Source organism: Mesorhizobium sp. M0664, assembly GCF_040320565.1.
Taxonomy (GTDB): Bacteria; Pseudomonadota; Alphaproteobacteria; order Rhizobiales; family Rhizobiaceae; genus Mesorhizobium.
The window spans coordinates 1-57,287 of record NZ_JAMYPW010000036.1; the positions used below are offsets into that span (position 1 = coordinate 1).

51 protein-coding genes and 7 pseudogenes (1 of these 58 running past the window's edge) are annotated in these 57,287 nt (G+C 61.6%); 16 read left to right on the forward strand and 42 right to left on the reverse strand.

What is annotated here, in order from left to right; translation table 11 throughout:
- Positions 1–37: 37 nt before the first annotated feature.
- From tnpC to NKI39_RS24795, 20 genes and pseudogenes are all read right to left on the reverse strand, one after another.
- Positions 38–1,423, reverse strand: a pseudogene (gene tnpC, locus NKI39_RS24700) (IS66 family transposase); the annotation flags it as partial.
- Positions 1,424–1,491: 68 nt separating this feature from the next.
- The gene (gene tnpB / locus NKI39_RS24705) at positions 1,492–1,848 is read right to left on the reverse strand and encodes an IS66 family insertion sequence element accessory protein TnpB (RefSeq protein WP_352835046.1); all 357 of its coding nucleotides are present in this window, start codon (positions 1,846–1,848) and stop codon (positions 1,492–1,494) included.
- Positions 1,845–2,246 (reverse strand): IS66-like element accessory protein TnpA, encoded by a 402-nt coding sequence (tnpA, locus tag NKI39_RS24710; protein WP_352614538.1) that lies wholly within the window; start codon positions 2,244–2,246, stop codon positions 1,845–1,847. Before tnpA ends, tnpB (NKI39_RS24705) begins: the two co-directional genes overlap by 4 nt.
- Positions 2,247–2,489: 243 nt before the next feature.
- A complete protein-coding gene (locus NKI39_RS24715; protein ID WP_352474307.1) occupies positions 2,490–3,320 on the reverse strand; it encodes a BtpA/SgcQ family protein in 831 nt (276 codons plus the stop codon).
- On the reverse strand, positions 3,317–4,225 hold the full coding sequence (locus tag NKI39_RS24720; protein WP_352835049.1) for a ribokinase: 909 nt from the start codon (positions 4,223–4,225) through the stop codon (positions 3,317–3,319). The genes NKI39_RS24715 and NKI39_RS24720 overlap by 4 nt, the downstream gene beginning before the upstream one ends.
- Before the next feature lie 3 nt (positions 4,226–4,228).
- Positions 4,229–4,999, reverse strand: a complete 771-nt coding sequence (locus NKI39_RS24725) for a glutamine amidotransferase (protein ID WP_352685652.1) — start codon at positions 4,997–4,999, stop codon at positions 4,229–4,231.
- 27 nt (positions 5,000–5,026) lie between these two features.
- Complete coding sequence (locus tag NKI39_RS24730; protein ID WP_023679226.1) at positions 5,027–6,115, reverse strand: phosphotriesterase family protein; 1,089 nt, start codon at positions 6,113–6,115, stop codon at positions 5,027–5,029.
- A gap of 4 nt (positions 6,116–6,119) precedes the next feature.
- Positions 6,120–7,124, reverse strand: coding sequence for an ABC transporter permease (locus tag NKI39_RS24735; protein ID WP_352835051.1), 1,005 nt, complete (start codon positions 7,122–7,124; stop codon positions 6,120–6,122).
- Positions 7,121–7,918, reverse strand: coding sequence for an ATP-binding cassette domain-containing protein (locus NKI39_RS24740; protein WP_023721835.1), 798 nt, complete (start codon positions 7,916–7,918; stop codon positions 7,121–7,123). Before NKI39_RS24740 ends, NKI39_RS24735 begins: the two co-directional genes overlap by 4 nt.
- Before the next feature lie 74 nt (positions 7,919–7,992).
- Complete coding sequence (locus NKI39_RS24745) at positions 7,993–8,931, reverse strand: ABC transporter substrate-binding protein (protein WP_352542622.1); 939 nt, start codon at positions 8,929–8,931, stop codon at positions 7,993–7,995.
- A gap of 116 nt (positions 8,932–9,047) precedes the next feature.
- Positions 9,048–9,659, reverse strand: a complete 612-nt coding sequence (locus tag NKI39_RS24750; RefSeq protein ID WP_352835054.1) for a cupin domain-containing protein — start codon at positions 9,657–9,659, stop codon at positions 9,048–9,050.
- Between the two features lie 1,294 nt (positions 9,660–10,953).
- Positions 10,954–11,985, reverse strand: coding sequence for a helix-turn-helix domain-containing protein (locus NKI39_RS24755; protein ID WP_352835057.1), 1,032 nt, complete (start codon positions 11,983–11,985; stop codon positions 10,954–10,956).
- Positions 11,961–12,755 carry a HipA domain-containing protein gene (locus NKI39_RS24760; protein ID WP_352835059.1) on the reverse strand — a complete coding sequence of 265 codons (795 nt, stop codon included), beginning with the start codon at positions 12,753–12,755 and terminating at the stop codon, positions 11,961–11,963. The genes NKI39_RS24755 and NKI39_RS24760 overlap by 25 nt, the downstream gene beginning before the upstream one ends.
- 135 nt (positions 12,756–12,890) lie before the next feature.
- Positions 12,891–13,115: pseudogene (locus NKI39_RS24765) on the reverse strand (HipA N-terminal domain-containing protein); the annotation flags it as partial.
- Between the two features lie 507 nt (positions 13,116–13,622).
- Complete coding sequence (locus tag NKI39_RS24770) at positions 13,623–14,822, reverse strand: arabinose transporter (RefSeq protein WP_352835062.1); 1,200 nt, start codon at positions 14,820–14,822, stop codon at positions 13,623–13,625.
- Positions 14,823–14,844: 22 nt separating this feature from the next.
- Positions 14,845–15,279 (reverse strand): lipocalin-like domain-containing protein, encoded by a 435-nt coding sequence (locus NKI39_RS24775; RefSeq protein ID WP_352835064.1) that lies wholly within the window; start codon positions 15,277–15,279, stop codon positions 14,845–14,847.
- A gap of 58 nt (positions 15,280–15,337) precedes the next feature.
- Entirely contained in the window at positions 15,338–16,354 is a 1,017-nt protein-coding gene (locus NKI39_RS24780) for a zinc-dependent alcohol dehydrogenase family protein (protein ID WP_352835067.1), read from the reverse strand.
- A 25-nt stretch (positions 16,355–16,379) separates the two neighbouring features.
- A pseudogene (locus NKI39_RS24785) lies at positions 16,380–16,774 on the reverse strand ((R)-mandelonitrile lyase).
- Positions 16,775–16,793: 19 nt separating this feature from the next.
- Positions 16,794–17,264, reverse strand: coding sequence for a cyclophilin-like fold protein (locus NKI39_RS24790; protein ID WP_352835070.1), 471 nt, complete (start codon positions 17,262–17,264; stop codon positions 16,794–16,796).
- Complete coding sequence (locus tag NKI39_RS24795) at positions 17,261–18,451, reverse strand: MFS transporter (protein ID WP_352835073.1); 1,191 nt, start codon at positions 18,449–18,451, stop codon at positions 17,261–17,263. Before NKI39_RS24795 ends, NKI39_RS24790 begins: the two co-directional genes overlap by 4 nt.
- A gap of 151 nt (positions 18,452–18,602) precedes the next feature.
- Here NKI39_RS24795 and NKI39_RS24800 point away from each other — a divergent pair, with 151 nt between their 5' ends.
- From NKI39_RS24800 to NKI39_RS24810, 3 genes are all read left to right on the forward strand, one after another.
- On the forward strand, positions 18,603–19,496 hold the full coding sequence (locus NKI39_RS24800; RefSeq protein ID WP_352835076.1) for a LysR family transcriptional regulator: 894 nt from the start codon (positions 18,603–18,605) through the stop codon (positions 19,494–19,496).
- Between the two features lie 377 nt (positions 19,497–19,873).
- Positions 19,874–20,533, forward strand: coding sequence for a L,D-transpeptidase (locus NKI39_RS24805; protein WP_352474291.1), 660 nt, complete (start codon positions 19,874–19,876; stop codon positions 20,531–20,533).
- Positions 20,534–20,543: 10 nt separating this feature from the next.
- Positions 20,544–21,056, forward strand: a complete 513-nt coding sequence (locus NKI39_RS24810) for an OmpA family protein (RefSeq protein WP_352474289.1) — start codon at positions 20,544–20,546, stop codon at positions 21,054–21,056.
- A gap of 337 nt (positions 21,057–21,393) precedes the next feature.
- Here NKI39_RS24810 and NKI39_RS24815 read toward each other — a convergent pair whose 3' ends face one another.
- Positions 21,394–22,143, reverse strand: coding sequence for an SDR family oxidoreductase (locus NKI39_RS24815; RefSeq protein WP_352503435.1), 750 nt, complete (start codon positions 22,141–22,143; stop codon positions 21,394–21,396).
- 447 nt (positions 22,144–22,590) lie between these two features.
- Between NKI39_RS24815 and NKI39_RS24820 the strand changes: the two genes are divergently transcribed.
- Positions 22,591–23,058, forward strand: coding sequence for an amidase family protein (locus tag NKI39_RS24820; protein ID WP_502898604.1), 468 nt, complete (start codon positions 22,591–22,593; stop codon positions 23,056–23,058).
- On the opposite strand, the pseudogene NKI39_RS34340 reads toward NKI39_RS24820, so the two are convergent.
- From NKI39_RS34340 to NKI39_RS24830, 3 genes and pseudogenes are all read right to left on the reverse strand, one after another.
- Positions 23,056–23,278: pseudogene (locus NKI39_RS34340) on the reverse strand (methylmalonyl-CoA mutase); the annotation flags it as partial. The gene NKI39_RS24820 and the pseudogene NKI39_RS34340 sit on opposite strands and share 3 nt — an antisense overlap.
- 333 nt (positions 23,279–23,611) lie before the next feature.
- On the reverse strand, positions 23,612–24,616 hold the full coding sequence (locus NKI39_RS24825; protein ID WP_352835082.1) for a zinc-dependent alcohol dehydrogenase family protein: 1,005 nt from the start codon (positions 24,614–24,616) through the stop codon (positions 23,612–23,614).
- A gap of 128 nt (positions 24,617–24,744) precedes the next feature.
- Positions 24,745–25,642 (reverse strand): annotated as a pseudogene (locus NKI39_RS24830) (SDR family NAD(P)-dependent oxidoreductase).
- Positions 25,643–25,724: 82 nt separating this feature from the next.
- Between NKI39_RS24830 and NKI39_RS24835 the strand changes: the two are divergent.
- The 3 genes and pseudogenes from NKI39_RS24835 to NKI39_RS24845 all read left to right on the forward strand — a co-directional run.
- On the forward strand, positions 25,725–26,606 hold the full coding sequence (locus NKI39_RS24835; RefSeq protein ID WP_352835085.1) for a LysR family transcriptional regulator: 882 nt from the start codon (positions 25,725–25,727) through the stop codon (positions 26,604–26,606).
- Positions 26,607–26,894: 288 nt separating this feature from the next.
- Entirely contained in the window at positions 26,895–27,041 is a 147-nt protein-coding gene (tnpB, locus tag NKI39_RS24840; protein WP_023703244.1) for an IS66 family insertion sequence element accessory protein TnpB, read from the forward strand.
- 46 nt (positions 27,042–27,087) lie between these two features.
- Positions 27,088–27,273, forward strand: a pseudogene (locus tag NKI39_RS24845) (transposase domain-containing protein); the annotation flags it as partial.
- Positions 27,274–27,345: 72 nt separating this feature from the next.
- On the opposite strand, the gene NKI39_RS24850 reads toward NKI39_RS24845, so the two are convergent.
- On the reverse strand, positions 27,346–28,728 hold the full coding sequence (locus NKI39_RS24850; protein ID WP_352835087.1) for an aminotransferase-like domain-containing protein: 1,383 nt from the start codon (positions 28,726–28,728) through the stop codon (positions 27,346–27,348).
- Between the two features lie 88 nt (positions 28,729–28,816).
- On the opposite strand from NKI39_RS24850, the gene NKI39_RS24855 reads away from it, so the two are divergent.
- Both NKI39_RS24855 and NKI39_RS24860 read left to right on the forward strand, forming a co-directional pair.
- Positions 28,817–29,608, forward strand: a complete 792-nt coding sequence (locus NKI39_RS24855; RefSeq protein WP_352835090.1) for a PhzF family phenazine biosynthesis protein — start codon at positions 28,817–28,819, stop codon at positions 29,606–29,608.
- On the forward strand, positions 29,602–30,225 hold the full coding sequence (locus NKI39_RS24860) for a glutathione S-transferase family protein (protein ID WP_352835093.1): 624 nt from the start codon (positions 29,602–29,604) through the stop codon (positions 30,223–30,225). Before NKI39_RS24855 ends, NKI39_RS24860 begins: the two co-directional genes overlap by 7 nt.
- A gap of 640 nt (positions 30,226–30,865) precedes the next feature.
- On the opposite strand, the gene NKI39_RS24865 is transcribed toward NKI39_RS24860, so the two are convergent.
- The 9 genes and pseudogenes from NKI39_RS24865 to NKI39_RS24910 form a co-directional block, all read right to left on the reverse strand.
- Positions 30,866–31,405: a transporter gene (locus NKI39_RS24865; RefSeq protein ID WP_352835095.1), complete on the reverse strand. Its 540-nt coding sequence runs from the start codon at positions 31,403–31,405 to the stop codon at positions 30,866–30,868.
- 34 nt (positions 31,406–31,439) lie between these two features.
- On the reverse strand, positions 31,440–31,718 hold the full coding sequence (locus tag NKI39_RS24870; protein ID WP_352835098.1) for a hypothetical protein: 279 nt from the start codon (positions 31,716–31,718) through the stop codon (positions 31,440–31,442).
- The gene (locus tag NKI39_RS24875) at positions 31,673–32,098 is read right to left on the reverse strand and encodes a hypothetical protein (RefSeq protein ID WP_352835101.1); all 426 of its coding nucleotides are present in this window, start codon (positions 32,096–32,098) and stop codon (positions 31,673–31,675) included. The genes NKI39_RS24870 and NKI39_RS24875 overlap by 46 nt, the downstream gene beginning before the upstream one ends.
- Before the next feature lie 193 nt (positions 32,099–32,291).
- Positions 32,292–32,765: a nuclear transport factor 2 family protein gene (locus NKI39_RS24880; protein ID WP_352618179.1), complete on the reverse strand. Its 474-nt coding sequence runs from the start codon at positions 32,763–32,765 to the stop codon at positions 32,292–32,294.
- Positions 32,766–32,838: 73 nt separating this feature from the next.
- Positions 32,839–33,587 (reverse strand): annotated as a pseudogene (locus NKI39_RS24885) (SDR family NAD(P)-dependent oxidoreductase).
- A gap of 249 nt (positions 33,588–33,836) precedes the next feature.
- A complete protein-coding gene (locus NKI39_RS24890) occupies positions 33,837–34,754 on the reverse strand; it encodes an alpha/beta fold hydrolase (RefSeq protein WP_502896537.1) in 918 nt (305 codons plus the stop codon).
- Positions 34,755–35,148: 394 nt separating this feature from the next.
- Positions 35,149–35,973 (reverse strand): alpha/beta fold hydrolase, encoded by an 825-nt coding sequence (locus NKI39_RS24900; protein ID WP_352835141.1) that lies wholly within the window; start codon positions 35,971–35,973, stop codon positions 35,149–35,151.
- Between the two features lie 146 nt (positions 35,974–36,119).
- Positions 36,120–36,359, reverse strand: coding sequence for a hypothetical protein (locus NKI39_RS24905; protein ID WP_352475015.1), 240 nt, complete (start codon positions 36,357–36,359; stop codon positions 36,120–36,122).
- A gap of 83 nt (positions 36,360–36,442) precedes the next feature.
- The gene (locus tag NKI39_RS24910; protein ID WP_352835104.1) at positions 36,443–39,100 is read right to left on the reverse strand and encodes an ATP-binding protein; all 2,658 of its coding nucleotides are present in this window, start codon (positions 39,098–39,100) and stop codon (positions 36,443–36,445) included.
- Positions 39,101–39,620: 520 nt separating this feature from the next.
- Here NKI39_RS24910 and NKI39_RS24915 point away from each other — a divergent pair.
- A complete protein-coding gene (locus NKI39_RS24915) occupies positions 39,621–40,268 on the forward strand; it encodes a tyrosine-type recombinase/integrase (RefSeq protein ID WP_352835107.1) in 648 nt (215 codons plus the stop codon).
- Positions 40,269–40,421: 153 nt separating this feature from the next.
- Here NKI39_RS24915 and NKI39_RS24920 read toward each other — a convergent pair whose 3' ends face one another.
- The 5 genes from NKI39_RS24920 to NKI39_RS24940 form a co-directional block, all read right to left on the reverse strand.
- On the reverse strand, positions 40,422–42,374 hold the full coding sequence (locus NKI39_RS24920; protein ID WP_352835109.1) for a tetratricopeptide repeat protein: 1,953 nt from the start codon (positions 42,372–42,374) through the stop codon (positions 40,422–40,424).
- A gap of 242 nt (positions 42,375–42,616) precedes the next feature.
- Positions 42,617–43,816: a mandelate racemase/muconate lactonizing enzyme family protein gene (locus NKI39_RS24925; RefSeq protein WP_352835112.1), complete on the reverse strand. Its 1,200-nt coding sequence runs from the start codon at positions 43,814–43,816 to the stop codon at positions 42,617–42,619.
- 17 nt (positions 43,817–43,833) lie between these two features.
- Positions 43,834–45,195 (reverse strand): mandelate racemase/muconate lactonizing enzyme family protein, encoded by a 1,362-nt coding sequence (locus tag NKI39_RS24930; protein ID WP_352835115.1) that lies wholly within the window; start codon positions 45,193–45,195, stop codon positions 43,834–43,836.
- A 56-nt stretch (positions 45,196–45,251) separates the two neighbouring features.
- Positions 45,252–46,418 carry a mandelate racemase/muconate lactonizing enzyme family protein gene (locus NKI39_RS24935; protein ID WP_352835118.1) on the reverse strand — a complete coding sequence of 389 codons (1,167 nt, stop codon included), beginning with the start codon at positions 46,416–46,418 and terminating at the stop codon, positions 45,252–45,254.
- A gap of 54 nt (positions 46,419–46,472) precedes the next feature.
- On the reverse strand, positions 46,473–47,183 hold the full coding sequence (locus NKI39_RS24940) for a GntR family transcriptional regulator (RefSeq protein ID WP_352835121.1): 711 nt from the start codon (positions 47,181–47,183) through the stop codon (positions 46,473–46,475).
- 210 nt (positions 47,184–47,393) lie between these two features.
- Between NKI39_RS24940 and NKI39_RS24945 the strand changes: the two genes are divergently transcribed.
- From NKI39_RS24945 to NKI39_RS24970, 6 genes are all read left to right on the forward strand, one after another.
- Positions 47,394–48,872, forward strand: coding sequence for an ABC transporter substrate-binding protein (locus NKI39_RS24945; RefSeq protein ID WP_352503623.1), 1,479 nt, complete (start codon positions 47,394–47,396; stop codon positions 48,870–48,872).
- A gap of 79 nt (positions 48,873–48,951) precedes the next feature.
- Positions 48,952–49,908 carry a carbohydrate ABC transporter permease gene (locus NKI39_RS24950; protein WP_352835124.1) on the forward strand — a complete coding sequence of 319 codons (957 nt, stop codon included), beginning with the start codon at positions 48,952–48,954 and terminating at the stop codon, positions 49,906–49,908.
- Entirely contained in the window at positions 49,908–50,798 is an 891-nt protein-coding gene (locus NKI39_RS24955) for a carbohydrate ABC transporter permease (RefSeq protein ID WP_023679256.1), read from the forward strand. Before NKI39_RS24950 ends, NKI39_RS24955 begins: the two co-directional genes overlap by 1 nt.
- A 10-nt stretch (positions 50,799–50,808) precedes the next feature.
- Positions 50,809–51,906, forward strand: a complete 1,098-nt coding sequence (locus tag NKI39_RS24960) for an ABC transporter ATP-binding protein (protein ID WP_352474430.1) — start codon at positions 50,809–50,811, stop codon at positions 51,904–51,906.
- 33 nt (positions 51,907–51,939) lie between these two features.
- The gene (locus NKI39_RS24965) at positions 51,940–53,103 is read left to right on the forward strand and encodes a mandelate racemase/muconate lactonizing enzyme family protein (protein ID WP_352835127.1); all 1,164 of its coding nucleotides are present in this window, start codon (positions 51,940–51,942) and stop codon (positions 53,101–53,103) included.
- A gap of 22 nt (positions 53,104–53,125) precedes the next feature.
- Positions 53,126–53,875 (forward strand): ribonuclease activity regulator RraA, encoded by a 750-nt coding sequence (locus NKI39_RS24970; protein WP_352823232.1) that lies wholly within the window; start codon positions 53,126–53,128, stop codon positions 53,873–53,875.
- Here NKI39_RS24970 and NKI39_RS24975 read toward each other — a convergent pair whose 3' ends face one another.
- The 3 genes in view from NKI39_RS24975 to NKI39_RS24985 are tightly spaced (at most 17 nt apart) and all read right to left on the reverse strand, a layout consistent with a single transcriptional unit that may run on beyond the window.
- Positions 53,876–54,697, reverse strand: a complete 822-nt coding sequence (locus tag NKI39_RS24975) for an alpha/beta hydrolase (protein ID WP_502895760.1) — start codon at positions 54,695–54,697, stop codon at positions 53,876–53,878.
- Positions 54,698–54,708: 11 nt separating this feature from the next.
- A complete protein-coding gene (locus tag NKI39_RS24980) occupies positions 54,709–56,196 on the reverse strand; it encodes an NAD-dependent succinate-semialdehyde dehydrogenase (RefSeq protein ID WP_352835130.1) in 1,488 nt (495 codons plus the stop codon).
- 17 nt (positions 56,197–56,213) lie between these two features.
- A protein-coding gene (locus NKI39_RS24985) for an iron-containing alcohol dehydrogenase (RefSeq protein ID WP_352835133.1) crosses the window boundary here: on the reverse strand, positions 56,214–57,287 show its 3' portion. The gene runs 150 nt beyond the window's last position; the window shows 1,074 of its 1,224 coding nt (coding positions 151–1,224); the start codon falls outside the window, past its right edge; its stop codon occupies positions 56,214–56,216.

The following is a 57,287-nucleotide window of genomic DNA, read 5'->3' on the forward strand; positions in this document are numbered from 1 at the left end:
CCGGCGTCTCATGATCCGCGCCAAAATGTCTTTAATTTATAAGGCGATCGACAGATGAGCAGTATATCGCACCGCCGTCGGAGCCTGCGAAGAGCGCATTCTTGCGGTTGAGCGCGATGGGACGGATGGAGCGCTCGACCACGTTGCTGTCGATCTCGATGCGGCCGTCTTCGAGGAAGCGCGAGAGGCCTTCCCAGCGTGAGAGCGTGTAGCGGATCGCCTCTGCGAGCTTGGTCTTCTGACTGATCAGGCCGAGCTTCTCACGCAGCCATGGGTCGAATGCAGCTACGATTGGAGTACTCTTCTCCTGACGTGCGGCAAGGCGTTCGTCGGCCGATCGGCCGCGGATATCGTCCTCTATTCTGTAGAGTTGCACGATCCTTCTCAGCGCCTCGCTGGCAATCGGCGCGGGGCCAGCGGCGGCCAATTCATAGAACCGTCGGCGAACGTGCGCCCAGCAGAAGGCGAGCGTCACGCCGCTCTTGTCGGCCAGCACCCGATAGCCGCCATAGCCGTCGACCTGAAGGATTCCGGTGAAGCCTGCGAGATGAGCGATCGGACGCTCGGCCTTTCGGTCCGGCGCATAGACATAGGCGACGCCCGGCGGATCGCTTCCCTCCCATGGTCGGTCATCGCGGGCATAGGCCCAGAGTTGGCCCGTCTTCGTCTTGCCGCGGCCCGGATCGAGCACCGGCGCGGTTGTCTCGTCGGCGAAGAGTTTTGGAGAGGACTTCAGCTTGCCAAGCAGCCGCTCATGCACCGGACGCAGATGCCAGGCGGCGCGGCCGACCCAGTCGGCGAGCGTGGAACGATCGAGATTGATGCCTTGCCGGGCATAGATCTGCGCCTGACGATAGAGCGGCACGTGATCGGCGTATTTGGAGACCAGCACCTGGGCGACCGTTGCCTCGGTCGGAAGACCACCCTCGATCAGCCGGGCCGGCGCGGGAGCCTGAACGACCACATCCTCACAGGCGCGGCAGGCATATTTGGGCCGGCGCACGACGATCACACGCAGCTGCGCCGGAACGATATCGAGCCGCTCGCTCACATCCTCACCGATCCGATGCAGGCCGTTGCGGCAGCACGGGCAGGTATGGTCCTCGATGTCGACGACCATCTCCGTGCGCGGCAGGTGGGGTGGCAACGCACCGCGGTTCGCCCGGCGCTTGGCGACACGCGCCTGACGTTCGCCAAGAGCAGTCTGTGCCTGCTCTTCGTCACCGGCAGCCTCGATCTGCTCGGCCTCTTCGAGCCCCAGCAGCAACTGATCCTCGGGGAGCGTCTCAGCTTTTCGGCCGAAGCGATGACGCTGCAATTCCTTGATGATCTGGATCAGACGGGCGTTCTCGACGTCGCGCGCCAGGACCATCGCCTTCAGCGCGTCCGGATCGTCGGGAAGCTGGTCAGCCGTCATCGTCATGACCGGATCAGACCATATTCGCCGACAGCCCGCGACAGCGGAATCCAGCCTGATTCACTTCGTCGCGGTCAGCCCGCCTGAACCGGAACGCGGGTCCGGCGCGCCTCGTGGACCCGCCGCCGGTCCAGTCCTTCCAATAGCGCCGATAGTTGCGCGGCCGTCAGCCGCATCACGCCGTCCTGCACTTTCGGCCAGCGGAACTCGCCCTCCTCCAGGCGCTTGGCATAGAGGCAGACGCCGGTGCCATCCCAGAAGATCAGCTTGATCCGGTCGATGCGCTTCGCCCGGAAGACGTAGACGGCGCCGCTGAACGGATCGGCGCCCATCGTCTCGCGCACCAGCGCCGCCAGCCCCTCCGCACCCTTGCGGAAGTCGACTGGCTTTGTCGCCACCATTACCTTGACCGCACCCGTCGGCCCGATCACGTCGTTGCCTTAAGCGCGCGGATTATAGCAGCCACCGTTTTGGTGTCGGCGCCGCGGCCAACGCGCATGGCGACTCCGTCGATCTCAAGCTCGATCACGCCAGCGTCGCGGACCGCCTTCTGCTTCCGTGGTCGTGCTGGGCGCTGCGCCACCGGTTCCGGCAAGGACGCCGCAACCGCCGCAGGAACGAACAGGGATTCTGATGCCGGCGCCTCCGCCGAGGGCTGACGCGCAGCCCGGCGCCAAGCAAACAATTGCTGCGGGGAAAGCGCATATCGGCGAGCTACAGCACAAACCGTCTCGCCAGCCTCGTAGCTCTCCGCAACGATCCGCGCCTTCTCCTCTGGAGGCCATTCGCGTCGCCGGCCGGAGCCCGTGAACACCTCGAACCGGCGCACCGGCTCCAAGTCGTTCGACTTAAGCGTAAGCTCTGAAATCGTCATATGTCGAAGCCCTCAACGGGCTCCGAACATCGTCCTTCACGCCGATCCCCGAAAGGTGCCGTCGGAACATCGCTTACGCTCAATCGATTGTGGAAGGCATTACTTTGCTGACCGTCGACGATCTGGTCGCGCAGTATCCTGGGCCCGTCCGTCGTCTCTGATCAAGCGGACCCCAAGCCCCTCGGTAGGGTAGTCCAGTTATCGCTTCAGACCACCCATGAAAGCCTTTACTCGAGCAGAGTCGACCTGGTTCCACCAGACGCCGTCGTGCTTCAGCGCGCTGGCGATGATGACCCCGTCGACGATGGCGAGGATATCCTTGGCATTGTCCGGCGTGACACCGCTGCCGACCAGCGTCGGCAGGCCGGCGGCCTGCTTGATCATGCTTATGTAGCCCAAATCCGCGGCGTGGCCGGTGCGCTGGCCAGTGGCGATGATGGCGTCGGCGTCGAAGAAGACCAGGTCCTTGACCAGTTCCTCCACCGGGCGGTCGGCGACGATGGCGTGTGCGCCGTGCTTGACATGCGCATCGGCGAAAATGCGGATGCCGTTGGCACGCAGCCTGGCGCGGTAGCGTGCCGCGCGGCCCGATTCGCCTTCGACAAAGCCCTCATTGGCGACGTAGGCATTCGCCCATTGATTGACTCGCACGAAGCCGGCGCCGGCTGCGCTGGCGATCGCCAGGGCCGGGATCGCGGCATTGGCCAGCACATTGATGCCGATCGGCCTGCCGAGTTCACGGCGGATGCGGTCGGAAACGACCGCCATATAGGCCGCCGTCTCCGGGCCGATATCATCAGGCTTGGCGAACGGGATGTCGCCATGGTTCTCGACGATGACGCCGTCGCAGCCGCCGTCGAGATAGGCCTTGGCGTCGTCGAGCCCGCGCTGGTAGATCGCCTCGATAGCCTCGCCGTCATAGCGCGGCGCGCCGGGCAGCGGCGCCAGATGAACGACGCCGATCACCACCTTTGTGCGGCCGAAAAGGTCTACGAGCGCGTCGCCGCCAGATTGGCCGAGCTGGGTCATGAGAGCTCCATTTGATCGATGAGCGCCGCCATCTCGGAGGCGGAAGGACAGGATGCCAGCGTGCCCGGCCGTGTCACGGCGATTGCAGCGGCGGCGAGCGCCAGCTTCAGCGCCGAGATGACCGGCATGCCCCGGGCAAGCCCACCGGCCAGACAGCCGCAGAACACATCGCCCGCGCCGCTGGTGTCGAGCGCTTCGACCTGCGGCGCCGGCAAACGAAGCGGCTCTTCATGGCCCGGGCCAAGCAGGAGACAGCCTGCGGCGCCGAGAGTGATGACGACGGTGCCTGCGCTTTTGGCCACCAGCGCATCGGCCGCCGCCGCGATGTCATCCCGGCCGGTCAAGATTTGCGCTTCGGATTGGTTGACCACCAGAACCTCCGCCAGGCCGAGATCGGGCAGCGAGGCCGTGTCGATCGGGCTGGCGTTGAGAACGGTGCGCGCACCGTTTCCCTTTGCTGCTCTGAGGCAGGAATTGGTCACGGCAGTCCGCAAATTTCCCTGGCAGACGAGGATGTCGCCGGGGGCGATCCAGCGGACAAGTGCTGTCTGCGTCACCGGATCGAAGGCCTCGCTGCAGGCGACGCCGCTGACGATGAAATTCTCTCCGCCTTTATCGACGACGATGGTCGAGCGGTCGCTCGGCAGCTCGAATTCGCTCACCTCAAGGTCTGACAGCTCGCTGTCGAGGCGCCTCCTGATCCATGCGCCTGCGGGGTCCTTGCCGAGCGCCGTCCAGAACGTCACCTCTGCACCAGTCCGTGCTGCTGCGACCGCCTGGTTGGCGCCCTTGCCGCCGAGACCGTCGGCGTAGCTCACGGCATTCAAGGTCTCGCCCGGGGCAGGGAAGCGGCCGACACGAAACATGGTGTCGACGCAGGCATTGCCGACGACGTGGACATGCATGGCTCAGCTCTCACCGGTCGCCCAGCCCAGCATCTGTTCGAACAGGGTCTTGTAGCCTGGCCAGGCGATGAATTGCGGCGGCAGCCAATGCGGCCCGACATCGGATGTCCAGGCCACGGTGCGGCCCTTGCCGTAACGGCCGGTGACAAGCAGCGGCAGCGAGCCATAATCCGACGACACACTGGCCAGGACCTCGGCCCCGTCCTTCAGCGTCACCTCGTTAAAACCCAGCAGGATCGGCCAGTCCGAGCCGAGGCCCCTGAGGATGGGATGGCTCGACCCTGGTTTCGGCACGGGCGCAAAACCTTCGGGAACCTCGACGCGGTCGTCGTAGGCCAGGCAATTCACCGGCAGCACGTCCTCGACCGGGGTCTTGCGGTAGCGCGCGCCGCCGTTGATGCCCTGGAAGCTGTAGTAACCGCCGAACATCAATAGACCGCCGCCGCCGCTGACGTAATCGCGGAGCAGGCGCAGGCGGTTCGGCGTCGGCTTGGAGTGGACCCAGGTGTCGGGATGCAGCAGCAGCGTGTTGGCGCCGATGTCGGAGAGCACGACCGCGTCATAGGCCGACAGCGCCTCCATGGTCTGTGGAAAGCCGCGCTGCGCCTCATGCGCCGGCATGAACGTGACGTCGAAGTCGGTCGCCTTCAGCGCGCCCAGCAACTCGTCTGCGCCGGTGTGGTAGGTAACGGTCGGAAACTGGTCGAAACCCTTGATATGGGTCGCGGTCGACACCCAGGATTCGCCGGCAAGCAGGATCTTTTTCTTGGACATTTGAACTCCAGTGTAATTCCAGGCCGCTTAGAGCCGCGCGAATACGCTTTTCGGATTGGCGATCAGCATGCGGTCGATGGCCGGCTGCTCGACGCCATGGCGTTTCAGGCGCGGTATGAAATGCTTCAGGATATAGCCATAGCCGAAGCCACCGAAGCGCGTCAGCATGATCTTGAGGAACACATCCTGCGACAACAGCAGGCGGTCGCCGAAGCCCGCCTCGACAAGGGCGGCGATGGCGCGTGCGTTCTCTTCGTCCGAGGGCGATTGCGCGTCCTGGTCGGCATAATAATAGTCCATGCCGATCATGTCGTATTCGAGGAACGCGCCGCGCCGGGCGAGGCTTTTCTGGTAATCGGGATCGTCGTGGCTCGGGTTCATGTGGCAGAGCACGGTGTGGCGAAGATCGGCGCCCTCGGCCTCGACGATATCGAGCACCTCGTGTGCCAGCCGCTCCCAGCCAGGCAGATGGATCGACAGCGGCACGCCGGTTATGCGCGAGGCGCGCGCCGAAGCTCGCAGCGACTTGCGTTCCTCGGCGGTGAAATCCTTGCTGACGCCGACTTCGCCGATCAGCCCGGCCATGATCGGCGGCTGCGTCTCGCCGCCGCCGACATCGTTGACGATGAACTCGGTCACGGCGTCCACATCCATCGCCTTCAGCCATTCGGGATGGGTGTGCTCGAGATAGAAGCCGGTGCCCATGACGATCTTCAGGCCGGACATGCGGCTGATGCGAGCGAGCTTTTCGGGCGCGCGGCCGATGCCGATATTAGTGGCATCGACGACGGTGTGGCCGCCCAGCGCGCGATAGCGCTGCAGCTCAGACAGCGCCAGGTCGGCGTCGTCGAGCGAAACGTTGTCGCGGTTGACGTATGGGTTCATGCGCAACTCGCCGATGATCTCGATGTTCACCGGCTGCTCGGCGATCGCCATGTCATCGGGATGGCAGGGGCATTTCCAGCTGCGCGCACCATCGAGCAAGATGTGCTCGTGCATCAGCGTAATGCCCATCTCCTCGACCGGAACCGGGCCGAGCACGGTCATCACATGGCCGGTTTCGACGCCGATTGGCAGCCGTCGCCTGGGCACCGCGTCATCGAACAGATCGCTCATCGGCTCAACGGCTCCGCACGGCGCCGCGAAACAGGCGGAAGTTCAGCCAGATAGCGATCAGGATGATCGTTCCAGTGACTATCGGCGTCAGGAAAGGCGACAGATGCGCCAGGATCAGGCCGTTGCCGATGACGGCCACGGTCAGCGCGCCGAGCACCGTGCCGATGATCGTTCCGCGGCCGCCGAACAGGCTGGTGCCGCCGAGCACGACGGCGGCGATGACTTCCAGCTCGAAACCCTGGCCGGCATTCGAAGATCCCGATCCAAGCCGGGCAGCAATAATGATCCCGGCAAGGGCTGCCGCGGTGGCGGAAATCACATAGACGAAGAGCGTCGTCTGCCGCGTGTTGACGCCGGCGCGCCGCACCGCCTCGGCATTGGCACCGATACCGGTGACATAGCGGCCGAATGGCGTCTCGTTGAAGGCGAGATAGGCGATGACCAGGATCGTCAGCGCGATCAGCGCCGGCACCGGCACGCCAAGAAACCAGGCGCGGCCCAGCACGGTGAAAGCGCTTCCTGGCTCGATGGGGATGGAATAGCCGCCGGTGATCAGCAGCGCCACGCCACGGATCACCGAAAGCCCGGCAAGCGTGACGATGAAGGACGGGATGCCCTCATAGGCAATGAAATAGCCCTGTACCGCCCCAAGCAGGGCGCCGAGCGCCAACATGGCGAGGATAACGACTGGCCACGGCAGGCCAAACTGCAAAACCGTCGCCGACAGCGTCGCCACCAGCGCCAGCACGGAGCCGACCGAAAGATCGATGCCGCCAGTGGTGATGACGAAAGTCATTGCCGCGGCGACGATCAGCAGCGGCGCCGACTGCCGCAGGATGTTCAACAGATTGGGCGATGTCAGAAACGCGTCGGTCGCAACCGAGAAGATGATGCAGACGACCAGAAAGAACAGCGCGATCGAGACGACGCTGCCATTGGCGAGCAGCGCATCGCGCCAGGTGCCCCTGCGTACTCGTGAGGGCTGGGCGGTGTGGATCGCGTCGCTCATGCCGGCGCTCCACCGCGATAGCCATTGGTGGCGGAACGCGCACTGAACTTGCGGCCGACGATCAGATTGACCACGTCTTCGATATTGGTCTCGCCGATCAGCCGCTCGGCGACATTGCGCCCTTCATACATGACCTGGATGCGATCGCAGACGAGGAACAGATCCTGCAGCCGGTGCGTGATCAGGATGACGCTGACACCGCGCGCACTGACCGCGCGGATCAGTTCGAGCACCGCCTCGACTTCGGCCACGGCAAGCGCTGCCGTCGGCTCGTCCATGATCAGCACGGCCGGCTCGAACGAGGCGGCGCGGCCGATCGCGATCGACTGGCGCTGCCCGCCGGAGAGGTTTTCGACCTTGAGCCGCGTGTCGGCAATGACGATGCCGAGCCGATCGAGCATCTGGCGCGTCTCGTCATGCATGCGCTTCTTGTCGAGAAAGGAAATGCCTGCGATGCGGCGGCGCGGCTCGCGGCCGAGAAACAGATTGCCGGCGACATCGACCGTGTCGCACAGCGACAAGTCCTGGTAGACCATCTCGACGCGCGCCGCACGTGCGTCCGCCGGCGAGCTGAAGATCACCGGCTTGCCGTCGATCTCGATGGTGCCGGCGTCGGGAACCACTGCCCCCGACAGCACCTTGCTCAATGTCGACTTGCCGGCGCCATTGTCGCCGACCAGCCCCAGCACCTCGCCCGGCTTCAGCGTCAGCGACACGTCATCGAGCGTCTGGATGGCGTTGTAGCGCTTTGAGATGCCGCTCATCCGCACCCGATAGGTCTGGCCACTGCTCATATGGAATTCCACGCGATTGCAAGGGATCCGCGGCGCAGCCTCGGGCGGCGCCGCGGCTCGGTCGCCGACGCAGTTTACTTGAACATCGCGCGATATTGGTCGACATTCTTCTTGGTCACGATCGTCACCGGGATATTGATGATCGGGTCGATTTTCTCGCCCTTCTTGATCTTGCCCAGCGCTTCGACCGCGGCCTTGCCTTCGCCGGCCGGATCCTGCTGCACGACCGCCACCACCCAGCCGTCGTCGATGCCCTGAACGGCCTGCTTGGTCAGATCCCAGCCGAACACCTTGACGTCGCCGGTGCGGCCCTGGCTGGTCACCGCCGAAACGGCGCCGAGCAAGGCCGGCTCTCCGGTCGCATAAAGCGAGTTCATGTCCGGATTGGCCGTCATCAGGTTTTCCGAAGCGCTCAAGGCGGTCTCCTGAACGTTCTGGCCGTCGACTGTGTCGAGGAAGGTGACGCCCTGGCCGCTTTCGGTCACCGCCTTCTTGAAGCCGTCGAGCCGCTGGTTCTGGATGAATGAATTGAGTGCGCCGACGATGCCGATCTTGGCCTTGCCGGCCATATCGGTCTTCACATAGTCGGCGTAGAATTTGCCGATGTCCTCGCCGGCCTTGGTGTTGTCGACGCCGATGAACGAAATATTGTCGCCGTCGGGGATCTGCGCGTCGATGGCTATGACGGGAATGCCGGCCGCCTTGGCTGCAGTAATCGCAGGCTTGACGCCGTTGACGTCGATGGCGACCAGAATGATGCCGTCGACTTTCTGCGTGATGTAGTTCTCGATCGCGTCGTTCTGCGCGCTCGGCACATTGTTGGCGTTGAAAATGACCAGCTTGGCGCCAGCGGCGTCGGCAGCCTTTTGCGCGCCCTCGTTGATCTGGTTGAAGAACAGGGCCTGCTGGTTGATGTTGACGAGAGCGAACGTATCGGCAAGCGCCGATCCCATGGCTGCCGAGCCCATGGCAATGGCGGCGGCACAGCCGGCGAGAAGTTTGAACAGACGCATTTCGGTTCCCCTTACTTGCGGACCAGACCTCGGCTGGTCCCGTTGGTGCTACAGGCACGAGGCAAGCATTCAAGAGACTTGAATATTTGTCAATCCAAATGAACGCAGAGCGTTGCTCAGAAAGTCGCCGGCGTGTTGACCCAGAAAATGCTAGCGCGTTCCTCGCCGATGTTGCGGTAATGATGCGGCAGCTCCGACCTGAACACGAAGGCATCACCCGTGGCGAGAGCATGGCACTTGCCGTCGACGATCAGTTCGACCCGCCCGGCGAGCACGTAGCCGACTTCCTCGCCGGCATGCTGGATCGGACCTTCGCTCGAGCCCTCTGCCTCGATGTGATGGATGTTGCATTGCAAGAGGTGGCCAGGCGAATACGGGATGATGCGTTCGAGCGAAATTCCTTCCCCACGCCGTAGCGCGTCGAGCGCGATCAAAGGCCTTGCGCCCGCCCGGAATACGATCGCCTCGTCGTCGTCGACTTGCTCGAACATCCAGCCGATGTTGGTGTCGAGAACCTCGACCAGACGGTGAAGCATGGGCAGGGATGGCGAAGCCTTGCCGTTCTCGATCTTGGACAGCAGGCTTTCCGAGCAATTCGCAGCCGCGGCCAGCCTCTTCAGCGTCATGCCGCGTGTCTGGCGGGCGAGGCGCAGCCGAGTTCCAAGTCTTGCGGCATTTACTGTGGCGTCCGTTTCTGATTCTGGCCGCCGTCGATCGATTTTGTTCATCTGTTCGCCAACCATTCAACGGTCAAGGGCAACTATCGCGCGAGCAAAAGACCTCGGCTGACGATTTGCAAGTGCTGATGCGTCAAATTCGAGACTGCAGCCGCAGCTGCCCCATCCGGCGAATGCCGCTCCCGCATGAACCGTGCTGATGATCCCGCGCCAGTTATCCCCTATCGCTTGGCTGTCCATCGTGGTCGAAATCGCCAGCCGTTACCGCGTTTGCGTCACGTGGCGAGTGGACTTGGAACGACAATGCGGGCAAGGCGGGCCACGCAGCCAATCTATACAATCACGGCCGCGCCGACACGATCAAATCTGGACCGTCGCCGAATTGCGGAGCGCGCCCAGAAGTCACCCGCGGCGGCGCCCATGGAGTTACGCCCAGGGGCGCAGGCTCTCGATAGCCGCGACGTATCCAATGAAATCCCTGGGGCAGTCGCGCACCGCTTGAGCTTCGGCAATTTTGAAGAAAGTCCAACAGAATTAATTGGACTAGCACATTGCATATGTAAGTTGCGGAAGCGACGCGCGGTTAATGCTTTAGAAGTATAGATACATCGACACGAGGTGCGAAGAAGCAACGCCAATACAGCTGGTTGGTTACAACATATTTATTTTCGCAGATATGGTATTGCCCGTCCGGGGATTCCTGTACCCGGTCCCGTGGGATGGTGAAATTATGCGGCAAATAAGTGTACCCGCCGTCCACCCTGGACCGCACCGAAGACCGAGGTATGGCGCGGCAATCTGAACCGCCGCAGCACTTGAATTTGGTCTGTGGGTCAATCTTATCTTCGTACCAATCATGGGCGTTAGCGGCTGATGCGGCGGCGATACACATCGCCGTGAAGATGAGCCTTCGCATGGCATTCCTCAAGTATCTGGCAGGCGCTGCTCGTTGGGTTTCCCATGTATATTAGCTTTCCATTGAAAAGACCATTGGCCCCCGACCGACTTAACCCGCTCCAGCAAGCGACGCTCGCAACGGAAGACCGCATTGGGTCACGTCAGGACGACACTTGCGCCGACCAAGGTCAGCTCTTGTCGCTCCGGGTTGGAAACCCGACCGTCTGCTCTGCGCCTGAGGTCGGTCGCCTACGCTGCGCCAAGCGCCTTCTAAAAGCTCACATCCGAACGCCAAATGAGAATTTCAGTGTAGGCGTTCGAATCAGGCGGGCCTGTCGGCGTCGGGTACCAGCTTAAGTAGCTCTCCGCTTGATGGGTCCCTTCATGCTGTCGTGGCCGAGTCCGTAGATTGTGGTCTTTGCGCCATCTCAAGCGGTTTGCGGTCACCCTAGCGGCGCGGACGACGTTCTTTGCTGAGGCGGCTATTCAACAAGCGTTGCACTTCCGCCTCGACGCGGTTGAGCGAAAGCCCTGCCAGGCCAAACCTCTCGAAGAGCGACGTCAACAACGGGAGCATGCATTCGGCCAATCGGCTCTCGATGTCGTTTGCAGAAAACTTTGCCTCCAGCACGGCTTCATCGCTTCGCGCCGCATGACCTTCGACAAGCAGATCACTCAGCGGGTTAGCCCAGGAGCGCAACACACGACCGCGCAGGCCCGTGAACATGGCGCGGAAATGAATCGTCACGGCCGTATCGGCATCTTTGCGAAGGAGCGATGCAAGCTTTTCCGCGTGCAACAGAACCTCACCCATCCGCCATAGGGGAAGCGTCGTGTCGAGGATCGTTCCGGCGGGGAATGTCTCGGCACCGTCTTCCTGATAACCGCGGATCAGGAACATGCGCGCCGAAGGTGCCGCGCGCCAGAAATCGCAATGCGCAGGATCATTAAACCCGCGCTCGACTTCCTCGCCTTGCGGTGCAAGCCAACATTCAATCAGTCCATCAACTTCACGCGGCTGAATAGCCTCTCGTGTCGGAAGCCAGAACGGCGGCCAGCCCGTTTTCCGAACCACGGCCTTTTCAAGAATGCGTTCAAAGGCGGTCAGCTCCCGCATCTTGAGATCGCCCTCAAGCCAGTAGTCGAACCGATACCAGCCATTTGGAAACCGCGCAGGCGAATCCTCGGGGAGCGGAGCAACCAGATTACGCCAACGCTCAAATGCATCGCGCACGAACTGGGCTTGCGTGTCCCCCTCGGTAGGCTCGTCCACCAAACCCACGACGCGCAGGATATCTAGCGCTTTCGCCAGTGTCAGGGTCGTTTCACCACGCTCGAACGCAGCCATTGTCGGATGGCTGACACCCGCCAAAGCCGAATGATCTTTTTGTGTAAGACCTTCCGCCTTGCGACGGCGCAAGGTTTCTTCCACGTACCGTTGCCACGCGAGCGAGGCTATGTTTCCAGTATTCTCAGGCATGAATTGTCCACGATCTCTTTGAATCTATGCGCGAAGCCGTCCGGCGGCTCCGCGACGGGCGGACGGATAATGGATGCAGCTTTCTCCACCTGCCGCTTTAGCTGTCTGAATGTCTGGTCGATGGCCCTATCCGGCAGGCCGATTTCCTTGCCGAAGGCACGGAAAATCGCCTGGTTGGCCGCTTCCAGATGGATTTTCCCACCGCCGATTGACAGCGCTAATGTCTGGTCGAACCCGTCATAAAATGCGGTGTTCACCACATCATAGGCGGGGGATAGCCTTAAGCCCGTCGGCGTTTCCAGAAGGGAGAAGTTTTTCAGGTGGGCATCGCAATTCCCAATCAGGGTGAAGACGATCAGGCGGTTGAAAAACCGCAAGAGGTCGATTGGCGCGCGCGATGAGTGCTGGCGAATGATCGCGGCAATATCCTCGTAGGCCGCATCATACTTACCTGCGTAGTCCTGCCCCTTGGGCTTGCGGAGGATCTGCGCAGAGTCTTCGAGGCGCAGTTTCTCACCGTTCGGTTTCCGGTCGAAGCGGGTAACAATGAGCGCCGTTTCGTCAACAGCCGCGACGAGTGAGGTCGTGAACGCGGTCACTTCCCTTTCGCCAAGGACGGCGGCGGTCCATCGCAGGCTCAGGAGTTCATTCCGAACGAGGTTGTTTATCCGGTCGGAATTGAATTTAGCGATATAGGGCGCTGATCCCGTCGCACTCGCGGGAACAAACCTGTTCTCATCGTCCTTAGTGACAAGCAGTTTCTTCTGCACACCTGAAACCGTGCGTCCGGGGCTGGGCGTGGCTTCGGTGATTTCCGGGAGCTGTGCGGCATCGTCCGGCGGCCGGATGGTGACGGCCCCAATGCAGTCTGCGCCGTAACGAAGGAGCAGCCCAAGGTCGTCTTCTTCAACGACATGTGCCGAACGCGCCTGTTGTTCGCGTAGCCATCCTTCGGCCCCGAGGTGCTGGAAGAACTGATGCAGGCCGACCTTCCATTCATGTTCGCGTTGCGTGGAGGGGAAGCAGCAGGCGATATCGCCTTTATTCCAGTCTGCATGATAGTCGAAGCGCGTTCCGCCATTTGGCCGTTTCGACCAACGTGCCGGCGGATTGATCCTTAAACAAAATATCTGCGCTTCTGAGTGCCATTAAGTTATGCTTTCGCTCTCTTCCTTCTAATCGCCCGACGGGGGAGCTAAGGAAGCCATATATCCATTATGGTGTGTGACTGCTAGAAAATCAAGTTATAACTCGATTTTCGAACTTCGCGCGAAAGCAAACAATCTTTAGCTTTATATTCGCCCGATCTGCGCCAGTCACGGCGCGCCTGCGAAACTATGACTCGAATCTAGTGTAAAATCCATTCGCAGGAGGCCGTTTAGAATTCTCGGAAAACGCGGCGATCGCTGCAAAAAGAAATTTCATAAATCGTTCAGGCGTCTCGGGGAAAAATCCCGACCAGCTATGGCAAGCACCAAACGCGCAAACGGTTTCGCCGAACGTCTCCTTTTCGGCCCCAAGTCGTCGATGCGGAATGCGCCAATGTCGGCCGTAGACGTCGGTCTTGCCATTGCCCGGAAGCAGACGTCGCCCGAAGTGGGCGATCGTGGTTGCGCGACATCTCGAGCACAGACTAGCTATAGTGGAGCGTTACGGCGAACCAGCAGCAGAGCGATGCCCAACGCCGGAAGCGTCGCCGCCGCGACGACGAGGAAGACGAATTGCAGGCCGGCCGACGCGGCGACCAAGCCGAGCGCCGGGCTGCCGAAGCCGAGCGCCATGTCGAGGAAGACGGTGTAGAGTCCCATGGCCAGGCCGCGGCTGCGTTGCGGAAGACGGCCTACGGCCTCGGCACCGAAACCGGGATAGACCAGCGAGTAGCCAAGGCCAGTCAGGCCCGCTCCGATGGCGGCGAGAACAGGCCCGGGCGCAAGCCAGATCAGCATCAGCCCCGCCGCCTCGACCGCCACGAAGATCACAGCGACGCGCGCGCCCCCCAACCGGTCAGGCAGGTGGCCGAAGCACAGCCTTGCCGCGATCAGCGACGCGGCATAAGCGGTGAAGGGAAGCCAGACCGGCTGCCAGCCGCGTTCGGCAAAGAGCAGCGCGCCAAAGGACAGGATCGCGCCATAGCCAAGGCTGCTGAAAGCAGCTCCGACGCCGGGAAGCCAGACCGTTTGCGCCACGCTCGTCCATGATTGTCGCGCGGCGCTCGCGGCGAGGCTGGTGCCACGCATAGGCAGGATGGCAAGCAGCGTCGCCAGCGGCAGGCCGACCGTCGCGAGTGCGATCGCGGCGAAGCCGCTCGCCGCGTAAAGCGCAGATCCGATCGGCGCGCCTAGCGCGAGCGCCGCGAACATCGCCATGCCCACCCAGGCTATGACCTTTCCGGAGTTCTGTCCGCCCGCAAGGGAAAGGCCCCAGGCGACGCCGCCGGTGATGATGAAGCTCTCAGACGCGCCCAGTACCGCCCGGCCGGCGAAGAGCGCCGATGCGGACGCTACGGGTCGGTCGAGCAATGCCAGCGAGCCGAGATAAATGAACCCCGCCAGGGCAGCGGCAATGAGGCCGACGATGACGGCCCGCTTGCCGCCGCGCCCATCGGCATAGTTTCCAGCCCCAATGCGCGACAGCATCGAGGAGACGAACTGGCTGCCCGTCACCAGCCCGACCGCGAAGGGGCCGAAGCCGAGCTGCTGGTGAAGATGCAGCGGCAGGACGGGTAGCGCCAAGCCGATCAGGAGGAAGCCGGCGAAGACAGCCGCCATGATTGGCACCAGTTCCGCTGTCGCGCCATTTCGGTCTGAAGTCCGCGCCATTGTGGCCACCGGTGACATGTTGACAGTCGGGCTGTTCCGATCAGTAACGTTCGTAGGTTACGCGCCAGCCTTCGGCCGGATTGTCCGGGGTGAGGACCAGTTTGTTGCCCGAGACTTCGAATTTGCGTTTCATGCTCTTCCCGACAAGGTTGCGGACCAGGGAGGACTCGATCGTGATGACGAAGGTCTTGTCCTGGTCGTTGATGGCGACCGGCCCGTAATAGGCTTCGTAGCCATTCGCCGTGTAAGGCGTGTCCGGCGCCTTGGCGTCGGGGTTCTGGGCCTGCACGGAGAGGGTGCCGGCCTCGGTGAAGATGACCTGGCCGGAATATGGCACGGGCTTGAGATTTCCCTCGGCGCCGGCCTCGAGCGACCTCATGCGCCATGCGCCGATGATCGGGGACTCTTGGGAGAAAGCCGGCGTGGCGACCGAAAGCGCAAGCGCTAGGGGGGCTATCTTCAATCTCATCGTCATATGTTGTTGTTCCTTTTCTGAGTTGCGGGTGCGCACAGGCCGTCCGCCCAATCTTCGTTCACACCGAAAGCATGACCTTGATGGCGCGCCGCTCGTCCATGGCGCGGTAGCCTTCAGCGACCTCGGCCAACGGCAGCTTGAGGTCGAAGACCTTGCCGGGCTTGATCCGACCTTGCAGCACACGGTCCATAAGGTCGGGCAGGAAGCGGCGCACCGGCGCCGGGCCGCCCAACATGCGCTTCTGGCCGAAGAATAGTTTTTGGCCGTCGAAGCTCACGCCGTGCGGCACCCCGACATAGCCGATGGTGCCGCCAGGGCGAGAGCAGGCCAGCGCCTGGTCGAAGGATTCCGCCGTGCCGACGCATTCCAGGACGGAGTCCGCGCCGACGTCCTTGGTGAGCTCCTTGATGCGCGCGACGCCTTCCTCGCCACGCTCGGCCACAATGTCGGTGGCGCCAAACTCGCGGGCGAGTTTTTGGCGGCTGACGTGCCGGCTCATTGCGATGATGCGCTCGGCGCCCATCTCCTTGGCCGCAAGCACGCCCATCAGGCCGACCGCACCGTCGCCGACCACCACCACTGTCGATCCTTCTCGGACCTCGGCTGCGTCGGCCGCATACCAGCCAGTGCCGAGCACATCGGACACGGCCAGCAGGTCGGGGATGAGTTCGGCCGGCGGCACCTCGGCGGTGGCGACCAGTGTGCCATCCGCCAAGGGCACGCGGGCGTAAGGCGCCTGCGCGCCCGACATGAATTCGCGTTGCACGCAGGACGACTGGAAGCCGAAGCGGCAGTGCGGGCAGGTATTGTCGGAGAGACAGAACGAGCCGACGACGAACTGGCCGGGACGGACCGTGCGCACCTCTGCGCCGACCTCGACGACGATGCCACAATATTCGTGGCCCATATGCATCGGGCCGTCGACCGGCTGCAGCCCGCGATAGGGCCACAGGTCCGAGCCGCAGATGCAGCTTGCCGAGAGCTTGATGATGGCGTCCTTTGGCTGCATGATTTTCGGATCGGCGATTTCCTCGCAGCGGATGTCGCCCGGTTTGTGAAGAACAGTTGCGCGCATTTTGGTTCCTTTCGAGTCGAGAAGATCAGGCGCCGTAGTCGGCGTCGCTGACATGTTCCAGCCAGTCCACGACCTTGCCGTCTTTGACCTCCTGGAGGGCAATGTGGGTCATGGCGGTCTGAGGCGACGCGCCGTGCCAGTGCTTTTCGCCGGGCGCGAACCAGACGACGTCACCGGGACGGATTTCTTCGACCAGGCCACCCTCGCGCTGCACGCGGCCAAGGCCCGAGACGACGATCAGCGTCTGGCCGAGCGGATGCGTGTGCCAGGCGGTGCGGGCGCCGGGCTCGAAGGTCACCTGTGCGCCTTGGACCCGCCCGGCATCGAAGGGATTGAAGAGCGGATCGATCGCACCGTGCCGGTGAACCAGTCAGGTGGCCCCTTGCCGGAAGGCCTCGTGCCAGCGCGAAGAATGTCCATGGTGATCTCCTCTGAGTCCTCAACTGCGTTCGATGCGAAGCGGGAACGCGCCGCGAATGTGCAGGGCCTGCTCGCCCTCGTCGAAGCGGCCGATCCTGATCAGCCCGGGATGGCGATAGTCGGCGTAGAACATGGCCAGGTTGCCCCAGGGCATGAAATAACAAAGGTCATAGGGCTGCTCGTTGGCGAACGGACCGCTTCCCTCTTCAGTCAGCTTGCGCGGCAGATAGGCGATCTTCTCGTTATGCGCGTAGTCCTCGATCTTGAGGTGGAGCGGCAGCATGGAGAAGAAGTCGCGCGCCGACGGATTGTCGTAGAGCGTGGCGGTAATGGTGCGGCCGTTGAAAATCATCCTGATCTTCATGTCAGTGGGCTCCTGGCTGACTGAGGCTTCGCCTTCTTGGCCGGCGGCTGCGCGAGGCAGGGCCGCCACCGCGAGCGCGGCGCCGAGCAATGTCCGGCGGCTAAGCGGCGCACGCTCGATGGTCATGGCAAAGACCTCCGGGCCATATGCGATGCGGCAAAGGCGGCGAGCGCTGATCCGCAGAGCAGCACCGCGCCTAGAGTGAACGCTCCCCACCAGCCGACCGTATCGAAGAGCGTGCCGCCGATGGCGGCACCGCCGGTGATGGCGAGCTGGATGACGGCTACCTGCAGCCCGCCGCCGGCCTCCGCGTCGTCCGGCAACGTGCGGCTGAGCCAGGTGCCCCAGCCAACGGGCGCGGCCGTGCCGAAGAAGCCCCAGGCAACGAGCAGCAGCGCTGTGGGAACCGGCAAGGCACCGAGGGCGATGAGCGCAGCGGCCAGCGCAGCCATGACCAGCGGGATGACGACGAGGATGCCGAACAGGCGCGTGCGCAAAAGCCGGCCGACGCACCATGTGCCGAGCACCCCCGCCAGCCCCATCGCCAGCAGGACCGCCGAGAGGGCAGCGATGTCGAGCCGGGTGACGCTCGCGAGGAAGGGCCGCAGATAGGTGAAGAGCGCGAACTGACCCATGAACAGCATCATGATTGACGCCATCCCGGTGGCGACAGGAAGACCGCCGAGGAGCGCCAGCGGATTGCCTGGACGCTTCCTCCGGCGCGGGGGCAGCGCCGGCAGGCTTGTCCACTGCCAGACCAGCGCCAGGACCCCAAGCGGCACGACGAGGAAGAAAGCGCCGCGCCAGCCGACATAGGCGCCAAGAAAACTGCCCAGCGGCGCGGCGATGGTGGCCGCAATGGCATTGCCAGCGTTTAGCATGGCGAGACCCTTCGGAACCATGTCTTGCGGCACGAGGCGCATGACGATCGCAGTCGACATCGACCAGAATCCGCCGATCGCGATGCCGAGCAGCGCCCGGCCGACCATGAGGAACGCGTAGTTCGGCGCGAAGGTGACAGCGAGCCCGGACACGATGAGGAGAAGGGTGAAGCCGGTCACGACCAGTCGGCGGTCGATCCGGCGCGTGAGGCCGGTGACCAGCAGGCTGGTCACGACGGCGAAAGCGCCCGAAATCGAGATCGCCTGTCCCGTGCGGCCCTCGGTGATGCCGAGATCGGCCGCTAGCGGCGACAGCAGGCTGACCGGCATGAATTCCGACGCGATGAGCACGAAAACACACAGCGCCATCGACAACACCGCGCCCCATGCGGCCCGGTCTTCGACAAGCCTTGTGTCGTAGGTCGTCTCCATAATTGACATCCTTGCAAGGCGACTGGGGCGGATCAGCCGCTCATCCCCATCGCCATGCCGGAAGATATTGCAGAGGAACCCATACTATTAGACTAAGTAATTCGCATGGACTTATCTGCTCATGATATAAATGTCCGACCGGAGGTGCCCTATGCAGCGCGATGGCATGAAGGATCTGCTATGGTTCGTGGCGGTCGCGCGGGAGCGCAGCTTCACCAAGGCGGCGGCCAGGCTCGGAACCTCGCAGTCGACCCTGAGTTCGACAATCAAGGAGCTTGAAGCTCGTCTTGGCGTCCGCCTGCTGACACGTACGACGCGGAGCGTCGCACCGACCGAGGCTGGCGAGCGACTTTTCCAATCTCTTGTTCCCCGCTTCGAGGAAATCCAAGCCGACCTCGCAAGCCTGGTGGCCTTTCGCGACAAACCCTCCGGAACGGTCCGTATCACGCTGTCCGACCATGCGCTCCAGACGACCGTCTGGCCGAAGCTGCAGCCCTTGCTCGGCGACTATCCTGACGTGTGCGTCGAGCTCTACAGCGACAACGGCTTGAAGAACATTGTGGAAGAGCGCTTCGACGCAGGCGTGCGGCTTGGTGAGAGCATCGACAGGGATATGATCGCAGTGCGCATCGGGCCGGATTGGCGGCTCGTGGCCGTGGCTTCTCCCGAGTACTTTTCCCGCCATCCGGTTCCGACCGCACCCCAGGATCTGGTCGATCATGACTGCATCAATATGCGGCAGGCGACGTTCGGCGGATTATATGCCTGGGAATTCGCCAGGGATGGCCGCGACCTTCGTGTGCGGGTGGAAGGCCAACTCACCTTCAATTCGTCCATTCCCATGATCGAGGCTGCGATAAGCGGTTTCGGGATCGCCTATGTCCCGGAAAACCTCGTCAGCCAGCACATCGCCAAGGGATGCCTTAGGCTCGTGCTTGACGACTGGAGTCCGCCGTTTGCGGGCTATCACCTCTACTACCCGAGCAGGCGACAGCTCTCGCCTGCGATGGCGGTGATCGTTGAGGCGCTCCGCCATCGCATCTGACGGGAGGTCGGGCAGTTTGCGTCTCAGCGCCGCAAGGCCCGATTTGGCTGCCTCGGGGTCGTCCAGAGTGATCACCAGGGCCTTTGCGCTGTCAATTTTCGCGGCGGCCACCATCTCCTCCTGCGAAGCGTTGCCGAAAAGACCGGTAGACGTTCTTTCCGGGACCGCTCTACATTTTTGGCGTCGAGGTCGACCGCAACCCACCTGTATCCACGCTCGTCGAGCAATCTGCCGATCACCCGGTCTACCCGCCCGAACCCGGCAATGACGAATGTCCGGACACGGCGGACTGAAGCAACGCAGCATTTTCCACTTTGAGGCGAAGTAATTCTCAACTATGGTCCGCCAGGCTTTTGGCATGAGGGGGAATATTGCCGATGGTTTTATCACGCAGGGGTGTCGTGCTCGGCGGCCTGGCGCTGGTCGCGATGGGTGCAACCGGCAATATTGCTCAAGCAGCGGCGGCAAAATCCTTTTTCGCCGGTACCGCCAGCGACAACAATTTTGTGTATCGCAAGACCAACTTCGCCAAGATCGACAAGAGATGGCATCGCCAGATCGTCAAGTATTTCAGTAGCGAGCCGGTGGGCACCGTCGTGGTCGATACCCGCCACCATTTCCTCTACGTGATCATGGAAAACAAGACTGCCATCCGCTACGGCGTCGGCGTCGGCAAGGACGGCTTCAAATGGTACGGCCGCGCGACGATCGACCGCCGCGCGCTGTGGCCGGACTGGGTCCCGCCTCCCGAAATGCGCAAGCGCAGGCCGGAGCTACCGGACATGATCGCAGGCGGCGCGTCCAACAATCCGCTCGGGCCGCGCGCGCTCTATCTGCACCGCGACGGCGCCGACACCGGCTACCGCCTGCATGGCACGCTGGAGCCATGGAGCATCGGCACCGACGCTTCCAGCGGCTGCATCCGCATGTTCCCGGAAGACATCATCGACCTCTACCAGCGCTGCCCGATCGGCACCGCGGTCCAGGTCCTGCCGCACATCGCCGACCAGGCGCCCGCTTCCACCACTGTCGAATGATTGGCGCCTCATGAACCGCATCATTGAAAACACGCGCCGGCTGCTCGCCGCCGGCCTGCTGCTGCTGGCCGCATCCTGCTCGACCAGCAACACGCTGGCCCCTCCCACACCCGACGTCACCAACACCGAGGTTGCCGGCTTCCAGAACGTGCAGCCGGGCAGCGAGGAGGATTTTATCCTCAATGTCGGCCGCCGCACCTATTTCACGCAAGGTTCGGCCGCGCTCGATTCCGTCGCCAAGGCCACCCTCGACACCCAGATCGCTTGGTTGGCAAAGCATCCGCGCTGGCTGCTCAAGCTGCAGGGTTTCGCCGACGATCCCGGCGCAAAGGAAACGGCGCTGTCGCAGCAGCGCGCCGATGCGGTGATGGACTACCTCGCCGCCGGCGGCATAGACCGCAACCGCATGTGGGCCAAGGGCTACGGCAAGGACAGGCTCGTCCGCGAGTGCCCCGACACCGCCTGCAGGTCGCAGAACCGCCGCGTTGTGTCTAATTTGCGCGATGTGAGGGACGAGCCGTAGGGGGCTGCTGTTCTGCTTGTGACCCGAAGCAGAGTCTCACACGCGGCGGCGGCATGGCTGCTTTGCGCCGTACAGATCCGCTTTGCCGTTCCTGAAAGCTGACATCGCAGGCGACGGCGCTGGAGGTCGTGGTGGCGCCACTTGCGGACTAGGCCAGTGTTGGCGCGAATGGCAGCTTCGCGCGCAATCTCGAACTTGCCCAGCAGGATGGATCGGCAGGCCGGAAAGACTGGGCGTTCGAGAAGCCTTGCCCCACAAAGTGATCTGCCTTGGCGCCCTCTCGCCACTACCGAGTTGGCGTGAGCCGCAGTTCGAGACCCATCGCTGGGCCGAGTTCTCACATGATGTTCATGCCGCCATCGATTAGCATTTCAGAACCGACCATGAAACGGCATTCGTCGGACGCCAGAAACACCACCGCATTGGCAATTTCCTCGGCCGTCCCAAAGCGGCCTGCCGGGACCATCCCGACGACAGCGTTCGCCCGAGCCTTCGTTTCCGCCGGACCCAGACCAAGCTTGTCGTTGAGCGGCGTGTCTATCGGGCCCGGGCTGATCACATTGGCGCGGATGCCGCGCCCTATCAGCTCACCAGAGAGCGTTCGCGCCAATGAAATCATTCCGGCTTTTGCCAACGAATAGACGTGCGTTCCAGCCATTCCCATGTGTGCGTTGACGGAGCCGCTGAGAATGATGGAAGCCGGATTCGAAAGGAGCGGGACCAAGGCCTTGACCAGGAAGTAAGGTCCTTTCAGATCGATGGCAACGCTCCGGTCAAAGGCCGCCTCGCTCCAGTCGGCAAGCGGACGCAAGTCAACGATGCCAGCGTTGACGAAGACAGCATCGAGCTTGCCGAATGCCGCTCCCAGCTGTCGGGCGATATCTTCCTGGGCGGCAACGCTGCCCGCATCGGCAGCGATGATGAGCACATTGTCGCCGAGAGTCTTGCGGGCTTCTTCCAGACGGCCCTCGTTGGTGCCGGTGATCGCAACGCGAGCACCTTCCTCGAGAAAGCGGCGTGCTGTTGCGAGCCCGATGCCGCTGGTGCCGCCGGTGATCAGCGTAGCTTTGTTCCGCAGTCTGTGCATGACGGAGTTCCTCATACGGTCGCCCCCACCCGAGGGCCTTCTTACCTACAGTCGCGTTTAGCATTACGCGTCCAACAGGACAGCAGCCATCCTTGGCCAAATGAAAAATCGCGGGACCGATGACTGAGTGGCAACATTCCACCTGTCGAGACTTTCGTATCGCAGGTCATCTTACAGCACTGGTTCAGGCCACGACGATGTTCGCGACGACCTGAATGTCCGCTCTCCTGTATCCCCGCCTAAGACGGCCGGTCCGCAATCGCCCCAAAAGTTGACGTCAGAATCCATGGAAAAGCCGACAGTGTGAAATGGGACTTTCACACTGAGTTTATTGGCGCTTGTCGCCGACGAGCCCTACTTGCAGACCTCATGCACGAGCTTATTCACGCCACCGCTCATGAGAAGCTGTGCGGCCGGACGGTCGGCGTCTCGAACGAGATTTCCGAGATGCACGGACGCATCTTCTTTGTGGAGGGAGCCGCGTACCACTACGCCAATTTCAAGGATCATATTGGGAGCTACCCGACGATTGCCCAAAGCTGGTTTGCTGCGGCTCTTCGAGGCGCGCCGGTGGGTGATTATGTCAATGCATCTGAGAAGAGGGTTCGATTTGCCAGCCAGGTCAATCGCCTGTTGGAGGAGGTCGATGTCATACTGACGCCGACGCTCTCGGTGTCACGTCCGCGACGCGATGCGAAAGAACTGATAGTCTCGGACAAGTCTTACGACTTTAGGATGGCACTGGTCAGACAGACATGCCTTTTCGATCACACCGGACATCCTGCGCTTGCGATGCCTATCAACGTCGATGCCGCGTCTCTGTCTCCGAGCCTTCAGATTGTCGGACGCCACGAAGGCGAAAACAATATTCTGAAGTTCGCTGGAGCACTCGAGCGCACTCTGTCGGCGAGATGAAAGAGTTGCCGCCTCGTCCGACGTCTGGAAGAACGGCCCGATGACGTCGTCGAAGCAGATGTCCCAATGCGATTACCTTGGCGCCGCAGTCGTGCCCATCCTGGCCGAGTTTGGCGACAAGCACCCTCGGCATTTCGCCACGTACAGTTGTAAATGCCCGTGGCCGAGAGACCAAACTGTCGTATTCCGGCTCGCCCGCATAGGAATTGCCGTAAACCTTGTCGGGTGCATTTTGATCGCGACATACGGGACTTGGATATGTTTCGAGGGCTGGCAGCAATCGAGTCCCAGCCGCCAAAAGCTATTGTAGCGCTGCTTTCAGTGTTCCTCGGGCTAGTAGGCGCGTGGGGCGGATACCTGTCGCTGAGGAGCATACTCAGCTCCCGAACCTGGGCAACGCGCGCCCCTTCACATGCAAATCCGTAGGTGTCCTCGATCGCTTTCGACCTTGTGAATGATCGCGGATTTCGTGGCATACCCAGATCTCCTATGTCTGTTGTCCCATGTTGAGGCCGGACACCGGCATGCGGACACCGATGACCTGACAATCCGGCTATTGCACTATTGCGATCTTGCCGAAATGCTGGCCTCCCGCCGCAAGTCTGGAAAAGGCAACGCTGGTTTCGGCGACGTCGAACGTCTGGCCGAGAACCGGCACGATGCGCTGCGCGGTGATGGCGCGTGCGGCCTCGGCAAGATCGGCAACGGAGCCGGTATTGTTGCCCACGACCTTGAGCGCCTTGCCGATGATCGAGAACAGATCAATGGATGCGGCAGTACCCGTAAGAAAACCGACGGTGAACACTGTGCCGCCGAAGGCTGCCGCTTTCAGGGACCGGGCGAATGTCGCTTCGCCTACCGTATCGACAACGAGATCCGCGCCGCGTCCATCGGTGAGTCGCAGCACTTGGTCATCCCATTCCGGTGTCGAACGGTAGTTGACGAGAAGGTCAGCGCCAAGCTGCTTCGCCCGCTCCAGCTTTTCGTCGGACGATGAGGTAACTATCGCTGTCGCGCCCGACGCCTTGGCGAATTGCAGCGCAAAGATGCTGACGCCGCCCGTGCCAAGGATGACCACAGTCGAACCTGGTCGAAGCTCCGCCGAGCGGACCGCGTTCCAGGCCGTCGTGCCGGCAATCGGCAGGGCCGCGCCTTGAGCGAAATCCAGATGAGACGGTAAGGCCACAATGCCGGTCTCGGGCATCACCACATATTCGGCCAGCGAGCCGGGGAGAGAAATGCCGCGCATGCCGGCGACATTGGCGGGCGAGATCGGACCACCCTGCCAGCGCGGCATGAAATGCGGAATGACGCGATCCCCGGCCTTGAAGGCGGAGACATTTGTGCCGACCACCGCCACCTCGCCAGCGCCATCGGCCACCGGGATCAGTGGAAAACGGGGAACCAGAAAGTTGCCGATGGCGATGGCGATATCCAGATAGTTCAGCGTGGCGGCGCGCAGCCGAATCAGTACCTCACCCGGACCTGGCACGGGATCAGGCAGAACAACCGGGCGAAATGCATCAAGCGAAGGTTCAGTGAGTTCAATGGCTTTCATGAGTCTCTCTTGGGTGCGTGCCGTGCGGCTCCATGCCGACGTCAGGTGTGTTCGCAGAACAGGCTGCGTCTTGTTTCTTGATTGACAGGCAACCCGCCAACGTGGCGCCTGATGCGAGCGACAAACGATTAAGCGTGCTGAGTGATCGCCTTGTTCAGCCAAGGACGCTGGCCTCCAAGCGTGTAGCCGCCCTCCACCAGAATGCTTTGTCCTGTCACGAAGCGCGCATCGCTGGACAACAGCCAGGGGACGACATCGGCGACATCCCTGGATTCACCAACACGTCGTACAGGTGTGTGTAGCGCGAACGGCCGCATCGCGTCGTCGTTGCCGAGCGCCGCCCGGCACATTGCGTCGCGATGATGCCGGGCTGACATTGTTGATGCGGATATTCCGGTCTCCGACCTCTACGGCCACCGTTCGTGCCATCGCGTCGAGCGCGCCTTTGCTCGCGGCACAGGCTGCAATGCCGTGCATCGAGCCATGCGCGCTCCACGACGACGTGTTGATGATGGCGCCATGAACGCCGCGATCCAGCATCGCCGCGATCTCGTATTTTAGGCAGGCGAACACGCCGCGAAGGTTGATCGACATCAGCCTGTCGAATTCATCGAACGGCAATTTGTGCGCCGGCATGAAGGCGCCCAGCACACCGGCATTGTTCCAGATGACATCCAGGCTGCCGAAGGGTTCGAGCGCCTTATCGACAAGCGCCTCGGCCTGCTCGGGAACGGAATCATCGGCCGGTGTCGCCAGCGCCTTCCCGCCCTGCGAGACGACCTCGTCAACGACGGCATTGAGTTCTCCTATCCGGCGCCCCGCAACGACAACATTGGCGCCCTCCCGGCCAAGCCGCAGCGCCGCCGCCTTGCCCATGCCAGTTCCGCCGCCCGTTACGATCGCGATCTTGGACACGAACCGCTTCATGCCTGCCGTTTCGGTTTCGCCTGTCGTTCTCATGTGTCGATGTCTCCATTCAAGAGCGATGCGCCTCTTCAGCTCCAGGAAGGCCTCGCCGAGAGGCATTCCGTTGAATGGACAAATAGATTAATCATCAAGCCATTATAATATCGCCAATTATGAGAACACTACGAAGCAGGACTGTTTAATGGATCTATACGGCAGCATGTCCGTTTTCGTGCAGATCGTCGAAAAGGGAAACCTAACTGCGGCGGCCTCCGCGTCCGGCATGTCGCCGACCATGGTTGGCAACCATCTACACGCACTCGAAAAGCGATTGGGCACGAGTCTCGTCAACCGGACGACCCGCCGCCAGAGCCTCACCGATTTTGGTCGGGTCTATTATGAACGCTGTCTGGAAATCCTCCGGCTGGTCGCCGAAGTGGACGCCCACGCACTCGCCAACCATATCGTCCCGCGCGGACGGTTGCGCGTGACTGCTCCGGTCTCGTTTGGCGCGGAGGGCCTGATGCCCGTGCTGGGGGACTACACCGCGCGCTATCCTGAAGTTGAACTCGACATCACTTTGTGCGATCGCACTGTCGATCTGATCGAGGAAGGTGTCGAGGCAGCGATTCGCATCGGCTCCCTCCCGGACTCCGGTTTGATTGCCCGGCCGCTGATGCCTTATCGGATGATGATCTGCGCCTCGCCGGATTACATCGCGAAACACGGTGAGCCGCACCGCCCCGCGGACCTTGCGGGCCATCGTTGTGTAGCGTTCCGTTATTCCGCCGAATCGGCCTGGCGCATGATCGGCGAGGAGGGAACCTCACGTGTTCGCGTTTCCGGCATGATCCAGGTGAACAATGGTCAGGCGATACGGGTCGCAGCCCTGAACGGTCTCGGCGTCGTCATGCAGCCGGAAGTTCTGCTAGCCGAAGATGTCACCGCCGGCCGCCTGATCCGGTTGTTGCCGAACTATGAACTCCCGAGCCGGCCCATGCAGATCGTCTATCTTCGGGACCACTACATGTCGCCGAAGCTGCGAAGCTTCATCGACTTTATCGCTGATCGATTCGGTGTTTGACGATCAATTTCGTAGCCATGGCTTTAGCGACCACTCGGCAGTCACATTCAACCTTACACCGTCATGAACACCTCTCGCTTGGACAGGGTGCACCAAGATTGCGTCGTCATTGATACCGAGAAAGCCTGGCGGTCGGGTCAAGATTACCCGCCGATACGCCATTTTCCTTGCCCGGCTTGTGGACGCCAGCGAGGTGACCGCAGGGTGGGGGTTGCTTGAACTGCTGATGATCGCGGATGAACCGAGCTGCGCTCTTGGGTTCGATTCGCAGAATGTCTTGCCAAGCGTCTGGAGGATGGGGAGTTCCGCTGGCCGAAAGTGCATGACGGCATGATGCGGCTGACGGCCGCGCAACTGTCGGCGCTATTGGAAGGGCTGGACTGGCGGCGGGTCCACGAGGCGCGCCGGACCCGCGTTCCAGCCCAGGCAGGCTGACCCGCGACGAAGTGAATCAGCCTGGATTCCGCTGTGCGGGCCGGTGATGGCAACGACTGCAGACCAGCTTCCCGACGATCCGGACGCGCTGAAGGCGATGATCCTGGCACGCGACGTCGAGAACGCCCGCCTGGTCCAGATCATCAAGGAATTGCAACGTCACCGCTTCGGTCGAAGAGCTGAGACGCTTCCCGAGGATCAATTGCTGCTGGGGCTCGAAGAGGCCGAGCAACATGTCCAGCTCCACAAGTTCTACCTTAAGGTCCTCCACTTGTCGGCGCCGCTCATTGGCGACGCGGCGAGCTCAGATTACGCCGTGCTCGTGATCGGCGTGCTCATCCATCAAAATGCCCCTGAGCACGATCAGCGCGCGCTCGAGCACCAGGCCACTAGCCACACTGCCGACACATAGACGCAGGCCGCTCTCCACGGCGCCGTTCGCAACGGCGAATGCCGCTGGTGAAGTGAGCCGGATGCCAGCGTAAGACGCGCGAGCGGCTGCACGCTCAGCATTGATCTCCGGCATCGGCAGCCACACATGCAGGCTGGCGTCCGATCGCGGTTTTTCGATCACATCGCCAAGCACCGCGAGCGCGCGCGTCGTCCGCACACGCGTTTCGGCCATGGCTGCGCTTGCAATCTCGTCAGCGCGGCCGCTCTCGATCAACTGCGTCGTTACCGCACTGTTGATCCCCGCCGGCGAATGCATCAACGCCCGCATCGCCCGCGCGCAGCGGTCGAACACCTCGCCTGTTGGCGCGACGAGGAACCCGGCACGAAGCCCCGGTGAGACGATCTTCGACAAGGAACTGACATAAATCGTGCGCTCGGGCGCGAGCGCCGCGAGCGGCGGCACGTCGAGATGGCGCGCATAGGGCGCATAGACATCATCCTCGATGAGCCAGAGCCCGCGTGCGCGCGCCACCCGGACGATTTCGGCGCGCCGTTCCAGTCCCATCGTCCGTGCAGTCGGGTTCTGCAGCGTCGGCAACGTGTAGAACAGGCGCGCGCCGGTTTCTGCGGCGGCCCTGTCCAGCGCTTGCGGGGTTGCGCCTTCGGCATCCATCTCCACGCCGCGGAGGGGATGGCCCAACTGGCTAGCCAGCGCCTTCGCCCCAGGGAAGGTCGCGGCTTCGCACAAGACCGGATCGCCAGGTGCGCAGAGCGCCGTTAGCGCGATCGCCATCGCATTCTGCGCGCCCGAGCAGCAGATCACCGTTTGCCATTCCATGCGCTGAAGATTGGCTGTCCGGGTGAGCCAGGCGGCGGCTGCCTGCCTGTCGCGGTTAAGCCCGCAAGTCGACTGATAGCCCAACCGGTCGACCAACGCTGGCCGCCGGCGCAGCGCGCTCAGAGCCTCGAGCACGGCGTCGTCCGCATTGATCGGCGCAAGATTGATGGTGAGGTCGATAGGTCCCGTGTCGGTGGTTGCCGGCGACCGGTCGATGACGAAGGTGCCGCGTCCAACATGACCCGCAATAAGCCCGCGCTCGGTCGCTTCGCCATAGGCGCGCGTGACGGCGCCGATACTGATCGAGAGCGCATGGGCGAGCTCGCGATGCGGCGGAAGCCTCGCGTCGGCAGGGAGGCGACCGTTCGCGATATCCGCCGCCATCGCATCGACGAGCTGACGATAGAGCGGCGCTGCATCCGAGCGATCGAGTACCGGGCTCCAGCGGGTCATCATGATTGCCTCATATTGTCATAGGGACATTAATAGAATTGACTCTCTAGTCAATCGGACGATTGTTATGATCTCAATGTGTGGAGCAGATATGTTCGTCCCGCTATACCAAGTCGATGCCTTTGCCAGCCGCCGCTTCGCCGGTAATCCGGCCGCCGTGATGGTCCTCGACGCCTTCGCAGCTGATGAGCATCTGCAGGCGATCGCCGGTGAGAATAACCTCGCCGAGACGGCCTTTCTCGTGCCGGACGGCCCGGACTTTCACTTGCGCTGGTTCACGCCGACGGTGGAGGTGCCGCTGTGCGGGCATGCCACGCTCGCGAGCGCTGCGGTTGTCATGGAGCGACTCGCGCCCGAGCGCCGCTCGGTGATTTTCCATTCGGCAAGCGGCCCGCTCACCGTCTCCCGCGCGGAAACGGGTTATGTGATGAACTTTCCAGCCCGGCCGATGATACAGACGACGATTCCTGACACGATGGCCGCCGCACTTGGGCGGTTTCCGGTCGAGGTGCTCGTAGATCAGTTCAACTATCTGGCGCTGCTGGAAACTGCGGATCACGTTCGGCAACTGGCGCCCGATCTCGCCGCGATTGCACGGCTCGACCGGGGCGGCCTGATTCTTACCGCGCCGGGCGACGACGGCTATGACTGTGTCAGCCGCTATTTCGCACCCGCCAAGGGCATTCCCGAGGACCCGGTCACTGGCGGCGCGCACTGCGCACTTGCGCCCTACTGGGCGGCCCGGCTCGGCAAGACGAGCTTGCGCGCCTTCCAGGCCTCGGCTCGCGGTGGCGAGCTGCTATGCCGCGTCCTCGGCGACCGCGTGGAGCTCGAGGGTTCCTGCGCCTTCTATCTCGAAGGCCGGGCGGACATCCGATGCTGAGAATCTATGGCTATGCGGGCTCGATCAATGTCCGCAAGGTGCTCTGGGCATGCGCCGAGCTCGACCTCGCATTCGAACCTGAGGATTGGGGTGGATCTCACCGGTCGATAAGCGAACCGTTGTTTCGGGCGCTCAATCCCGTCGCGATGGTGCCGGTGATCGACGACGCGGGGACAATCGTCTGGGAATCGAACGCGATTATCCGCTATCTCGCAGCGAGCCGAGATCGGTACGACTTGCTGCCCGGCGACCCGGCCGCGCGCGCTCGTGTTGAGATGTGGATGGATTGGCAGGTGTCGGATTTCAACAATAGTTGGCGAGTCGCCTTCCAAGGGCTGGTGCGAAAGAATCCAGAGCATCAGGATCCCGCCGAGATCGAACGGTCGATTGCTGCATTCTCGCGCATGGTCGCAATCGTCGATGGCGAACTCGCCAAATCGGGCGGCTTTATCTGCGGTCCCGATTTCACGCTCGCCGATATCCCGATCGGGCTCTCCGTTCATCGCTGGCGGTCGCTGCCAGGCGAGAAACCACAGCTCGACCATATCGAGCTCTATTACGACTGCCTCTGCGAAAGGGCAGGATTTCGCAAACATGGCCGGGATGGCGGGGCATAAGCCACCACTTCACGCTCGTCGATGTGTTCGGGACCCATCGGCCCACGCGGCCGATTCCGCCCAAGCTTGGCGGATGGTCGCGATATAGCCGACTCGGTCACGCTCCATCGCGAAGACCGCCTCCGGCGGGGGCGGCGGTCTCTTCATGCTGGGCGGCCCACAGGATCAACTCGAATAGCACGGGCGCCAGATCGATGCCGCGCCGGTCTCGACCGGCCGGTCACTATCAAGCGCATGTTCAGCGGTCTGACCTTCATGCTCGAAGGAACATGCTCTGCAGCGTCTCGAGCGTAACGCGGTAGCGCGGCCTTGCCTGTGGTACGCGCGACTCTCAAAAAGGGGTTTGTCTACCATGCGACGGAGTGTCGCGGCGAACCGTTTGCACAGTAAAATCAATTATTTGGCGTAAGGCCTTTGCGAGAGCGAATGGCTGCCATAGTCGTCTAGGTGCAGAATAGGTGCAGGGCCGAGGTACGCAATCGGCGGGTATGGGGCACGCGCTGCGTCGCGGATCGTGTTGGGCACCGACCGACGCTAGTCTAGGTGTGCTTCGCGCCTCATCTCGGCCGTAGAGACCAGCTTTGCGACCGCCTGAAAGCGGACCTTGCTGCACCGCGAAGAAAACTGCGTCTGTGGAGCGTCACGGGAGAGTCCTCTCTTTCTCAGATAGCCTCGGAACCGAAGCCAAGAGCGCATGAACGGCCCGCGACGGCGGCCAATCGCCATCGCCGATTATAAGCAGGCCGCCACCCGCACCTTTCGGTTGGATGTCGAACAGGCTTGGGAGGACTGCAACCGGTTTGCCGGCCTGCAGAAATCGACCGATCAGCGACCCCGCCAAGCCGTCATCGTTGCTGCTCCAGATTGAGCCCGGCAAACCGACGCAGAAGCCACCATGAAAATCCTCGATGAAGACTTGGCCAAAGGTAAGCGTGTTTGCCAGATCATCGCGAGCATGCCGGTCGCTTCGAAACCGCGCCGCCAGTTCGCTGCCTTCCCCGTCGGGTCGTTTGGGCCGCGTCGGCCAGGGATAGCCTCCTGATACCGACGCAAGCAGCATTTCAGCGCCGGCATCCAGAAGCGCGTAGTAGACGGCAAGGAACCGAGAGAACTCAACACAACCGTCGCCGGACGCGGGACTGAGCATGACAGCAATGCGAATTGGCGCTTCCGGAAACACGTTGCTTTACTCCACCCGTGAGCCTTGTGAACCGTCAACCTGCTGCGGCAGAGGTTTGCTCGACCGGCAAACGCGCCTCGATCCATGCCAGCACATCCGACATGACCGTTGCGCGGCCAAGATCGTTCAGCAGGTCGTTAAAGTGGGAGGGATAGAGCTTGAGCGTCTTGTCGGACGAGCCCACAATGTCGAAAACAATTGGCTGCCGGCCGGCTTCGTCCCCTTGTCCGCCGTGCCGTGCAGAATGAAGACCGGCAGCGCAATGAACTACGCCGAATATCGGCGCTTCCGATGTCTGCGATTTGTCCCGCATCCGTCTACACTCCCGGTGAGTGGCGAAAGCTGCCGCAATATCGTTTTCGGTAAAGCCGGGGGTATGTGTTGCGGGCAGTTCCAGTCGAAGGCCTCGACCTTGATCAGCATCACGCGCTCGACCGCCGAAGCATAGTCGGCGAGTGTCAGCCTTGCCGCGAGCGCCGCATCATCTTGGGTACCGATCACATGCATTCGACCGAAGATCTTGAGACGGCGCCTGTTCGGAGAGTCGATCAGCAGCAGCGAAATACGGCTGTCCGTGGCGACGTTGCCGGTGGAACCGACTTCACGGCGTGCATAAGCGCTGCGGCTGCCCATCGTTTGCTGCACGGATTTCACTGCGTCAGTGAACCCGATTTCGGCGAATTTGTGGGCCATTCATTGCTCCCTGCGAGCCGCTAGATGGTGTGCTAGATGGCACGAGAACCCGGACGATTTGGCAGATCCGTGGGGCCAACTTCGAGATTTCCCCGAGTCCGTTCTTCTGGCGGATGGCGGCTCGCGCCTTCGAAGCCATGTTCGCGGAGGATCTCGGCAAGAACCGGAATAAAGTTCGAACCTTCTCCGACGATTACAATCCTAAATCCGACAGGCCCGGATGATCGGCCGGACGTGGTCCGGAACGGTCCCAGAACAATTCGCGTTCTGATTCCTGAATTGGCAAATCATTGATGCAGGCAAAGCGCTTTTGCATCAGGCCGTTTTCGTCGAATTCCCAATTCTCATTGCCATAGGCACGGAACCAGTTGCCGGAATCGTCGTGATATTCATAGGCGAAGCGAACGGCGATGCGGTTGTCCGTGAAGGCCCAAAGTTCCTTGATCAGCCGATAATTCAGTTCACGCACCCACTTGCCGGTCAGGAAGGCGACGATAGCATCGCGTCCCTGCACAAAAGTCGAGCGATTGCGCCAATAGCTGTCAACAGTATAGGCGAGCGAAACGCGTTCGGGATTGCAGCTGTTCCAGCCATCTTCTGCACTGCGAACCTTCTGGATGGCGGTTTCGCGGGTGAATGGCGGCAGCGGCGGGCGTTGTTCAGGCATGATCTTTCTCTTTTCAGTCAGTGTTCCGATTGGCAAGCGGTTGTGTCACGGTCCCCACGACGTAACCTGAAATCTAGATCTGCGCGGAGCCGCCATCCACAAACAGCTCGCTTCCCGTGACGAAGCTGCTGTCGCTGGAAGCAAGGAAGAGGGCCGCGCTTGCGGTTTCGTCGGGGTCAGCGAGACGCCCTAACGGCGTTCTTGTCGACACGAACCGGATCATCTCTTTGTGTGCCTCCTCGGATGGCGCGAGCTCGTGCCAGCCGGCAGTAGAGGTCGCGCCGGGAACAAGTATGTTGACGCGGATCCCTCGGCCGGCCAGATCGAGTATCCAACTGCGCGCGAAGTTGCGGATTGCTGCCTTGCTGGCGCCGTACACGCTGAACCCAGGCGTGCCAGTGGTCGCAGCGGTCGATCCAGTAAGGATGATCGAGCTATCGTCACGGAGAAGCGGCAGCGCCTTCTGGACTGTGAAGAGCGTGCCTTTTACGTTGACTCCAAAGGTTCTGTCGAAATGCTCTTCCGTAATAGCGCCAAGAGGGAAAATTCGCCGCCACCCGCGTTGGCGAATAGGATGTCGATGGCGCCGGCCTCATCCTTCACGATCTCAAAAAGGCGGTCGAGATCGGCTAGGTTCGCTATGTCACCCTGAATGCCTCGCGAATCATTGCCAACTTCGTTGACGGCCGCATCGAGTTCCTTTTTTCGTCGGCCGGTCATAAATACACGGGCGCCTTCCGCCGCAAACCGTTTTGCCGCGGCCAAACCGATGCCACTCGTTGCACCGGTGATCACTGCGACTTTTCCGTTGAGCTTGCTCATCACGAAATCTCCTGATCCAAGTTGGCCGCGGCGGCGATGAAGAGAGACGGTATGGTCCGCGCCTGCGGCTGGCGGGCGAACCTCATTGACGGCGCTCAGGTTTCGACGGAGCACACCCATCGAGCGCCCGGAGGCGGCCAGGCAGCACAGGCAAAAGCCGCGAGGCGAAAGTAAATTCTGGCGGGCGTTTTCCGGCCATCCGCTGGCGGCCGTAACGCCGCCAGCGCTCAGATCGCGGCTGACGCCGGCTCAGTTAGTAACCACCTTGCGGTCCAGGAAGTCCCGGATAAGCGGAACCATCTCGTCCAGCTTGTCTTCGAGCGCGAAATGCCCGGTGTCCAGCAAATGAAGCTCGGCTCCTGGCAAATCACGAAGATATGGGCCGGCGCCATCAGCGGGGAAGATTTTGTCGTTCTTGCCCCATACGATCAGCATCGGCGGCTTGCGCTCGCGGAAAAATGCCTGGAATTTCGGGTAGAGTGGAACGTTGCTGCCATAGTCGTGGAAGAGATCGAGCTGAATGTCCTTGTTGCCGGGACGGTCGAGCAGGACCTGGTCATGTCCCCAATTGTCCGGGTCGATCCGGGAAACGTCGGCTACGCCGTCCGTGTATTGGAATTTCGTGATGGCAGGCGTGACAAGGAAACTCAGCGCCTTCCGATGCGCGGCCGAACCGTCCGCCCAATAGGCCTTGATCGGATCCCAGAATTCCTTCAGGCCCTCCTCGTAAGCGTTGCCGTTTTGCACGATCAAGGCGGTTACCCGTTCCGGATGTTTGAGCGCGAGCCGGTATCCGACCGGAGCGCCATAATCCATGACGTACATCGCGTAGTTGTTCGCGCCGAGTCGCCCCAGCAAGCCATCCACCAGATCGGTGTAGTGAGCGAAGGTGTACGCGAATTTGGTGTGATCAGGTGCCGCGCTCTCGCCAAATCCCGGGTAGTCGGGCGCGATCACGTGATAGCGGTCGGCAAGCGCCGGGATCAGATTGCGAAACATGTGTGAAGAGGTCGGGAAGCCGTGAAGCAGAAGCACAACCGGCGCGTTAGCCGGCCCTGCCTCACGATAGAAAACGTCGACGCCACTGATCTTGACGGTGTGGTAATGGGTGGTCGAGTCCACGGTCTCAGCGGCGGCGCTTACAGGGGCATTGACCATCATCGGCATTGGGCTCGAGGAAAGCAGTGCAGCAGCGAACACCAGCGCGGTGCGGCGGGTATTGAAAGTGAACATTTGATCTCCTTTGTCCGGCGGCTGCCGGGATTGTTGAGGAAAGGCGCTGCGCGGGCACGCGGTTGCCCGCGTAGCGCAGTCAACGGCCTGTGGGGGAGGATGCGGGTAGTCAGCCGTTTTGCGTATGAAGGCGAGGAGCTCCGCGTTCACCTCGTCTTTGTGTGTGGTGCATAAACCGTGCGGTGCACCTTTGATCACCTATCAGCTTCGCCGACAGCAGCGCCGAATCCGCGATCGGGACGATCTGATCGTCGTCTCCGTGCAGGACGAGCGTCGGTAGGTCGACGTGCTGGTTGAATTCACGGCAAGTCTCCGCTTCCGCTGCCAGCTAACCTTTGATGAAGGCGAGCAGGTCGGGGTTTACGATCTCGGGATGCGTAGCGCACAGGCCGTGCGGCAGACCCTCATAGGTCTTCAGCGTGCCACGCTTGAGCAGCTTGACGGAAAGCGGCGCGGAATCCGCGTAAGGAACGACCTGGTCGTCATCGCCGTGCATGACCAGCACCGTAACGTCGATCTCCTTGAGATCCTCGGTGAAGTCTGTCTCGGAGAAGGCCTTGATGCAGTCGTAGTGCGCCTTCGCGCCGCCCATCATGCCCTGCCGCCACCAGTTCTCGATGAGACCCTGCGAAATCTTCGCGCCTGGCCGGTTGAAGCCGTAGAAGGGGCCGGAAGGAACGTCGATGTAGAATTGAGCGCGGTTCGCGACAAGCGCTGCTCTGAATCCGTCGAACACTTCGATCGGCAGGCCGCCTGGATTCTTGTCCGATTTCACCATGATTGGCGGCACCGCCCCGATGAGCACCGCCTTGGCAACCCGCCCCGGTTCGGCGCGCGCCACATAGTGCGCGACCTCGCCGCCGCCGGTCGAATGACCGATGTGGACGGCTTCCTTGAGGTCCAGCGCCTCGGCCAGCTCCGCGACATCGGCGGCATAGGTGTCCATCTCGTTTCCCGTGGCGGTCTGGGTCGAGCGGCCGTGGCCCCGGCGATCATGCGCAATGACACGGTAGCCATTTTCCAGGAAGAACAGCATCTGATTGTCCCAGTCGTCGGCGCTGAGCGGCCAGCCGTGATGGAAGACGATCGGCTGGCCCGCCCCCCAATCCTTGTAGAAGATCTCGGTGCCGTCCTTGGTGGTGATGAAGCCCATGGTCTGTTTTCCTTTTCTGGTTTGGGTGGCAGCTTCCACTGAGAGCGCCTGGGTTGGGTTCGCCGGCAGTAGCGTCGCTGCGGCGCTGGCCATGCCTGCCGCAAGCACGTCGCGACGGGTGAAAGAAGCGGAGAATAGGAAGGCGCTCATGGCCGCGTCTCATCGCCCAAGAAGCGGATGACCTCCTCGCGGAACTCACGCGGGTAGGCGATGCCGCCAACATCGAGCGTCTGCGTCTCTACGCAAGCGGCACCGCATGCCGCTGCCTGATTTTGCTGAACCGGAGTTGTGGCCAGTACAGCAGTTGTCAGAACAGAGAGCAGTGCGGTGCGGGTCAGGTCGGCCACGACCGTTCGACGAAAGGAGGTAATGCGGGTTGAGTTCATCGCTCTGTTCCTGGGCACAGTGTGTGCTTCGTTCTGTGCCGAAACAGTCGCGCAGGAGAGCAGTGTAAACCAGTAAATCGATGCTAAACGGTGCTAACGTGCCTGTTTAGCGCGGCAAGACTGTCGGCTGAACGTCGCTCCAGGATTGTGGCTCCCTGATCACGGGCAATCGTCCTCGCGCGCTCAAAGAGCGCCCGGGCGTCGGGCCGGCGGGAGGATTGCCCGGCCAAGATCGTGGCCTTCTGGCGAATCAGCTCAGCACAATACCAAGCCTCGCCGCTAACTTGACATCGCGACAGTGCGCCATCCAGCAAAGCCATGGCTTCCGGTTCACGGCCAAGCCTCGTTAACCCGGAGGCGAGGATTGACTGGAAGACCGTTTGATAGAGATAGAATCCCGCGCGATCCAACCGGTCGAGAGCTTCGCGAACGAGGGTGACGCCTGTCGCCGCCTCGCCACTCCGGATCAGGATGTCGCCCTCGAAGCACTCCGCATAGGCATGCCAGACATCGAGCGCATGATCTCTCGTGCGTCGATGCAGCATTTCGGTGTAGCGTTCGGCGCGTGCCAGATCACCCGCCATCAGCGACACCGGACAGGCCGCGTCCGAAAGCGCGTGGCAAAGCGTGAGATTGTGGCCTGCGGCAATCGCTGTTTCGATAAGATCGTCTATCTCGCGCAGAGCTTCGTCTGTCTTGCCGCGAAGCCACAGCACACGCGCGAACGTAATGCGAGCGGTAATGCGCTGTTCATATTGAAAGCGCGCAAGGTGTGCTCTGTTAGCCGGCGCTTTATAGGCGGCCAACATGCGCCGCACATGGTCCTCCGCACCGGCCTGGTCGCCAAGCAGGTGCAGCGACCTGGCCTTCATCCTCTCGCCAATAAGCCGATCGGCGTCGTCGGTCGACCGCTCCGACAGTATGCGAAAGGCTTCTGCCATCTCGAGCCCGGCGCGGGGTTCGCCGCTGTTGGTTCGATCCACCCAGAGTGCCCAGAGGGCACGCAACTGGAAGTCCACGTCGTCAACATTGCGGGCGATCTCGAGCGCGCGCGTCCACGCCTCAGCGCCGCTGGGTCGGCCCGAAATCGCGCGCATATGCGGAAAACCCAATGCCGCATGCAGCTGCATCAGACTCCGTTTGTCGGCTTCCGGCTGCTTTTCAAGCCAGTCCAGCGCTTGCTGGACACGCGACAGGCATTCGTCGACGAGCGACAGCTGATACCACAATGGGATCGCCGCGATCGTCATCGCAACGCCCATCGCGCTCTCGCCTGCTGGCGAAAAGCACCAGTCGAGGGCCGCCCGCAGATTGCCGATGTCGCGGCTGTAGATTTCCGGGGATACCGGCTCCTGCGCGACCTGCCACTGTCGCGCGGCATCGTCGAAATGCGTGCGGTAGTGGGTCGCATGCCTGTATGACGCCTCGTTCTCGAAGCCGGATGCCGAAAGCTTCTTCGCCGCATAGGCGCGCGTCATGTCGAGCAGGCGGTAGCGGATGGGATGGGCGCTGCGGTCGGCGACCACCAGCGATTTCGCGATGAGGTCAACGATACTGCCTTCCACATCGACCGCCCCTTCGCCCGATACAACGGCGCGCGCCGATTCGAGCGTGAATTCCTGGTTGAACAGCGATAGCTGGGCAAGGACGAACTGTTGTGTCGACGAGAGCAGCGTATAGCTCCAGTCCAACGTCGCGCGCAGCGTCTGGTGGCGTGGAAGCGCCGTGCGCCGTCCGCGCGTCAGGATGTCGAAATTGTTCCGCAACGATTCCGCGACGCCTGCAATGCCCAAGGTGTCCACACGCCCGGCGGCCAGCTCGATGGCAAGCACGATGCCGTCGAGCCTGCAGCAAATCTCGCCCACGATCGGCGCTTCGGCGTTGCTTAGGAAATAGCCGCCGACGCTGGCTGAAACGCGTTCGACGAAAAGCTGGACTGCCGGAAAACGCAGCGCAGCCGGGCCGTCGAGCGCTTCGTTGGTGCCTGGACAGTCCAGGGGTGGCAGGCGAAGAACCCATTCGGCTGGGATACGAAGCGGTTCCCTGCTGGTCGCAAGGATGGTCAACTGCTGCGTCTCGGCGATCAGGGTTTCCGCGACCACCGCAACCTCGTCGATCAGATGTTCGCAACAATCCAGGATGAGCAGCATCGAGCGGTGGTTGAGCTGTCTGGCAAGCTCGGCAAGAGGATCAGACGACGAGAGCACACAGCCTGCCTTGGCGGCAATCGACCCGGTGAGCAGTTCTCCGTTCGAAATCCCAGCGAGATCCACAAATGCGGTCCCGCCCGGATACTGGTCTTTGAGACGGTCCGCAAGCGCGATTGCCACCGTCGTCTTTCCAATACCACCTGGTCCTACGACCGTAAGCAGCCTTTGCTTCGGCATCTGTCGCTCCAGCAGATCAATAACCGCCTCCCTGCCGATAACTCGGTTCGCAAGACGGGGTACCGACGGCTTGCCGCCAAAGGCCGGCTGCCCCTCTAGACTGACAGGGGCCGCCTTATGAGAGACGGCGGCCACAAAGCTGTAGCCCCGGCCGGGGATGTTGGAGATGTATTGCGGAGCGTCGCTGCTTTCGCCGAGAATCCTGCGGAGCGATGCGATGTGAACGCGCAGGTTGTTTTCTTCGACGAACGTGTTCCGCCAGACCAGCGAGACGAATTCATCCTTAGAGATGACTTCGCCGGGCCGCGACGCCAGGACGATGAGGATGTCCAGCGCACGGCTGCCGATCTTCAATCTTTGATCGCCCTGCAGTAGCATGCGCTCGGCGGGCACCAGTGTAAACGACCCGAAGGAGAGTGCGACGCTCGTCTTCAACTCAAAACTCAGATTGATGCCCGGATAATTTAGAATTCCATAATGCATAACGCGAGGAAACAGGCCAGCCTGTCGGACGCGCCCCCTTCGTTGAACTCCCGTCCTCGCGATTTAGAGCGATCGCTCAAAGCGGGGGTGACGCTCGCAATGTCCGGTTTGGGATCAGGAACGCTGGTTGCGGTGAAGGGTCGGTTATCGAGCAGCGAAATGGGCTGATGAAGGGCGGCTCAGCGGTCAGGTCACGACACATATTGACACCGGATCGAGTCAGCATTTCCGATCCCGCCGGAAGTTAGCTTTCGGGACGTTAGAAAGCGACCGGACTGAACGTCCGCTCTTGAAGATCGGCAGCTGAGAGCTGTCAGTGCGCTCCCGGCCCAGACCCTGACAGGCCATACGCGTTCCTCCTGGGGCCAATCATGGCCGAAGGAGAAACGAAATGGGAAATTCACACTACGACCCCGTTGCCACCAATCACTGCGCTTGGAATGCGGGCATGAAGGTTGGCACGAAACGCCCTCTTAAGCCTCGGCAGATATGGGCGATCCGTTTCTTCCTTGATCGGGAGCAGCGCCTGCGCGATCGAGCGCTCTTCGATCTGGCGATCGACAGCAAGCTTCGGGGCTGCGATCTCGTTAAGATCAAGATCGGCACTCTTGTAATCGGCCCGGAAATCCGCAGCCGCGCGATGGTAGTGCAACAGAAAACGGGGCGGCCAGTGCAGTTCGAGTTGATGGGTGACGCTCGCGCGAGCCTTCTCGCGTGGCTGGAACGCTGGAACGACGCGGCGGGACCGTTGATGACTATGCATTTCCGAGCAGGATCGACCGCGCAGCGCGCAGCTCACCTGAGCACGAGACAGTATGCCCGTCTCGTCGACGAATGGGTCGCGGCGATCGGGCTTAGACCCCAGGAATACGGCACGCATTCTCTGCGACGCACCAAGGCGTCCATCATCTACAAGGCGACGGGAAATCTTCGAGCCATCCAGATCCTGCTTGGCCACACCAAGATCGAGAACACGGTCCGTTATCTCGGTGTCGACGTCGAGGATGCCCTTGAACTTGCCGAGGCAACGGAGGTCTGACCAACAGCGGCTCCACTTCCCGATTGGAGCCGCGAATGCTTTGCGCCAATGTCGGCCGTTAAAGTTAGTTGTGCCACCGCCTTACAGCGGACACTGCTGGCGACGGCGCTTGAGGGCGTAGTTGCGCCAGGAACGGACCTGCCCTCAACCAACTCATTTTCTGGGCATCATATTCAGGGTCATTGCTTCACTCTCCTCGTGGCCTGCTGATATTCGAGCTCCAGTCGCGACTATTTGGGCCCCCATCCGATTGACAAGCGCGACATAACGGGGATGAGCGCGGAGCGAGTCGAGGTCGCTATCCTGACGCATCCATGGCATGCGCAAAATGAGGTAGGCACGTGATGCAGTTAGCTGACGTTCCAGGCAATCGATAGCCTGCTCCGTCTTGCCCAGCTTCGCATAACAACAGCCTATGTTGTACTGAACCGCAATGTTGTCTCCGGCGAACATTTCAGCACGGGAGGCCCACGACAGCGCGCGTTCAATCTCGCCAAGTTCCGCCAGCATTGTGGCCCCGAAACATAGCGCGGTGGCATTGTCGGGATGCGCTTTGACTTCCTTTTCCACTCGCAGCACACCTTGCCTTTTTGCTTCCTTGGCGTCGTCGCTGCGGCCAAGTGAAATATAGACCATCCCTAGATTGGTCCAGAACCGATAGTCATCGGGTGACAACGATACGGCACGCTGGTACAGACCGGCAGCTTTCTCGTATTGACCTTGAATGAAACAATTCCGGCCGTAAGAGAAATAGGTATCGGAAGAACTGGCGTCTAACTCTAAAGCTCGCTCGAACTCCACTTCCGCCTCGGCATACCGGCCATTTACGAACAAGGCCCCGCCACGTGATGCGTGGGCGTCAGCGAGACCTGGCTCAAGTTCGAGCGCCCGTGAGCTGTTGGAAAGGACTGCCTCGAAGCTGGCGTCGGGATCGTTGCAAGTCAACAGAAGCCACTCACAATCAGCCAAAGCGGCATAAGCGCGCGCATAATTTGGGTCAACTTCAACAGCTCTAGCAAACAGTCGCTGCGCTGTTTTGATAAACTTCGTCTCGACTCCCCTGTTGAGGAACGACCTGCCCATCAACAGCGTCTCGTAAGCCTCTGGGTTGTCGGTCGAGCGGTTTGTAATAGTCTCCAGTTCTTCAGGCAACAGCTTCACTTTGAGGACATCGACTATAGTCTTGGAAATCTCGTCCTGCAGTTTGAAGATATCGTCCAGCGTCCGGTCATATCGCTCGGCCCAGATATGGTCGCCGCCACGACCATTGATTAGCTGAGCCGTGATGCGCACCCGTCCTCTAGCCTTGCGTACACTTCCCTCCAGGACATAGGCGACATTCAGCTTCTTCGCCACTTCCTCGATTAATACCGCCTTGCCCTTGAAGGTGAAGACCGTATTGCGCGCGACGACGGAGAGTCCGGACACCTTCGAAAGGTCGGTGATAATGTCCTCGGTGATGCCGTCGGAAAAGTACTCCTGCTCGGGATCGCCGCTCATGTTGACGAAGGGCAGAACCGCGATCGAGGGTTTATCCAGGAGTTGAGGCACCGGTTGCACCGCGCGTTTGCCGATCCCCCCTATTCCGGCGCGGTAAACCTGCACCGGCTTTGCGATATTCTTGAGCGCGTGCTCGCCGAGATCGTCGAACGCCAATGTCAGCTTGCCGGTGACATGATCGTGCACGGTGGCGGAGACGTAGATGCCGCCGGGCTCAGCCAGACCCTCCAGCCGGGCTGCCACGTTGACACCGTCGCCATAGAGATCGCTGCCCTCGACGATGACGTCGCCCAGATTGATGCCGATACGCAGGACGATGCGGTAGGCCTCCGCCACGCTCTCGTTGGCGCCGGTAAAACCCTTTTGTAATTCGACGGCGCATTGGACGGCATCAACCGCACTGCCAAATTCCACCAGCACACCGTCGCCCATCACCTTGACCACGCGGCCGTGGTACTGGGCAACCAATGGAACCAGAACATCGCGCCGCCGCGCTTTGAGAGCGGCCAGTGTGCCAGCCTCGTCGTGCTCCATGAGGCGCGAAAAGCCAACGACATCAGCAGCCAGAATCGCGGCAAGGCGGCGTTGGGTTCGAATCTCGGCCATGTGGGTTGAATACTTTCAGAAACCCAGCACCTGAGATTGTATTGGTAATCTGGCCTGGAGTCTATCCGGCCCGACTTCCGAGAATGGGTCAGATCGCGTCGATGCATGGGGCGCCTGAACGTCCGCTTCTCACATTCCAAGCCTCCAAGCCGCAAGTCCGCTTCCGGCCCCGAAACGGTCATTCTGGATGAGAGGTTGCGTGAAGCAGTCCACGCAGTGCAGGGTGGCGCAAGAAGGATGGTTCAGTCGAAGAAGCCTGCATCCTCGTCCCGGAGATACTTCCTGGCTGCTTCGGCGTCGATATCGAGGCCCAGCCCCGGCGCTTCCAGCAGGTCCACCATGCTGTCCTTCACGATCTGCGACGGCAGGCCGATTACGAGGTCCTCCCACCAGGGGTCGGAGGCGCTTGGGTATTCGAACGCGATGTAGTTGGCGGGCAGGGTGGCGCACACATTGATCAGCGCGCCGAGGCCGAGAAGGCCGTTCGCGGTGCCGTGCGGTGCCATCAGGATCGAGTGCATACAGGCGTGCTCGGCGACCCATTTGAGCTCGGCAATGCCGCCAATATCGGCCGGATCCGGGCCGATGACGCGCACCGCCTGCGTTTCGATCAGCTCCTTGAAATTGTGCCGCAGGTATATCTGCTCGCCGGTATGAATTGGCGTCGAGGTGGCGGTGGTCAACTCCCGATACGCCTGCGGATTAACCCACGGCATATAGTCGCCGGTCAGCATGTCCTCGAGCCACATCAAATTGTACTTCTCGACCGCGCGAGCGAACTTGATCGCATCGGGCAGCATCCAGCCCGGGCCGCAGTCGAGCGCCAGGCTGACCTTGTCGCCCAGCACTTCCTTCATCGCGATCACGCAGTCGAGCATGTGGTTGAAACCGCGCTCGCTGATCACGCCCTGGTCCATGGCACCGTGATAGCCGGCCTTCTTCTGCGTCACGCCGTAGTGAAAGCCCTCGATGGTGTCCTTCATGTTGGAGTGGAACGAGATCCCTTGCTTGATCATGAAGAAATTCTGCGGCTGCTCCATCATCCATTTCACGTCAGCGGCGTAATCCTCCGGCCGGTCCCCCGTTCGCTTCTGGCGGATCGAGCCGTTATAGACGCGCACCTTGTCGCGCACCTTGCCGCCGAGCAGTTTGTAGGCCGGCACGCCTGCGGCCTTGCCAGCTATGTCCCACAGCGCATGCTCGATAGCGCTTACCGCCGCGCCATAGGGCTTGAAAGAGCCGCGTTGGCGGATCTTCAGCATCACCCGCTCGACGTCGGTAGGGTCCTCGCCGATCAGCGCATCGCGGAAATGCAGCACCCAAGGCTTGAGATAGGTCTTGGTGAACTCGACTTCGCCAAGGCCATAGAGGCCCTTGTCGGTAACGATGCGGACTATTGGGTGTCTGCCGATGACGGCGCAGCGAAGGTCGGTGATCTTCATCTTCGGTTCTTTTCGCCTCAGCTCCAGATACGGTCCCAGGAATACTCGTTGTCCCAGTGATCCGTGGCCTGCCAGATGCCGGTGACACCCGGCTGCAGATGCTGCGAGATCACCTCGTCGACGACGTCGTCAATCCCCAGGCCAGGTTTGTCCGGAACAGTAATAAAGCCGTCCTTCACGAGCGGCTTGGGAGGGCCGGTGACGATATCGTCCCACCAGTCGACATCAGCAGAGTGGTATTCGAGCGCCATGAAGTTTTCGGTCGCGGTCGCGACATGTGCCGCGGCCATTGCGGCGATTGGACTTTCGGCCATATGGATGGCCATTGCGATGCCGTGGTCCTGGGCCATGTCGCCGATCTTCTTGCTCTCGAGGATGCCCCCGCTGGTGAGCAGGTCCGGGTGGATAATGGAAAGGCCGCCGCTCTTGAGCAGAGGCTCGAAGCCTTCCTTAAGGTAGATGTCCTCGCCGGTGCAGATCGGCACCGTAGTGGCGGCCTGCAGTTGCCGATACTGCTCGGTGTACTGCCATGGGATCACATCCTCGAGCCAGGCCGGCACGTATTTTTCAATCCGCCTGGCGAGCCGAATGCCGTCCTGCAGCGAGATGTGGCCGACATGGTCAATGGCGAGCGGAATATCCATGCCGATAACATCGCGAACCTCGGCAATATACTGTTCAAGCAGGTCGAGGCCCTTGTCGGAAAAGTGGAGGCCGGTAAACGGATGGGGGACGTTATGCAAATCGTAAGCGGCATTGCGGGTGCGCCGCTCCTCCATGGTCTTGACCCGGCCGCGGCCGGGATGGATGCGGTACCCTTCAAGTGAACCGGCAGGGGAGACGACCGCACCGGGTACATCTGCGATCTGCATCAGCCCCAGATCCATCTTGAGGAAGGTGAAGCCGAGCGCCATGCGCTGCTTGAGGCGCTTGCCGGTCTCGGTGCCGCTCGGCACGGTAGCGTCGGTGTCGCAATAGACGCGCACCTTCTCCCGAAACCGGCCGCCGAGCATCTGGTAGATGGGAACGCCATAGGCCTTGCCGGCGAGATCCCACAACGCGATCTCGACCGCCGAGACGCCGCCGCCTTGCCGGCCATGGCCACCGAACTGCTTGATCCGGCGAAACAGGCGGTCGATGTCGCAAGGGTTCTCGCCAAGCAGCCGGCTCTTCAGCATCAGCGCGTAGGTGGCACTGGCGCCGTCGCGCACCTCGCCAAGCCCGACGATGCCCTGGTTGGTGTAAATCTTGAGCAGGGTTGAGGTGAACGGCGCGCCGACGATTTCGGCTACCCGCATGTCGGTAATGCGAAGCTGGGATGGCTTGGAGTTCGCGTTCACCCGATTGAGCGCTTCGTCGGCGCCACCTGTCTTTGCCATGACTTATCCTCGTTTTCGGCTTGTCGTCCCGCACCCTGGGCCGGCACAGCGTGTTGCTAGCCCAGCTCAATCTCGTAGGCCTGCAGGTAATCGCGGTCCATCTCAATACCGAGACCAGGCTTCGACGTCAGCTTGAGGCTGCCGTTCGAAATGTCGAGTGGTCTGTCGATCAGGTGATCGTATTTGCCCAGGTTCCACTCCGATGTTTCGAGTTTGTAGAAGTTGGGAACGGTCATCATCACCTGCGCTCCCGCAACCACGTTGATCGGTCCCGCGGCGTCATGTGGCGAGACCGGCACGTAGTAGGCTTCGCACAGCGCAGAAATCTTCTTGAGTTCGGTAATGCCGCCGGTCCAGGTAACGTCGGGCATGATGTAGTCGGCGAGCCTGTTCTCGAGTACCGGCACGAAATCCCACTTCGTGTGGCCGCGCTCGCCCCACGAGATGGCGGTATTGACCTTCTCACGCACCTGCTTGAGGGCGTTAAGGCTCTCGGGCGGGCAGGGCTCCTCAAACCAGTCGATCTGGCCGGCCTCCTCGAGGCTCCGACAGAGGCGAATGGCGGTGGGGACATCGAAGCGGCCGTGCGCATCGATGAGAATGTCGACATCGGGTCCTGCCGTTTCGCGGATCAGAGCCGTGAGTTCGGCGGCCTCGCGCTCGTCCTTGCGGGTCATGCCGCCATCGAGGTAGCCGTCTCGCTGTTCGCGGGGCAGGCCATCGGCGCTGCGGCCCTGGTGGGGGTAGGGATCGAACTTGAGCGCAGTGTGTCCGGACTCGACAATGTCTAGAATTTCGCGGACCACAGCCTCCTTGCTGGTGAATTTGGCCTGGTTGGGATGGGTGTAGAGCGCGATTTCATCGCGTACCGGCCCGCCAAGCAGCTCGTAAATCGGCTTGCCAAGGACTTTGCCCCGGATGTCCCAGAGGGCAATATCGATGGCGCTCACGCATTCGACGGCGGCGCCGCGGCTTCCCATGTAGGTGAAGCTGCGGAAGATCTTGTGCCAGAGATGCTCGATACGCGCCGGATCCTCGCCTGTCACGGCGACACCGATCTGCCGCAGGATCGTGCAGAGAGCGCGGTTGGCGAGCCTTGTCGTGGTGGTGATCTCTCCCCAGCCACTCACTCCCTCGTCGGTCGTCACTTCGACGAACAGGAACTCTCCCCAGTAGGAAGCATCGGACTTGATCAGCCACGGCCGAATGCTCGTGATTTTCATCTTCACTACCTTTGCCTGAAAATGGTCAGCTAACGATGTTCTGGACTGGACATTCTATCCGGCCCGAGCGGCGTTGCGCGCTCGCATCTGTTCGAGAATATGCCGGCCCGAACCCTCGACATGGCGGGAAACGAGTTCGGCCGCCTTGTCGGCCTCTCCCGCCTTCACAAGCGCGATGAGTTCGCGGTGCTCGCGCATGATCGCGGCACGTCGCGCCAGCGTGAAATTGAAACGACGGCTCACGGCTCGCAGCACTTCGCGGTGCTTCCACCAAAGCTCGGCGGCGTGGCGGTTGTAGTGCCGCTGGTACATCACGGTGTGGAAAGCGGTATCCAGCTCGCTGTGCCTGAATGTGTCGGCGAAGTTGTTCTCTTCGATCAGGCCTTGGAGACGTTCGAGTTCGGCGATGTCCTCGCCGGTAGCCATATTCACAAACCATCGTGTCAGGGCTGGCTCGATCAGAACACCGATCTCGTAGATATCCCGGACAAAATCTTGATCAATGGGTCGCACGCGCGCCCCGCGGTTGGCGATAAAGGTGACAAACCCTTCGCCGCGCAACAACTGCAGGGCCTCGCGCACAGGATTGGTCGAAGTGCCGTGACGCCGGGCGAGATCGGTGACGACAAGCCGTTCGTTGGCAGCGAGCCGTCCCTCGATGATATCTTCCCTAATCAATTCATAAAGCGAGGCGCCCTCGCTGGAGGCCCCGATGGGATCGGTCCCCACCGATGGCATCGCTTTGAAATCGCTTATTTCGGCCAAGGCCGGGCTCCCCAATTTAATACATACCTTGCCCGATATCACACACGGCTTTCGCAAACAATGTACGATCCAGCGCGTTGACAGGCAATTCATGATCTGAAAACGTACCACGCGATCGACAGGATACACTGAGCTGGCAGAAGCATCCTCGCGATCGAAACGAGCAAGGACCGCTTTTAGGGCGGCATGGGAGAACCAGGGAGGATACCTATGACGAGAATTGCGCTCGGCAGCGCCGTCCTGCGCGGCACTGTCGCCACTGCTTTGATGGCATCCCTGACGTCTACATCGGCGCTGGGTGCACCGCCGGTCGACCTGAGCAAGTGGTCGCCGGAATATGTGCGCTCGATTGCGGGCACACAGGATTTTGACACGGCGGCCGATTGCGCCAAGGTCACCCCGCTCGATTACAAGGGGCGACTGACATTCTGGTATCAGGGCGTGTTCGAGGGCGACCCCGACCTCCTGCGCCAGTACTACAAGGATTTCTTCGAGACCTTCCGCAAAACCTATCCGAACATCCAGCTCGAGGAACAAGCCCTCACCTATAACGACCTTCTCGACAAGTTCCGCACCGCGCTCCTGGGCAATGCCGCGCCGATGGCAGTCCGCCTGCAGATCCTGGGTGGTACCGAGTTCGCCTCAAAGGGCTATCTGCAGCCGCTCAAGCCAGAGGACGTGGGGTATTCGACCGAGGATTTCTGGCCCGGCGCCATGAAGGCAGTGACCTGGGAGGGCGTGACCTACGGCATTCCGACCAACAACGAGACGATGGCGTTCATCTGGAACGCCGACATCTTCAAGCGTGCCGGCCTCGATCCGGACAAACCGCCGGCAACGTGGGACGACGTGGTCAAGTATTCCAAGCAGATCCACGACAAGCTCGGCATTGCCGGATATGGCCTCGTGGCTCGCAAGAATGCCGGCAATACGCCATACCGCTTCATGCCACAGCTGTGGGCCTATGGCGGAGGCGTCTTCGACGAAGCGACGCCGAACCCGACCTATGAGCAGGTCCAGCTCGATAGCCCGCAAAGCAAGGCAGCGCTGCAAGCCTCCTACGACATGTATGTTCGCGACAAGTCGGTTCCGGTTTCGGCACTCACCAATCAGCAGGCCGATAATCAGCCCCTGTTCGTCGCTGGCCAGCTCGGCATGATGATCTCGCACCCGTCCGATTACAACGTCATGCTCGACCTGCAGAAAAAGGCGACGGGCACCGACAAGGACAAGGCGCAGACGGTCATCGACAACATGCGCTACGGCCTGATCCCGACTGGTCCCGACGGCAAGCGCGCCGTCGTGTTCGGCGGCTCGAACATTCACATCCTGAAACCCGAATATGTCGAGGGCGGCAAGGTAGACGAGCCGGCCGCGAAAGCTATCATCTGCATGTGGACGAGTCCTGAATGGTCGCTGAAGATGGCCTACGCCGGATCAAACCCTGGCAACCTCAACGGCTTCAAGACCAAATGGATGAAGGAACGTCTGGACAACATCAAGTTCCTCGACGTCACCACCTCGATGCTGCCATACGGCATCCCGTTCCCAGCTCTGCCGCAGGCCCCCGAGATCATGAACATCATCATCCCGGACATGCTGCAGAATGCCCTGACCGGAGCGATGACCGTCGACGAGGCAGCGGACGACGCGGCCAAGAAGGTAAAAGACCTGATGGGCGGACTCTAGTCTAAGCCACACCTACGACCTGGACCGGCTGCGCCGCTGGCGCAGCCGCAGCGTTCCGAAGAAAAAGGGCACGCCACAAGTGACGATCGTGACCGGCAAGGCCGAGGCTCGCCGAAGATTGCAACCCGGTTGGTCCGGCGCGCTGCGGAAGGTCTGGGAGCATCGCGCGGACTACACGTACGTGCTCCCAGCGATCGCCGTGATGCTCATCGTCATCGCCTATCCGATCTACTACACGGTCGAGCTGTCGTTCTTTAAGACACCGCCTGGCCTGCAACTCCGCGACAAGACCTTCATCGGCTTCGACAACTACACGACCATCCTCACCAGTCAGGTGTTCTGGAAAGTCACCTGGAACACACTGATCTGGACTCTGGGGTCAACTTTCATCTCCTTTGTCCTGGGGTTTGCCACAGCGCTGGCGCTCCACCGCGACTTCATCGGCCGTGGTGTCCTGCGCGCCGTCCTGATCATCCCTTGGGTCATCAGCGCCGTCGCCGCCTCCTACATCTGGAAGTGGATCTACCATTCGGACTTCGGGATCATCGGCGCGGTGCTGGTCGGCCTCGGATTGGCCGCCCATCCGCCGAATTTCATCGACAATGTCAGCACGGTGCTGCCCTCCCTGATCGTCGTCAATATCTGGCGCGAGTTTCCGTTTGCCATGATCATGATGATGGCCGGCCTGCAGACAGTCCCCGACCAGTTGCTGCGTGCCGCAAAAGTCGACGGTGCCAATGCATGGCAGCGCTTTTGGCACGTCACCTTCCCGCACTTGCGCAACGTCTCGGTGGTGACGATGCTGCTGCTCGCCGTGGCCAACTTCAATTCCTTCATCATCCCCTGGATCATGACCGGCGGCGGGCCGTCGAACGCATCGCATATCTGGATAACCCACATTTATGAGCTCGCCTTCGGACGGCAGCGCTGGGGCGTGGCATCGGCCTATTCGGTGCTCCTGTTCTTCACCCTGATGACGCTGGGCTACTTCTACGTCCGTGCGTTAAGTGGCAACGAGCGGAAAGAGGGGAGCTGATGAGCACGATTGCCGAGACAGCACCTCGAGCCCAGACCCGTCGCCGCATGCGCGTCGACGGATGGCGGTGGGCCGGGCGCATATTCCTCGTGTTCATGCTGCTTTATACCGCGTTGCCGATGATCTGGATGCTGATCACCTCGATCAAGTCCGGATTCGCGGCGACGCAATTCCCGCCGCAATGGTGGCCGGACGAACCTACCCTCGCCAGCTATCAGAAACTGCTCGATCCGCAGAACAGCGTCGGCCAGGACTTCCTCCGCTTCTTCTGGAACAGCCTTTTCGTGTCGACCGTCACGACAATCCTTTCGGTGATCGTGGCTGTCCCAGCGGCATACGCGTTTTCGCGCTTCAGTTTCCCCGGCCGGAATTTCCTGTTCTTTGCCGTGCTGCTGCGCAACATGTTCCCGGCGGTGATCTTTCTCGTGCCACTCTTCATCCTGATGCGCGCCATCGGTCTGATAAACACGCATGGCTCACTGATACTCACCTATCTCACCTTCGGCCTGCCGCTGGCGATCTGGCTGCTCAAGGGCTTTTACGACAATATCCCGGTGCAGCTTGAGCAGGCGGCGCGCATCGATGGCGCAACACGGTTCCAGGCCTTCATCATGATCGTGATGCCGCTCTCGACGCCGGGGATCATCGCCACCGCAATCTATTCCTTCATCGGCGCGTGGAACGAGTACATCTACGCCTACACCTTCCTCTCCAAGAACGAGCAGTTGACCCTGCCGGTCGGCATCCAACGCTTCTTCTCGGAAAATACGACGGACTTTCCGGGCCTGATGGCGGCCAGCTTCATGATGAGCGTGCCCGTCGTGGTGCTGTTCCTGGTCCTGCAACGATACTTCGTACGCGCCCTTACAGAAGGCGCGGTCAAGCACTAGGGAGTTGCCGATGGCCCACGTGGTCCTCCAAGATCTCGTCAAGAGCTATGGCAGCTTCAAAGCTGTCAACCACGTCTCGCTGACGGTCAATGACGGCGAGTTCGTTGCGCTCGTCGGCCCTTCAGGCTGCGGCAAGACAACCACGCTCAATCTTGTCGCGGGGCTGACCCCGATCACAGCGGGCGACATCATCATCGGCGAGCGGGTGGTCAACGACCTCGACCCCAAGGACCGGGACATCGCAATGGTGTTCCAGAACTACGCGCTCTACCCGCAGAAATCGGTCTACAAGAACCTGGCGTTCCCGCTTCAGATGCGCAAACTCCCCAGGGACGAGATCGACAAGAAGGTCAAGGAAGCGGCGCGAGTGCTCGACATGACGCACCTGCTCGAGCGCAAGCCGCGCGAACTTTCGGGCGGGCAGCAGCAGCGTGTGGCCCTTGGCCGTGCCCTCGTTCGCGACCCCGCCGTGTTCCTCATGGACGAGCCACTGTCTAACCTCGATGCCAAACTGCGCGTGCAGATGCGGTCGGAGATCAAGCGTTTCCACCAGGACCTCAAGGCGACGATTATCTATGTGACGCACGACCAGCTCGAAGCCGTGACCATGGCTGACAAGATGGCGGTGATGAATGGCGGCTACCTGCAGCAATACGATTCACCGGCGCAGGTCTTCGCCCATCCGGTGAACATGTTCGTGGCCAGCTTTATCGGCAGCCCGGCGATGAGCCTTATTCCGTTAGAGGCCTCGATGGCAAACGGCAACACGGTGTTGACCGGCGCCGAGGGCTGGCGCCTTGAGCTCTCACCGCGCAATGCCCAGAAGGTGGCGAAAGCGACGACCAGGAAAGTCGTGCTCGGCGCACGTCACTCGACGATCAAGCTCCACAAGAGTGCGGTGCCAGGTTCCATTCCGGCCAAGGCCTACACGGTGGAACCGACCGGCGACGTCACCTTCGTCCAGGCGTTCCTGTCCGGCGCCATCGTCAACGTCAGCGTGCCGCCGAACATTGCCGTCGCGCCCGACGAGCAGATCTGGCTCGAGTTCGACCAGGAGCGGATGCATCTGTTCGATGGCGAAACTGAAATGGCCCTCAAGGCCAACTGAGATAGAGCGAATGCGCGTGAATCGTGGGCGTGGATGACTGAGAAGCTTAAGATCACCGCGATCAAGCCCTATCCGGTGTGGGTAGGAACGCGCAACCAGATGCTCGTCAAGGTCGAGACCGACCTGGGCATCTTCGGCTGGGGCGAGAGCGGCTTGAGCGGTCGCGAGAGGGCCGTGGCCGGCGCGGTCGAGCACTATCGCGAGTTTCTCATCGGCCGTGACCCGATGCAGATCGGGCGGATTTGGCAGGAGATTTACCGCAGCCAGTACTTCGAAGGCGGGCGAGTCCTTCAGGCGGCGATTTCCGCCATCGACATCGCCCTTCACGACATCAAGGGCAAGGCGCTGGGCGTGCCGGTCTACGAGCTGCTGGGCGGCAAGCAGCGCGACCGCGTTCCCACCTTCGCCTCGACCGGCGACGAGGCCGAGGGCGACGTTGCCATCGAACGGGCCCGCGAGCTTCGCGCGCATGGGTGGCAGGCGATCCGCTTCTTCCCCTTCGGGCAAAACAGCAAGGACATCTTCGAGCCGCGCGAGTCCATCGGCGCTACCGCGGGTATGCTGAACAAGGCGCGCGAGGCGCTGGGCAGCGACGTGGTCCTCGGCCTCGACTATCATCATCGGCTGTCGGTGGCAGAGGCGGCGAGCTTCTGCAACAAGCTCGGTCGCGGCGTGCTTGATTTCCTCGAGGAGCCGATAAGGGCCGAAACGCCGGAGGCCTATGAATCGCTGCGCACGATGACCGAAATCCCCTTTGCCATAGGCGAGGAATTTGCCAGCAAGTGGCAGTTCCTGCCCTACATCGAGCGCGGCATCCACCAGTTCAACCGGATCGATGTTTGCAATGTCGGCGGGCTCACCGAGGCGATGAAAATCGCTGGCTGGAGCGAGGCGCATTATGTGGACCTGATGCCGCACAATCCGCTTGGCCCAGTGTGCACGGCCGCGACCGTGCATCTCGCCGCCGCGGTACCCAACTTCGCATGGCTCGAGACCAGGGCGCCCGAAACAAAGCTGGGCTTCGACAACTCCGACTTCTTCCCCGTGCAACCACGGCTCGACGGGACCGATTACCCGGTCGGCGATCTGCCGGGGCTCGGCGTCGAGGTCAACGAAGTTGCGGTCCAGGCGCAGAGTTTGCGTTTCTGGGAAGCGCCTCACCTAAAGCGCCGCGACGGTTCTGTTACGAACTGGTAGTTCCATTCAATCGGAGTCCACAATGACGCATACTTCCGACATCATGCGGCCGCCTAAAGACCTAATCGACGCGCTAAGGCAGATCGGCGCCGCGACGGTTGCCGGCACGCTTGGCCATATGGGTTTCCGCAATCCGCACATGGTCGGTCCGGTGGCGCAAAACCACGGGAAGTCGATCGTCGGGCCGGCGCTGACGCTGCAGTTCCTGCCGCAGCGGCCGGACCTCTTCACCGAAGGAGAATACGCCGATCCGGAGACACAGCTGCACCGGCACGTGCTCTATCACGCGCAGGAGGGCGATGTGGTCGTGGTCGACGCGCGCGGCGACATGAGCTCGGGCGTCTTCGGCGATATGATGTCGACGTATTTCAAGGGCAGGGGCGGGGCCGGTATCGTCATCGATGGGTGCATGCGCGACCGGCCCAATGTCGAAAAGCTCGACCTGCCCCTATGGCTGCGCGGCTGGACGCCCAATTATCATGTGCAGACCAGCATCTATCCCAATGCCGTCAACGTTCCGATTGCCTGCGGCGGTGTCACGGTGATCCCCGGCGACATCATCGTCGCCGACGACGACGGGGTGGTGGTGCTTCCCGTCGTGATGGCCCCGAAGGTGATCGAAGAATCACAGAAGCATCATGATTGGGAGGAGTTTTCGCGAGCGAAGCTCATGGAGGGCGGGCCGTTGCAACGCTACTATCCGCTGCATGACGATGCCCGCGGAGAGTACGAGGAGTGGCGCAAAACAAATCGCCTGGAGAATCCGAGTTAGTCAGCAGGCCTTGGCGATCAGTTTTGCCAGGCAATCGCCAGCCTCGGTCCCCGGCACGCCGAGATCTCTGACACTGTCCATGTGGTTGCGGTTCGGGAGCACATGCGACGTTACCAACGATCCCTGCCTCAGCAAGCTTGCTTTGAATCGATCGGCTTGCTGATGGAAGGGTGGCGTCTCGTTGGCTCCGACCAGAACCGCCGCATTGGTTTGAGCATCATGCCGACAGGCGAGAGGTGTGAACATGGCGACTTCCTCGTCGGTTATTCCAATCTCGTTGGCGAGAAAGGAATCCTGGAGCGGCTTCAAATCATAGAGTCCGCTCAGGAGAAGGGCTGCCCTCACATTCGAGGGGGTATGCTCGCCCTCGAACAGAAACGTTGCAAGATGGGCTCCTGCCGAATGACCACTGACAGTCAGGGCCGCCGGGCTTCCGCCATGATCGGCGATGTTGGCCAGGACCCACTGCTTGGCGCGGCGCACCTGGTCGACGATCCTCGCCATTCGGACCTTGGGCATCAGAGCATAATCGAGGATGACGGCGATGGCCCCGGCTTGGGTAATCGTCGTCGCCATATATGAATAGTCGCGCTTGGAGAACATTCTCCAGTAGCCGCCATGGACAAAGATGTGCACCGGTAGCGCCGTTCTTTTGCCCGCGGGAAAGAACAGGTCCATGGTCTCGGTCGGATCCGGTCCGTAGGCCACGTCGGCGGCCATCGGAATGGCGGCGCGGGCGACCTCGCTGCGGTCAACAATGTCCTGCACGATTTGGTCAAAATCAGCAACGTGGTCGCGGATGCGAAAGGGATCGCCTTGCATTCTTCTTCAGCTCACATGCTGACGGCGAGGTATTTCGCCTCCATGAACTCGGCAATGCCGTGATGCTGCCCTCCCTCGCGGCCGAGCCCACTTTGCTTGACGCCGCCGAAGGGAGCTGCCGGATCAGACATCAGCCCGCGGTTGAGAGCAATCATCCCGGCCTCGATGCGGGAAGCCACCCGCATGCCGCGCGCCAGATCGCGCGTGTAAATGTAGGCAGCAAGCCCATATTCGGTGTCATTGGCGCGTGCGATGACCTCGGCCTCCGTTTCGAAGCTCGAGATTGGCGCCACCGGCCCGAATATCTCCTCATGCGCCATCTTTGCGTCGCCCGGCACGTCGCGAAGCACCGTCGGAGGGTAGAAGAAACCGCGCCCGGACAGGACTGAGCCGCCGCACATGACCCGCGCGCCGCGTGTGACCGCGTCGACGACAAGGCGGTCTATCTTCTCGACCGCCTTTTTCGTGATCATGGGCCCGCATTCCGTGTCCGGATCAGTGCCAGGGCCGACCTTGAGCGACGACATCCGCTTCTCGAGGCCATCGCAGAAGGCTTCGTAGATGCCAGATTGCACATAGAGGCGGTTTGCGGCCGTGCAGGCCTCGCCGGCGTTGCGCATCTTGGCCACCATTGCACCATCGAGCGCCGCTTCGAGATCGGCGTCGTCGAACACAATGAACGGTGCGTTGCCGCCCAGCTCCATGGAACACGAAACCACATGCCTGGCAGCCTCTGCCAGCAGAGCGCGACCCACACCCGTCGAACCGGTGAAGGAGAGTTTGCGCACCCGCGGATCGGCCAGCATGGCGGCTGTCAAAGGCCCGGGACTGGAGGTTGTCAGGACATTGACCACCCCTGGTGGAACGCCCGCGTCCTGGTAGAGCGCGGCGAGCGCATAGGCGGTGAGGGGTGTCTCACTGGCTGGCTTCAGGATCACCGTGCATCCCGCGGCAAGTGCCGGCGCGATCTTGCGCGTCGCCATCGCGGCAGGAAAATTCCAGGGCGTGATCAGGATGCAGATGCCGACGGGTTCGTAGTCGACCACAATGCGATTGGTGCCGGAAGGCGCAGTACCGAATTCACCGGTAATGCGAACGGCCTCCTCGGCATTCCAACGGAAAAATTCCGCCGCGTAAGCGATCTCGCCTCGGGCATCCCGCAGGGCCTTGCCGTTTTCCAGTGCAATGAGAGTAGCCAGTGCCTCCGATCGTTCCGTCATCAGTTCAAAGCAGCGTCTGAGGATCTCGGAACGCTTTCGCGGCGGCGTTGTCCGCCAGCCATCGGCTGCCTTGGCAGCGGCTTCAACGGCAGTGGCGGCGTCGTTCACGGTCGCATCCGGCACAGCGGCGATGACAGCCTCGGTCGAAGGATCGACGACCGGAATCACCCTGCCATCCGCGGACTGCCGCCATTGGCCGCCAATATACAGCCCGTGCGAGATTGTGTGGAAGTCGCTGATGCCCTGATCGTCAGCCAGAACCTGTGAAAACGTGTTCATCTCGATATTCCCGATTGTTACATGATGCTGGCGAGGTCGCCATCAAAGGCCGCCTGGACCAGGTGTCGCATGGTCCGCAAATCGAATGGACGCGGGTTGTTCTTGATGAGGCGCTCGATACCGATCGCCTGTTCCGCCGTCCAATCGAGCTTATCGGCGGGCAGCCCCAGCTCGGCTAACGAGGAGGTGATCCCGATTGCCCCAAACAGCCGGCTGACTTCGGCAATGGTCGCGTCGGCCAACTCGTCGGGCGTCCGGCCTTTACCATCGAGGCAGAGCGCGTTGGCGATCTCGGCCATCTCGGTCGCTGCGGCTGTTTTGTTGTACTTCATGACGTACGGCAACATGGTGGCGACGCCCAATCCGTGAGCGGTGTGGGTTATCGCGCCAACCGGATATTGCACGGCATGCGCTGCCGCTGTGCCGGCCGTTCCGAACGCGCAGCCGGCTGCCAGTGCACCCATCATGACGTCGGCCCGGGCGTCCTCGTCAGAGGGCCGGCGGCATGCCGTTTCAAGGCGTCGGCCAAGCAGCTTGATCGCCAGCAGGGCGAAATGATCGGTCAAGGCGGTTTTGCCGATAAAGACATGTTTCTGCGGAAGGCCGGGATCGGTCCCCCGCCTGGCGGCCGTGAACGCCTCGATTGCGTGCGTCAGCGCGTCGGCGCCTGCGATCGCCGTCAATCCCGGCGGGCATGTCATCGTCAGTTCAGGATCGCAGATGGCCGCGGCCGCGATCAGATACGGGCTGGAGATGCCGACCTTCAGCGTGCGATCCGGATCCGAGATCACGGCAACCGGGGTCACTTCAGAGCCGGTGCCGGCTGTCGTCGGCACCGCAATCAGCGGCAGCGTCGGGCCGGGCACCTTGAACTCGCCGTAGTAATCCTGGATCTGACCGCCGTGACTGATGAGCAACGCTGCGCATTTCGCCATGTCGAGACAGCTGCCGCCGCCAATGCCGATCACCACGTCGGGCGCGAACTTCCGTGCTTCCTCGACGCAGACGGCAACGGTGTCCCGAGGAACGTCGGGTAGCACACGATCATGCACCAGTACGTCTATCGAGGTGGCTCGCAGCCCCGCGACAAT

Excerpts from the sequence above, each read along its gene's own strand:
- NKI39_RS24715 (WP_352474307.1), bottom strand. The coding sequence starts at position 3,320 with ATGACCCAGCTCGGCCAATCTGGCGGCGACGCGCTCGTAGACCTTTTC.
- NKI39_RS24720 (WP_352835049.1), bottom strand. The coding sequence starts at position 4,225 with ATGCATGTCCACGTCGTCGGCAATGCCTGCGTCGACACCATGTTTCGT.
- NKI39_RS24725 (WP_352685652.1), bottom strand. The coding sequence starts at position 4,999 with ATGTCCAAGAAAAAGATCCTGCTTGCCGGCGAATCCTGGGTGTCGACC.
- NKI39_RS24730 (WP_023679226.1), bottom strand. The coding sequence starts at position 6,115 with ATGAGCGATCTGTTCGATGACGCGGTGCCCAGGCGACGGCTGCCAATC.
- NKI39_RS24735 (WP_352835051.1), bottom strand. The coding sequence starts at position 7,124 with ATGAGCGACGCGATCCACACCGCCCAGCCCTCACGAGTACGCAGGGGC.
- NKI39_RS24740 (WP_023721835.1), bottom strand. The coding sequence starts at position 7,918 with ATGAGCAGTGGCCAGACCTATCGGGTGCGGATGAGCGGCATCTCAAAG.
- NKI39_RS24745 (WP_352542622.1), bottom strand. The coding sequence starts at position 8,931 with ATGCGTCTGTTCAAACTTCTCGCCGGCTGTGCCGCCGCCATTGCCATG.
- NKI39_RS24750 (WP_352835054.1), bottom strand. The coding sequence starts at position 9,659 with ATGAACAAAATCGATCGACGGCGGCCAGAATCAGAAACGGACGCCACA.
- NKI39_RS24755 (WP_352835057.1), bottom strand. The coding sequence starts at position 11,985 with ATGCCTGAGAATACTGGAAACATAGCCTCGCTCGCGTGGCAACGGTAC.
- NKI39_RS24770 (WP_352835062.1), bottom strand. The coding sequence starts at position 14,822 with ATGTCACCGGTGGCCACAATGGCGCGGACTTCAGACCGAAATGGCGCG.
- NKI39_RS24775 (WP_352835064.1), bottom strand. The coding sequence starts at position 15,279 with ATGACGATGAGATTGAAGATAGCCCCCCTAGCGCTTGCGCTTTCGGTC.
- NKI39_RS24780 (WP_352835067.1), bottom strand. The coding sequence starts at position 16,354 with ATGCGCGCAACTGTTCTTCACAAACCGGGCGACATCCGCTGCGAGGAA.
- NKI39_RS24790 (WP_352835070.1), bottom strand. The coding sequence starts at position 17,264 with ATGACCATCGAGCGTGCGCCGCTTAGCCGCCGGACATTGCTCGGCGCC.
- NKI39_RS24795 (WP_352835073.1), bottom strand. The coding sequence starts at position 18,451 with ATGGAGACGACCTACGACACAAGGCTTGTCGAAGACCGGGCCGCATGG.
- NKI39_RS24800 (WP_352835076.1), top strand. The coding sequence starts at position 18,603 with ATGCAGCGCGATGGCATGAAGGATCTGCTATGGTTCGTGGCGGTCGCG.
- NKI39_RS24805 (WP_352474291.1), top strand. The coding sequence starts at position 19,874 with ATGGTTTTATCACGCAGGGGTGTCGTGCTCGGCGGCCTGGCGCTGGTC.
- NKI39_RS24810 (WP_352474289.1), top strand. The coding sequence starts at position 20,544 with ATGAACCGCATCATTGAAAACACGCGCCGGCTGCTCGCCGCCGGCCTG.
- NKI39_RS24815 (WP_352503435.1), bottom strand. The coding sequence starts at position 22,143 with ATGCACAGACTGCGGAACAAAGCTACGCTGATCACCGGCGGCACCAGC.
- NKI39_RS24820 (WP_502898604.1), top strand. The coding sequence starts at position 22,591 with ATGCACGGACGCATCTTCTTTGTGGAGGGAGCCGCGTACCACTACGCC.
- NKI39_RS24825 (WP_352835082.1), bottom strand. The coding sequence starts at position 24,616 with ATGAAAGCCATTGAACTCACTGAACCTTCGCTTGATGCATTTCGCCCG.
- NKI39_RS24835 (WP_352835085.1), top strand. The coding sequence starts at position 25,725 with ATGGATCTATACGGCAGCATGTCCGTTTTCGTGCAGATCGTCGAAAAG.
- NKI39_RS24850 (WP_352835087.1), bottom strand. The coding sequence starts at position 28,728 with ATGATGACCCGCTGGAGCCCGGTACTCGATCGCTCGGATGCAGCGCCG.
- NKI39_RS24855 (WP_352835090.1), top strand. The coding sequence starts at position 28,817 with ATGTTCGTCCCGCTATACCAAGTCGATGCCTTTGCCAGCCGCCGCTTC.
- NKI39_RS24860 (WP_352835093.1), top strand. The coding sequence starts at position 29,602 with ATGCTGAGAATCTATGGCTATGCGGGCTCGATCAATGTCCGCAAGGTG.
- NKI39_RS24870 (WP_352835098.1), bottom strand. The coding sequence starts at position 31,718 with ATGCGGGACAAATCGCAGACATCGGAAGCGCCGATATTCGGCGTAGTT.
- NKI39_RS24875 (WP_352835101.1), bottom strand. The coding sequence starts at position 32,098 with ATGGCCCACAAATTCGCCGAAATCGGGTTCACTGACGCAGTGAAATCC.
- NKI39_RS24880 (WP_352618179.1), bottom strand. The coding sequence starts at position 32,765 with ATGCCTGAACAACGCCCGCCGCTGCCGCCATTCACCCGCGAAACCGCC.
- NKI39_RS24890 (WP_502896537.1), bottom strand. The coding sequence starts at position 34,754 with ATGCCGATGATGGTCAATGCCCCTGTAAGCGCCGCCGCTGAGACCGTG.
- NKI39_RS24900 (WP_352835141.1), bottom strand. The coding sequence starts at position 35,973 with ATGGGCTTCATCACCACCAAGGACGGCACCGAGATCTTCTACAAGGAT.
- NKI39_RS24905 (WP_352475015.1), bottom strand. The coding sequence starts at position 36,359 with ATGAACTCAACCCGCATTACCTCCTTTCGTCGAACGGTCGTGGCCGAC.
- NKI39_RS24915 (WP_352835107.1), top strand. The coding sequence starts at position 39,621 with ATGGGAAATTCACACTACGACCCCGTTGCCACCAATCACTGCGCTTGG.
- NKI39_RS24920 (WP_352835109.1), bottom strand. The coding sequence starts at position 42,374 with ATGGCCGAGATTCGAACCCAACGCCGCCTTGCCGCGATTCTGGCTGCT.
- NKI39_RS24925 (WP_352835112.1), bottom strand. The coding sequence starts at position 43,816 with ATGAAGATCACCGACCTTCGCTGCGCCGTCATCGGCAGACACCCAATA.
- NKI39_RS24930 (WP_352835115.1), bottom strand. The coding sequence starts at position 45,195 with ATGGCAAAGACAGGTGGCGCCGACGAAGCGCTCAATCGGGTGAACGCG.
- NKI39_RS24935 (WP_352835118.1), bottom strand. The coding sequence starts at position 46,418 with ATGAAAATCACGAGCATTCGGCCGTGGCTGATCAAGTCCGATGCTTCC.
- NKI39_RS24945 (WP_352503623.1), top strand. The coding sequence starts at position 47,394 with ATGACGAGAATTGCGCTCGGCAGCGCCGTCCTGCGCGGCACTGTCGCC.
- NKI39_RS24955 (WP_023679256.1), top strand. The coding sequence starts at position 49,908 with ATGAGCACGATTGCCGAGACAGCACCTCGAGCCCAGACCCGTCGCCGC.
- NKI39_RS24960 (WP_352474430.1), top strand. The coding sequence starts at position 50,809 with ATGGCCCACGTGGTCCTCCAAGATCTCGTCAAGAGCTATGGCAGCTTC.
- NKI39_RS24965 (WP_352835127.1), top strand. The coding sequence starts at position 51,940 with ATGACTGAGAAGCTTAAGATCACCGCGATCAAGCCCTATCCGGTGTGG.
- NKI39_RS24970 (WP_352823232.1), top strand. The coding sequence starts at position 53,126 with ATGACGCATACTTCCGACATCATGCGGCCGCCTAAAGACCTAATCGAC.
- NKI39_RS24975 (WP_502895760.1), bottom strand. The coding sequence starts at position 54,697 with ATGCAAGGCGATCCCTTTCGCATCCGCGACCACGTTGCTGATTTTGAC.
- NKI39_RS24980 (WP_352835130.1), bottom strand. The coding sequence starts at position 56,196 with ATGAACACGTTTTCACAGGTTCTGGCTGACGATCAGGGCATCAGCGAC.